This window comes from Proteus columbae, assembly GCF_009914335.1.
Classification (GTDB): domain Bacteria; phylum Pseudomonadota; class Gammaproteobacteria; order Enterobacterales; family Enterobacteriaceae; genus Proteus.
In genome coordinates, this window is sequence record NZ_CP043925.1 from 2,242,016 (window position 1) to 2,299,686 (window position 57,671).

Annotated in this window: 52 protein-coding genes and 5 tRNA genes (2 of these 57 running past the window's edge); 19 read left to right on the top strand and 38 right to left on the bottom strand. The window is 36.1% G+C overall.

The genetic code is table 11. The features are described from left to right. The 3 genes from F1325_RS10720 to F1325_RS10730 form a co-directional block, all read right to left on the bottom strand. Positions 1–1,041 carry the 5' portion of a sugar transporter gene (locus F1325_RS10720; protein ID WP_109373577.1) on the bottom strand. The gene continues 189 nt to the left of window position 1, outside the view, so only the first 1,041 of its 1,230 coding nucleotides appear in the window; its start codon is at positions 1,039–1,041; its stop codon lies off the left edge, out of view. A gap of 460 nt (positions 1,042–1,501) precedes the next feature. Beyond that, complete coding sequence (locus tag F1325_RS10725) at positions 1,502–1,921, bottom strand: hypothetical protein (protein ID WP_109373578.1); 420 nt, start codon at positions 1,919–1,921, stop codon at positions 1,502–1,504. Between the two features lie 226 nt (positions 1,922–2,147). Next, the gene (locus F1325_RS10730; protein WP_244185064.1) at positions 2,148–2,933 is read right to left on the bottom strand and encodes a class I SAM-dependent methyltransferase; all 786 of its coding nucleotides are present in this window, start codon (positions 2,931–2,933) and stop codon (positions 2,148–2,150) included. Positions 2,934–3,222: 289 nt separating this feature from the next. On the opposite strand from F1325_RS10730, the gene copM reads away from it, so the two are divergent. From copM to F1325_RS10750, 4 genes are all read left to right on the top strand, one after another. Beyond that, on the top strand, positions 3,223–3,594 hold the full coding sequence (gene copM / locus F1325_RS10735; protein ID WP_109373579.1) for a CopM family metallochaperone: 372 nt from the start codon (positions 3,223–3,225) through the stop codon (positions 3,592–3,594). Positions 3,595–3,761: 167 nt separating this feature from the next. Continuing rightward, positions 3,762–4,673 carry an AraC family transcriptional regulator gene (locus F1325_RS10740; RefSeq protein WP_160230424.1) on the top strand — a complete coding sequence of 304 codons (912 nt, stop codon included), beginning with the start codon at positions 3,762–3,764 and terminating at the stop codon, positions 4,671–4,673. Positions 4,674–4,901: 228 nt separating this feature from the next. Then, entirely contained in the window at positions 4,902–6,071 is a 1,170-nt protein-coding gene (locus tag F1325_RS10745; RefSeq protein WP_160230425.1) for an iron-containing alcohol dehydrogenase, read from the top strand. Between the two features lie 290 nt (positions 6,072–6,361). Further along, a complete protein-coding gene (locus F1325_RS10750; RefSeq protein ID WP_167514942.1) occupies positions 6,362–7,393 on the top strand; it encodes a glycosyltransferase family 9 protein in 1,032 nt (343 codons plus the stop codon). Positions 7,394–7,586: 193 nt separating this feature from the next. Here F1325_RS10750 and F1325_RS10755 read toward each other — a convergent pair. The 10 genes from F1325_RS10755 to F1325_RS10800 form a co-directional block, all read right to left on the bottom strand. Beyond that, positions 7,587–7,673: transfer RNA gene (locus F1325_RS10755), tRNA-Leu, on the bottom strand. Between the two features lie 171 nt (positions 7,674–7,844). Further along, positions 7,845–7,931: transfer RNA gene (locus F1325_RS10760), tRNA-Leu, on the bottom strand. Between the two features lie 133 nt (positions 7,932–8,064). Then, a tRNA-Leu gene (locus F1325_RS10765) sits at positions 8,065–8,151 on the bottom strand. A 5-nt stretch (positions 8,152–8,156) separates the two neighbouring features. Beyond that, positions 8,157–8,230 (bottom strand) — tRNA-Cys (locus F1325_RS10770). A gap of 25 nt (positions 8,231–8,255) precedes the next feature. After that, a tRNA-Gly gene (locus F1325_RS10775) sits at positions 8,256–8,331 on the bottom strand. A 141-nt stretch (positions 8,332–8,472) separates the two neighbouring features. Further along, complete coding sequence (gene pgsA / locus F1325_RS10780) at positions 8,473–9,021, bottom strand: CDP-diacylglycerol--glycerol-3-phosphate 3-phosphatidyltransferase (RefSeq protein ID WP_075674025.1); 549 nt, start codon at positions 9,019–9,021, stop codon at positions 8,473–8,475. Positions 9,022–9,076: 55 nt separating this feature from the next. Then, complete coding sequence (uvrC, locus tag F1325_RS10785) at positions 9,077–10,909, bottom strand: excinuclease ABC subunit UvrC (RefSeq protein WP_160230426.1); 1,833 nt, start codon at positions 10,907–10,909, stop codon at positions 9,077–9,079. Continuing rightward, positions 10,893–11,552, bottom strand: a complete 660-nt coding sequence (locus F1325_RS10790; protein WP_109373583.1) for a LuxR C-terminal-related transcriptional regulator — start codon at positions 11,550–11,552, stop codon at positions 10,893–10,895. Before F1325_RS10790 ends, uvrC begins: the two co-directional genes overlap by 17 nt. A gap of 216 nt (positions 11,553–11,768) precedes the next feature. Continuing rightward, the gene (locus F1325_RS10795) at positions 11,769–12,173 is read right to left on the bottom strand and encodes a GFA family protein (protein WP_109373584.1); all 405 of its coding nucleotides are present in this window, start codon (positions 12,171–12,173) and stop codon (positions 11,769–11,771) included. Positions 12,174–12,277: 104 nt separating this feature from the next. Further along, positions 12,278–15,337 (bottom strand): DUF2339 domain-containing protein, encoded by a 3,060-nt coding sequence (locus F1325_RS10800; RefSeq protein WP_160230427.1) that lies wholly within the window; start codon positions 15,335–15,337, stop codon positions 12,278–12,280. Between the two features lie 206 nt (positions 15,338–15,543). Between F1325_RS10800 and glpX the strand changes: the two genes are divergently transcribed. Beyond that, positions 15,544–16,524 carry a class II fructose-bisphosphatase gene (gene glpX, locus F1325_RS10805; RefSeq protein WP_160230428.1) on the top strand — a complete coding sequence of 327 codons (981 nt, stop codon included), beginning with the start codon at positions 15,544–15,546 and terminating at the stop codon, positions 16,522–16,524. A gap of 108 nt (positions 16,525–16,632) precedes the next feature. Here glpX and F1325_RS10810 read toward each other — a convergent pair whose 3' ends face one another. The 4 genes from F1325_RS10810 to F1325_RS10825 form a co-directional block, all read right to left on the bottom strand. Continuing rightward, positions 16,633–17,664 (bottom strand): methylphosphonate esterase, encoded by a 1,032-nt coding sequence (locus F1325_RS10810; protein WP_075674019.1) that lies wholly within the window; start codon positions 17,662–17,664, stop codon positions 16,633–16,635. A gap of 10 nt (positions 17,665–17,674) precedes the next feature. Further along, a complete protein-coding gene (locus F1325_RS10815; protein ID WP_075674018.1) occupies positions 17,675–18,631 on the bottom strand; it encodes a DMT family transporter in 957 nt (318 codons plus the stop codon). A 130-nt stretch (positions 18,632–18,761) separates the two neighbouring features. Further along, positions 18,762–19,499: a glutamine amidotransferase gene (locus F1325_RS10820; RefSeq protein ID WP_160230429.1), complete on the bottom strand. Its 738-nt coding sequence runs from the start codon at positions 19,497–19,499 to the stop codon at positions 18,762–18,764. Between the two features lie 27 nt (positions 19,500–19,526). Next, positions 19,527–20,747 carry a PfkB family carbohydrate kinase gene (locus F1325_RS10825; protein ID WP_109373588.1) on the bottom strand — a complete coding sequence of 407 codons (1,221 nt, stop codon included), beginning with the start codon at positions 20,745–20,747 and terminating at the stop codon, positions 19,527–19,529. Positions 20,748–21,779: 1,032 nt separating this feature from the next. Between F1325_RS10825 and F1325_RS10830 the strand changes: the two genes are divergently transcribed. Beyond that, entirely contained in the window at positions 21,780–22,271 is a 492-nt protein-coding gene (locus tag F1325_RS10830; RefSeq protein WP_160230430.1) for a DUF4822 domain-containing protein, read from the top strand. A 126-nt stretch (positions 22,272–22,397) separates the two neighbouring features. Here the strand turns inward: F1325_RS10830 and F1325_RS10835 are convergent, their stop codons facing one another. The 3 genes from F1325_RS10835 to F1325_RS10845 form a co-directional block, all read right to left on the bottom strand. Beyond that, positions 22,398–23,534 (bottom strand): AAA family ATPase, encoded by a 1,137-nt coding sequence (locus F1325_RS10835; protein WP_160230431.1) that lies wholly within the window; start codon positions 23,532–23,534, stop codon positions 22,398–22,400. Continuing rightward, on the bottom strand, positions 23,531–24,235 hold the full coding sequence (locus tag F1325_RS10840) for an RNA ligase family protein (protein WP_109373591.1): 705 nt from the start codon (positions 24,233–24,235) through the stop codon (positions 23,531–23,533). Before F1325_RS10840 ends, F1325_RS10835 begins: the two co-directional genes overlap by 4 nt. Positions 24,236–24,492: 257 nt before the next feature. Next, a complete protein-coding gene (locus tag F1325_RS10845) occupies positions 24,493–25,068 on the bottom strand; it encodes a YiiX/YebB-like N1pC/P60 family cysteine hydrolase (RefSeq protein WP_244313515.1) in 576 nt (191 codons plus the stop codon). Between the two features lie 615 nt (positions 25,069–25,683). On the opposite strand from F1325_RS10845, the gene F1325_RS10850 reads away from it, so the two are divergent. Next, positions 25,684–25,941: a hypothetical protein gene (locus tag F1325_RS10850; RefSeq protein ID WP_006532995.1), complete on the top strand. Its 258-nt coding sequence runs from the start codon at positions 25,684–25,686 to the stop codon at positions 25,939–25,941. A gap of 110 nt (positions 25,942–26,051) precedes the next feature. After that, the gene (locus F1325_RS10855) at positions 26,052–26,744 is read left to right on the top strand and encodes an XRE family transcriptional regulator (protein WP_109373592.1); all 693 of its coding nucleotides are present in this window, start codon (positions 26,052–26,054) and stop codon (positions 26,742–26,744) included. A gap of 21 nt (positions 26,745–26,765) precedes the next feature. Here F1325_RS10855 and F1325_RS10860 read toward each other — a convergent pair whose 3' ends face one another. The 4 genes from F1325_RS10860 to F1325_RS10875 form a co-directional block, all read right to left on the bottom strand. Further along, complete coding sequence (locus tag F1325_RS10860; RefSeq protein WP_160230432.1) at positions 26,766–27,392, bottom strand: ABC transporter ATP-binding protein; 627 nt, start codon at positions 27,390–27,392, stop codon at positions 26,766–26,768. Beyond that, entirely contained in the window at positions 27,386–28,162 is a 777-nt protein-coding gene (locus tag F1325_RS10865; protein ID WP_109373594.1) for an ABC transporter permease, read from the bottom strand. Before F1325_RS10865 ends, F1325_RS10860 begins: the two co-directional genes overlap by 7 nt. 100 nt (positions 28,163–28,262) lie before the next feature. After that, the gene (gene modA, locus F1325_RS10870; RefSeq protein ID WP_109373595.1) at positions 28,263–29,018 is read right to left on the bottom strand and encodes a molybdate ABC transporter substrate-binding protein; all 756 of its coding nucleotides are present in this window, start codon (positions 29,016–29,018) and stop codon (positions 28,263–28,265) included. Positions 29,019–29,270: 252 nt separating this feature from the next. Beyond that, complete coding sequence (locus F1325_RS10875) at positions 29,271–30,254, bottom strand: sugar-binding transcriptional regulator (protein ID WP_160230433.1); 984 nt, start codon at positions 30,252–30,254, stop codon at positions 29,271–29,273. 370 nt (positions 30,255–30,624) lie between these two features. On the opposite strand from F1325_RS10875, the gene cutA reads away from it, so the two are divergent. Continuing rightward, positions 30,625–30,933, top strand: a complete 309-nt coding sequence (cutA, locus tag F1325_RS10880) for a divalent-cation tolerance protein CutA (protein WP_109373596.1) — start codon at positions 30,625–30,627, stop codon at positions 30,931–30,933. Between the two features lie 399 nt (positions 30,934–31,332). Then, positions 31,333–31,566 carry a stationary-phase-induced ribosome-associated protein gene (sra, locus tag F1325_RS10885; protein ID WP_109373597.1) on the top strand — a complete coding sequence of 78 codons (234 nt, stop codon included), beginning with the start codon at positions 31,333–31,335 and terminating at the stop codon, positions 31,564–31,566. A gap of 128 nt (positions 31,567–31,694) precedes the next feature. On the opposite strand, the gene F1325_RS10890 is transcribed toward sra, so the two are convergent. Together F1325_RS10890 and F1325_RS10895 are read right to left on the bottom strand one after the other, a co-directional pair. Beyond that, the gene (locus F1325_RS10890) at positions 31,695–32,747 is read right to left on the bottom strand and encodes a DNA polymerase beta superfamily protein (protein ID WP_109373598.1); all 1,053 of its coding nucleotides are present in this window, start codon (positions 32,745–32,747) and stop codon (positions 31,695–31,697) included. Then, the gene (locus F1325_RS10895; RefSeq protein WP_160230434.1) at positions 32,731–33,510 is read right to left on the bottom strand and encodes a nucleotidyltransferase domain-containing protein; all 780 of its coding nucleotides are present in this window, start codon (positions 33,508–33,510) and stop codon (positions 32,731–32,733) included. The genes F1325_RS10890 and F1325_RS10895 overlap by 17 nt, the downstream gene beginning before the upstream one ends. Positions 33,511–33,642: 132 nt before the next feature. Between F1325_RS10895 and F1325_RS10900 the strand changes: the two genes are divergently transcribed. Next, a complete protein-coding gene (locus tag F1325_RS10900; RefSeq protein WP_109373600.1) occupies positions 33,643–34,266 on the top strand; it encodes a DNA-binding protein in 624 nt (207 codons plus the stop codon). Between the two features lie 82 nt (positions 34,267–34,348). On the opposite strand, the gene guaA is transcribed toward F1325_RS10900, so the two are convergent. Then, positions 34,349–35,926, bottom strand: coding sequence for a glutamine-hydrolyzing GMP synthase (gene guaA / locus F1325_RS10905; protein ID WP_100160335.1), 1,578 nt, complete (start codon positions 35,924–35,926; stop codon positions 34,349–34,351). 84 nt (positions 35,927–36,010) lie between these two features. Then, positions 36,011–37,477, bottom strand: coding sequence for an IMP dehydrogenase (gene guaB, locus F1325_RS10910; RefSeq protein WP_109373637.1), 1,467 nt, complete (start codon positions 37,475–37,477; stop codon positions 36,011–36,013). A gap of 169 nt (positions 37,478–37,646) precedes the next feature. On the opposite strand from guaB, the gene xseA reads away from it, so the two are divergent. Continuing rightward, the gene (gene xseA / locus F1325_RS10915; protein ID WP_160230435.1) at positions 37,647–39,029 is read left to right on the top strand and encodes an exodeoxyribonuclease VII large subunit; all 1,383 of its coding nucleotides are present in this window, start codon (positions 37,647–37,649) and stop codon (positions 39,027–39,029) included. 105 nt (positions 39,030–39,134) lie between these two features. On the opposite strand, the gene F1325_RS10920 is transcribed toward xseA, so the two are convergent. The 5 genes from F1325_RS10920 to maeB form a co-directional block, all read right to left on the bottom strand. Beyond that, a complete protein-coding gene (locus F1325_RS10920; RefSeq protein ID WP_160230436.1) occupies positions 39,135–41,378 on the bottom strand; it encodes a TonB-dependent receptor in 2,244 nt (747 codons plus the stop codon). A gap of 165 nt (positions 41,379–41,543) precedes the next feature. Then, a complete protein-coding gene (locus tag F1325_RS10925; RefSeq protein ID WP_109373640.1) occupies positions 41,544–43,712 on the bottom strand; it encodes a S9 family peptidase in 2,169 nt (722 codons plus the stop codon). Positions 43,713–43,740: 28 nt separating this feature from the next. After that, a complete protein-coding gene (locus tag F1325_RS10930; protein ID WP_232797462.1) occupies positions 43,741–44,523 on the bottom strand; it encodes an energy transducer TonB family protein in 783 nt (260 codons plus the stop codon). Between the two features lie 45 nt (positions 44,524–44,568). Beyond that, positions 44,569–45,438, bottom strand: a complete 870-nt coding sequence (locus F1325_RS10935; RefSeq protein WP_109373642.1) for a ChaN family lipoprotein — start codon at positions 45,436–45,438, stop codon at positions 44,569–44,571. A 215-nt stretch (positions 45,439–45,653) separates the two neighbouring features. Continuing rightward, positions 45,654–47,936 carry an NADP-dependent oxaloacetate-decarboxylating malate dehydrogenase gene (gene maeB / locus F1325_RS10940; protein WP_109373643.1) on the bottom strand — a complete coding sequence of 761 codons (2,283 nt, stop codon included), beginning with the start codon at positions 47,934–47,936 and terminating at the stop codon, positions 45,654–45,656. A gap of 556 nt (positions 47,937–48,492) precedes the next feature. On the opposite strand from maeB, the gene F1325_RS10945 reads away from it, so the two are divergent. Next, a complete protein-coding gene (locus F1325_RS10945; RefSeq protein ID WP_069368881.1) occupies positions 48,493–49,116 on the top strand; it encodes a response regulator in 624 nt (207 codons plus the stop codon). A gap of 77 nt (positions 49,117–49,193) precedes the next feature. Here the strand turns inward: F1325_RS10945 and F1325_RS10950 are convergent, their stop codons facing one another. Beyond that, on the bottom strand, positions 49,194–49,754 hold the full coding sequence (locus F1325_RS10950; RefSeq protein WP_160230437.1) for a hypothetical protein: 561 nt from the start codon (positions 49,752–49,754) through the stop codon (positions 49,194–49,196). A gap of 206 nt (positions 49,755–49,960) precedes the next feature. Here F1325_RS10950 and F1325_RS10955 point away from each other — a divergent pair, with 206 nt between their 5' ends. From F1325_RS10955 to F1325_RS10965, 3 genes are read left to right on the top strand one after another with little or no spacing between them, the layout of a single operon-like run. Further along, positions 49,961–50,332 (top strand): ArsC family reductase, encoded by a 372-nt coding sequence (locus tag F1325_RS10955; RefSeq protein WP_109373644.1) that lies wholly within the window; start codon positions 49,961–49,963, stop codon positions 50,330–50,332. Positions 50,333–50,337: 5 nt separating this feature from the next. Next, entirely contained in the window at positions 50,338–51,468 is a 1,131-nt protein-coding gene (gene dapE / locus F1325_RS10960) for a succinyl-diaminopimelate desuccinylase (RefSeq protein ID WP_160230438.1), read from the top strand. Further along, positions 51,465–52,133, top strand: a complete 669-nt coding sequence (locus F1325_RS10965; RefSeq protein ID WP_109373646.1) for a M15 family metallopeptidase — start codon at positions 51,465–51,467, stop codon at positions 52,131–52,133. Before dapE ends, F1325_RS10965 begins: the two co-directional genes overlap by 4 nt. Positions 52,134–52,135: 2 nt before the next feature. On the opposite strand, the gene F1325_RS10970 is transcribed toward F1325_RS10965, so the two are convergent. Next, positions 52,136–52,519 carry a DUF454 family protein gene (locus F1325_RS10970; RefSeq protein WP_109373647.1) on the bottom strand — a complete coding sequence of 128 codons (384 nt, stop codon included), beginning with the start codon at positions 52,517–52,519 and terminating at the stop codon, positions 52,136–52,138. A gap of 98 nt (positions 52,520–52,617) precedes the next feature. Here F1325_RS10970 and F1325_RS10975 point away from each other — a divergent pair, with 98 nt between their 5' ends. Then, entirely contained in the window at positions 52,618–52,827 is a 210-nt protein-coding gene (locus F1325_RS10975) for a YpfN family protein (RefSeq protein WP_109373648.1), read from the top strand. On the opposite strand, the gene F1325_RS10980 is transcribed toward F1325_RS10975, so the two are convergent. The 3 genes from F1325_RS10980 to ypfJ form a co-directional block, all read right to left on the bottom strand. Further along, positions 52,790–54,838: a tRNA(Met) cytidine acetyltransferase TmcA gene (locus F1325_RS10980; protein ID WP_109373649.1), complete on the bottom strand. Its 2,049-nt coding sequence runs from the start codon at positions 54,836–54,838 to the stop codon at positions 52,790–52,792. The genes F1325_RS10975 and F1325_RS10980 overlap by 38 nt on opposite strands. 2 nt (positions 54,839–54,840) lie before the next feature. Further along, positions 54,841–55,293, bottom strand: a complete 453-nt coding sequence (locus F1325_RS10985; RefSeq protein ID WP_006533030.1) for a DUF441 domain-containing protein — start codon at positions 55,291–55,293, stop codon at positions 54,841–54,843. A gap of 61 nt (positions 55,294–55,354) precedes the next feature. Continuing rightward, positions 55,355–56,239 (bottom strand): KPN_02809 family neutral zinc metallopeptidase, encoded by an 885-nt coding sequence (gene ypfJ / locus F1325_RS10990; RefSeq protein WP_109373650.1) that lies wholly within the window; start codon positions 56,237–56,239, stop codon positions 55,355–55,357. Between the two features lie 267 nt (positions 56,240–56,506). Here ypfJ and F1325_RS10995 point away from each other — a divergent pair, with 267 nt between their 5' ends. Continuing rightward, complete coding sequence (locus F1325_RS10995) at positions 56,507–57,205, top strand: helix-turn-helix transcriptional regulator (RefSeq protein WP_109373651.1); 699 nt, start codon at positions 56,507–56,509, stop codon at positions 57,203–57,205. Positions 57,206–57,318: 113 nt separating this feature from the next. Further along, positions 57,319–57,671: the 5' portion of a glutathione S-transferase family protein gene (locus F1325_RS11000; protein ID WP_109373652.1), read on the top strand. It continues 259 nt past the right edge of the window; the window shows 353 of its 612 coding nt (coding positions 1–353); the start codon lies at positions 57,319–57,321; its stop codon lies beyond the right edge, outside the window.

The following is a 57,671-nucleotide window of genomic DNA, read 5'->3' on the forward strand; positions in this document are numbered from 1 at the left end:
AAAAATACCAGAATAAATAGACATAGCGATATCTGTTGCATCAGGTGCTAAATCAATCACTTTCACCTGCATTCCTAGCCCAATACACATAAATCCAATACCCCAAAATATAATCAGCACAATAAATGCGGTTAGATTCTGGCTACTGATCATTAATAAGCTTAAACAAACAGTAAGCAATATTAAGGCTGAAAATAAGAATGATGTTGGCATTTTGGTGCTATAACGACTAAATAACACGCTACCAATGATACCGGCTCCACCAAAAACCAATAACACCAACGTAGCAAAATTCTGATCCAGATTTGCAATATCAACCACAAAAGGCTCGATATAACTATACGCTGTAAAATGCGCCGTTACGGCAATAACTGTTAATAGAAAGATCCCCATGAGTGGGCCGCGCTTTAATAACATAGGAACACTTTTTAGTGATCCTGAATGCTCACTTGGTAATAAAGGTAAATAGCGCATTAATGCAAACATAGTAATTAAGGCTAATATCCCAATGCCCATAAATGTTGCACGCCATCCTAACCACTGTCCAACAACACGACCAATAGGTAAACCTAATACTGTTGCAAGTGCTGTTCCTGTTGCTAATAAACCTAATGCCTGAGCGCGTTTACCAGCAGGTGCTACTCTAATAGCTAGTGATGCAGTAATAGACCAAAATACTGCATGAGAAAAAGCGACACCAATACGCCCTGCAATCAGTGATTTAAAATCCCATGCCACACCAGATAAAATATGACTTAAAATAAAGAGTATAAATAAAATAATAAGTAACTTACGTCGCTCAACTTTACTTGTCATTATCATTAAAGGCAGAGACATTAAAGCAACAACCCAAGCATATATCGTGATCATTAAACCTGTTTGAGCTGGGATCATACCAAAGCTTTCAGAAATATCACTTAAGAGTGCAACAGGAACAAATTCTGTTGTATTAAAAACGAAAGCCGCGAATGATAATATTATTACCCTGATCCACGCTGTTTGTCGGCTAACTTCATTTACGTTTGATGCTGCGATATTCATAATTGATTGATATTTTCTTAAATTATATTGAAATATATGCCATGCTTTTGATAGAAGCTTTTGTCTGATTTGCTTTTCTTACTTGCGCCAAAATTGATTTATTAGATTGAAAATAAAAAATAGTATTAAAAATAAAAACACATTTCGTTAGAAACAAAAAATAAACCAAATTATCACCAAATCTCACTGCTAAAGCGAATCAGCTATCAATTTTAGCATATTCGTATCGCGATTTTAAATCCCCTTGGCAACTTCTTTTTAACGTTAACATAATCTTTTAATAGTAAGATTGTAGATATAAATGCCCTATTGCTACTTTATGGTAAAGAGTAAAAATATACTCTTTTCAAGAAAAATATATCGCATATTCATTGAATTAAGTTAAGAGATACTAATTTAATAACCGAAAATAATCTTACTGTTGGATAAAAGATAAATAAAAATAGAAAGGATATTAAGATTACTGACTCAAGTCAGTAATAACTTGAATTGCTTGCTCACAAGCAATATTTTTCGTTGGTGATGTCGAACCATCAAAAGCATTTTTGATAGTTGAAATTTGTTCTTTTGCTGGTCGTGATAGCGTTAAATTTCCATTAGAAAGTGCTTTTTCAACATCATTTAGTTTTTCAGCTAGCTGCTGACAACTTCCATTATTATCTTTAGATTGATAAATAGCCATAAGCGTATCGCGTTTTGCTTCTACTGTAGAAAGCGTTTTACGTACTGTTGATGACGAATTTTCAATCAATTCACGGCTTTCACTCCAAAATTCCGCGGTATTTTCTTTAATGACAGATACAATGAGAATAGCGACAAGAATAGCCAACATAATAGTCAGCGATAATATCCCTCCTGCAATAATAAGTATCTGCTTCATATTAAACTCCACATATCAATCATATCTGTTTTAATATTTATTTTTTAATGCTTATTTTTAATATATATAGTTAAAATAAATCAGGTTCAATCTGGATTACGATTCTTTTTATTTTTTACATTTTATTACGGAGGTATACAGTTCTATTTATTCTTATTAGTAGAAAAATAAGCACCTAGTTTTACTTAGGTGCCATTAAATGATATATAAGCTTTTCTTGATAGAATTATTTTTTAGAGCAACACGCAATATAATTTAAAATATGCCGATTTTCTCTAAAAAAACGAAACATTGATAAGAAGCGTGGTCTATTTTGCTTATTTGCCAATCCATTTTTAATTATCTTCGCTGTTCTAAATAAACCTTCATCACGAATTAAACCAATAGGTGACATTAAACTCATATTGCCAGATTTTATTTTTACTTCTGAGAAACCAATATTAATAAATAAGTCATGCCACTCTTGCTTAAACATTGGTGCTACATTTGATTTCACTACACCGATTAGCTTATCTCTATTAACATCATCATTTTTCTTCATAATATCATGAGTTAATAATAAACCACCGGGTTTTAAAACACGGTAATACTCTTTTACTAGCTTTGTTTTGGCTTTATCTGCATACATTGTCAACATTGCTTCATTTATAACAATATCAAACGTATTATCAGCGAAAGGCAAAGATAACGCATTGGCTTTGGTTAATTGAATCAAATGTGATAATTGTGCTTTATCAACATTATTCTGTGCATGAGCTAAAGCATTATCATCCATATCGACAGCAATAATATGGCAACCATATTTCTTAGCAATTTCAATTGAAGTTGTCGCCATATTACAAGCAATCTCAAGAACATGGCTTGATGATGTAAAATGTGCGTTATTAATCAACCAATCAGATGCCTCTACACCGCCGGGTCTTAACCGTGTTTTCCCTAAGCTTGCTAAAAAGGTATGCCCTGCTTTTGAGTGCTCTTGAGACATAGACTGCGTTGTAGTTTGATTATCCATATAACCACCTTAAAGTTGCATCAATAATACAACTTTATAATAAAATACATTTAATGGGAATAGTTATCATTACTTTTCTATTTTTTATAAAGAAATTCCGAGTGTATAAAGAGATATAAAATTGAATTTAGGCATATAACCAATTGAAATAAAATGAGTTAAAAAGGTTATTTTTGTAATTACGTCATTAAAAGTAAAGAACATTAAACTTTGAATAACAACATTGACCTTCCCCTAGGGGGAATCTTTAGAGTGATAACAATTTCACGATAAATTAAAGGAAACTGTTATGAAAAAGATTTTACCTACTGCTGTTATTTTAATGAGTGCTATCTCTTTTGGTGCAATGGCAAACAATACACACATGAACATGAATATGGATACACCTCATAACAGTTCACCAATGCAAAAAGAACTCAATGATTCCATGAATAAGATGCATGCCGATATGGCAAAAGGGATGAATACCGATAATGCAGATGTCGCTTTTGCTGATGGCATGATTGCCCACCATTTAGGCGCTATTGATATGGCTAAGATTGAGTTGAAATACGGTACTGATCCTGAAATGCGTAAACTAGCTCAGGCTATTATTGATGCGCAAGGCCCTGAAATAGAACAAATGCAAAAATGGTTAGAAAAAAATAAAACCAATAAATAATATATTCATAAGGCTGTGATTTATTAGGCACAGCCTATCTCATTTTTGATGTTTACTTTCCAGATTTCTTATTAAATATAAGTCAAATAATTTTCTAATATTCATCTCATACATTATAATTTTGCGACGACGACAATATTAATCGCTTTATCCCGTATGGAGTCCATATGAATAAATTAGAAAACATGGCGTTATTAACTCAAAAACTAGCCATGCAGATTGAAAAATGGACTCATGATACTAATCAATTTGAAACTCAAATTCCGGGATTAACGCTGACACACTGGACTTCTCCTACACCAATTACCAGCCATACTCACAAATCAGGAATATGTTTAATTGCCCAAGGTGAAAAGAGAGTGATCTTAGGAGAAGAAAGCTTTATTTATGATGCCAACCATTTTTTAATTTCTTCAATAGAACTCCCAGTTATGGCAAATATTATGAAAGCCAGCAACGAGAAACCTTTTTTAGGGCTAGTTATGGAGTTAGATCTGCAAGAAATATCGCAACTCATCGTTGATAGTGAATTAACATTTAACTCAGATTTAAATGCTCAAAAAGGAATTGCTGTTGGCAAATTATCAGAACCTTTAGTCAATGCCTTTATTCGCTTGCTCACTCTTCTTGATGAGCCTGATAGTATTAAAATTCTTGCTCCAGGTATAAAGCGAGAAATTTTTTATCGTCTACTTATTACAGAGCAAGGTGAACGATTGAATCAAATCGTCACAGCAGGTAGTCATAGTCATCAAATAGCTAAAGCGATTGATTGGTTAAAAAATAATTATATAAAATCATTAAACATCAATGAATTGGCTTCATGTTCTGGAATGAGCAAATCTGCTTTTTATACTCATTTTAAAACAATGACATCAATGACTCCGCTTCAATTCCAAAAAAAATTACGACTCAGTGAAGCCCGTCGGTTAATGTTAACTGAAAATTTAGGTGCAACGACAACCACTTTCCGAGTTGGTTATGAAAGCCCTTCTCAATTTAGCCGTGAATATAGTCGATTATTCGGAGCGCCACCAGCAACAGATATTAAGATGCTTAAAGAAACGGATCATATTTAACCATTATAAACGCTCTTGTTCTTTCTCTAAGCTAATTTATATTATTCACAATCATCATTTTAGTTTTTTGGAAAAATAGGCAAGAGACTAAGAAGATCAGACATTCATTTCTAAATGCGAAAGCGATAGCATTTTCCTCAACAATTAATCTGTCTCTATCTTATTTGAAGTTAAAAAATGCATTACACTTCAATTAGATAGCCTTTAATCTGGCAAAAGGATATCAAAATGCAACTCGATTTCTCTTACTATAATCCAACCACCATTCATTTTGGTAAGAATTCTCTTGCTAAATTAAATGATGAATTATCACATTATGGCGAAACAGTTATGCTGATGTATGGCCGTAACGCGATTAAATCAAATGGACTCTATGATGAGGTTATAACCATACTCCGTCATGCAGGTAAAAACATTGTTGAGTTATCAGGCGTTATGCCAAACCCAACTTATAAAAAAATGATGGAAGGTGCTCAGTTAGTTCGCGAACACAATGTCAGTTTGATATTAGCGGTCGGTGGTGGCTCCGTTATTGATTGTGCGAAAGGTATTTCCATTTCGGCTTATTGTGAAAACGAAGATCCTTTCCAAAAATACTGGATTGAATACCAAGATGTGACAAATAAAATTGTTCCTGTCGCATCAATTCTTACCATGGTAGGCACAGGCTCTGAAATGAATGGTGGTTCAGTTATTACCCATGAAGAGACTAAATATAAAATTGGACGTGCATTTCCTGCAACTGTATTTCCTAAGTTCTCGATTTTAAACCCAGAATATACTTTTTCTGTTTCTCAGTATCAGATGGTAAGTGGTGTTTTTGACACTATGTCGCATTTGATGGAGCAATATTTTTCTGATGAAGGTGCAAATACAACCGATTATTTAATTGAAAGTTTATTAAAATCTTCGATTGATAATTTACGTATCGCACTAAAAAAACCAACAGATTACGAAGCCAGAAGTAATCTTATGTGGAATGCAACACTTGCATTAAATACCCTCACAGGATTATCAAAAACACAAGATTGGCAAGTTCATATGATTGAACACCAATTAGGGGCTTATACAGACTGTGCACATGGAATGGGACTCGCAGCGATTTCTCTACCTTATTATCGTTTTATCTATAAGTTTGGTATTGAAAAATTTGTACGATTTGCAACTCAAGTATGGGGAATTTCCGCAGAAGGAAAAACACAAGATCAAATTGCCTTTGAAGGTATTGATGCACTAGAACGTTTCACAAAGGAATGTGGCATTATTACATCATTAGAAGCCTTAGGTGCAACAAGAGAGATGCTTCCTGAGATTGCACAATCAACCACAATTATTGGTAGAGGCTATCAAAAGCTAACCACTAAAGATGTACTCGATATTTTGGAAGCGTGTTTTTAATTACCCGTAAATGGCATTATAAACATAGTCTTATGTTACTAAAGATAAATTTCATATTAAGACATATAATAAATACGATGATTATCTAAAAAATAGTCATCGTATTATCAATAGTACAGTCTTTGAGCTTATCTTCTTCTCATTCCCTATCCCAAAAGCAGATTAATTCCTTAATAAAGATGCCTCTACATATCGAATCGTTTATAATCATAAATATACAACATGATTACTGCTGAAGTCATACTTATCAGCAATGAATTTCTCTTATTCGAATATACATAAATCTAATTATGCCTAAAATATTAATAATACAAAGAGATAACATTGGTGATTTAATACTTACAACACCATTAATTGACTCTCTTGCCCATGAATATAATACAAAAATAGATCTGCTAGTAAACTCTTACAATCAAGCTATTCTAGAAGGTAACCCTTCCGTCGGAAATGTACATATTTACAGTAAGTTGCACCATAAAAAACCAGGACAATCATCCCTAAAACTTATTCTGAGCCGATTAAAAATTATTTTTGATATGCGTCGCCAGCATTATGATATCGCAATTGTTGCTCGTGATCATTGGGCCAAAAGAGCATTGCAATGGGCAAAATTATCAGGTGCTAAACGTATTATCGCTATTGGCAATGATGCGCCTTCAGCAGTGACAGATCCAATTCCAACGCCGTCTAACAAAGGTCATATCGCTGAGTTATTCTGTCAACTAGCCCATCCTCTTGGAATAGAGAAAAAAGCCGGCCCTTTAAAATTGTATGTCAAAGATGAAGAGATCTCTGCAATTCGTCAACGCATTAAAATAACTGAAAATGTTCCTATTTACGGCTTACAAATCAGTTCACGTAAACCACAACAACGTTGGCAAGCAGAAAAATTTATCGAGTTAGCACACCAATTAACACAACGCGAAAAATGCCACATTCTTCTCTTTTGGTCGCCAGGAAGCAACGACAATAAACAGCACCCCGGTGATGATGAAAAAGCACAGTTTATCCTTGAACAGTGCAAAGATATCCCTATTACGCCAGTACCTACGCAAAATCTTAGAGAATTAATGGCTGGTATGTCTTTATGTGATCAGATGCTAACCAGCGATGGTGGTGCATTACATATTTCAGTGGGTGTTGGTGTGCCGACAGTAGCGATGTTTGGTAATAGTGATGCTGATTTTTGGGGTCCATGGCATATTGCCAGTGAAGTACTGAAGGCGCCTGAAGATAATGTAGGGCTTCTTACGGTAGGCGATGTATTGACTCGTTTTATTACACTAAGAGATCGAGTCATTGCTTTAAATACAAAGAGTTAATTGCCAAACACTAATACAAAAAAACATTAAATATAAATCACCTTAATTGCTACACTTGATAAGGTGATTTTTTATTTTACACCCCATTGAGTTGATAGAATCATATTTAAGTAGTAATAAGATAATACATTCAATCTGATTTTTACTTTTTATGATCAAAAAAACGGACCTTATTAAGGTCCGCTTTTTTATATGGTGCCCAGGGCGGGACTTGAACCCGCACAGCCTTACAGCCGAGGGATTTTAAATCCCTTGTGTCTACCGATTTCACCACCTGGGCTAAATTGTATTTACTTGTCACGCTTAATACTTGTTTATCAAACAAGATAGATAACAAATAAATTTAAAGCATTTACGTCTAAAACAGCTAACTTTAGTTTTTTGCTTTTCTCTCACTAACTTGTTGCTAGAGGAAGAAAAAACGGACCTAAGTTAAGGTCCGCTATTTATATGGTGCCCAGGGCGGGACTTGAACCCGCACAGCCTTACAGCCGAGGGATTTTAAATCCCTTGTGTCTACCGATTTCACCACCTGGGCTAAATTCTGTGGTGCGCCCGTAAATCCTTATTACTAAGATAGATACTGGTATGGACGACTTATTACTTATTTACTTCTCAATGCCATTTACAATGGACTTTCTTTTTGCACCAAACTCTTTATCTTAAAGAGATGGTGCCCAGGGCGGGACTTGAACCCGCACAGCCTTACAGCCGAGGGATTTTAAATCCCTTGTGTCTACCGATTTCACCACCTGGGCATTAATGGAGGCGCGTCCCGGAATCGAACCGAGGTACACGGATTTGCAATCCGCTGCATGACCACTCTGCCAACGCGCCTCAACTGCTCAATCTCATAAGAGATTGGAGCGGGAAACGAGACTCGAACTCGCGACCCCAACCTTGGCAAGGTTGTGCTCTACCAACTGAGCTATTCCCGCATTACCGAACTTGCTGATTTACTTATTTATTTCTGTAAACCGTTGTGCCTTTCGATGCGTTGCATTCTACTGATTTCCTGAATCTAGTCAACACTATATTTGCATCTTTTTGACTGTTCGGTGAATTTTCAGTCATTTCGATCAACCTTCGCGCAAATCTGACCACGCAGCGCTCAAATATTGAAACATTGACCAGAAAGTCAGCACTGTTGCGATATATAATAAAGCGAATCCAAACCATTCTGCTTCAACAGTAGGACGCCATAATAACACAACAAGCGATCCCATTTGTGCGGTCGTCTTCACTTTTCCTATCCAAGAAACTGCAACACTGTTACGTTTCCCTAATTCAGCCATCCATTCTCTTAATGAAGAAATAATAATTTCACGAGCAATCATTGTTGCTGCAGGTAAGGTTATCCACCACTCATGATAGTACTCAGTAATTAAAACAAGTGCTGTTGCAACCATTACTTTATCCGCTACTGGGTCAAGAAAAGCTCCGAAGCGGGTAGTTTGTTTCCATCTACGTGCTAAAAAACCATCAAACCAGTCTGTTGCAGCTGCTACCATAAAAATAATAGCGCAAACTAATGGAGCATCTTTGAATGGTAAATAAAACACCAAAACAAAGAATGGGATTAGAGCGACACGAAATAGAGTTAGCCAAGTTGGGATATTTAGTTGCATAGCGTTCTACACGACCTAGAAAAGTGAGAGTTATTAATATGGTGCATCAATACACTTAGTGTTTCAACGCATTAAAAATTTTTTCTGCTAATGCCGTCGAAATTGTGGGGACTTTCGCAATTTCTTCAACACTTGCATCTCGTAAAGCTTGTAGCCCTCCCATATATTTCAACAACATTTGACGACGTTTCGGTCCTACACCTTCAATAGACTCCAGCGAACTGGTATTTTTTACTTTTGCTCTACGTTGACGATGTCCCGTTATTGCATGACGATGGGATTCATCACGAATATGTTGGATCAAATGTAACGCAGGTGAATCAGAAGGTAACGCCATTCCTTCACCTTCAGGCACAAAAAACAAAGTTTCAAGCCCTGCTTTACGATCACTTCCTTTTGCGACACCAATTAATTTCGGGTGTGATTTGTCCCAATCAACATTAAGAGAATCAAATACCTCTATTGCTTGTGCTAATTGCCCTTTGCCACCATCGATAAAGATAACATCTGGAACCTTACTGTCTTCTAATGATTTACCATAACGTCGAGTAAGCACTTGATTCATCGCCGCATAATCATCACCAGGAGTAATACCACTAATATTATAGCGCCTATATTCAGATTTTAATGGGCCATTCATGTCAAATACTACACATGAAGCCACAGTTTGCTCTCCCATAGTGTGACTAATATCAAAACATTCCATTCGTTTTATCTCTTTCATATCAAGAAGAGACATCAAAGAGGTATAACGCTGTGAAATTGTTGATTGCTCGACTTGTTTTGAAGCCAATGCCGTTGCTGCGTTTGTTCTAGCTAATTTCAAATAGCGCGCCCTATCACCACGCGGTTTTGTTTGAATTTGAATTTTTCGACCTGCAATTGAAGATATAGATTCAGAAAGAATGGCTTTATCTTCTAAATCAAAATCGAGCAAAATTTCACTTGGTAAAGTACGAATTGCACTGCCTTGTAAATAAAATTGACCAATAAAAGTCTGAACAACTTCATCGATTGAGGTATTTGCAGGAACTTTAGGAAAATAACTCCGACTACCTAACACTTTACCTTGACGGAAAAAGAGAACATAAACACAAGCAATCGCACCATTAAAAGCAACACTGATCACATCAAGATCATCACCAATATTGGCAACAAACTGTTTCTCTGTTACTTGTCTTACTGCTTGAATTTGATCACGAATGCGAGCGGCCTCTTCAAAACGTAATTCTTGGCTAGCTCCTTCCATACGTTTAACCAATCCATCAATAACTTGTGTATCATCACCTGAAAGAAAAAGTCGCACATAATTAACTTGTTGGGCATATTCTTCATCAGAAACATAACCTTTTACGCAAGGTGCAAGGCAACGCCCAATTTGATATTGCAAACAAGGTCTTGAACGATTGCGATAAACATTGTCTTCGCATTGGCGAATAGGAAACAATTTTTGCATTAATGCTAAGGTTTCTCTTACTGCAAAGGAGTTAGGAAAAGGTCCAAAATATTCCCCTTTCGCATGTTTTGCGCCACGGTAGCTAGCAAGTCTGGGGTGTTTATCACCGCTTAAATAGATATAAGGATAGGATTTATCATCTCGCAACAACACATTATAGCGAGGTTGATAACGCTGAATGTAGCTGTGCTCAAGCAATAAAGCTTCCGTTTCTGTATGGGTGATCGTGACATCAATATTTGCGATGCACTTCACTAAAGCTTCGGTTTTACGGCTATTTACCTGTGTACGAAAATAGCTTGAAAGCCTTTTTTTCAGATCTTTAGCTTTGCCGACATAGATTACTGTGTCTGTTGCATCATACATCCGATACACACCTGGTTTATCTGTGACTCGGCTTAAGAATGCTTTGGCGTCAAATTTGTCTTCCACTTTGTAAATGACTCTCTATCTCAATTAACCCATAACGTATTGCTATATGTGTTAATTCTACATCACCTGAAATTTTAAGTTTACTAAACATTCGGTAACGATAGCTATTTACTGTTTTTGTATTAATATTCAACTCACTTGCGATTTGTATGATTTTTTTCCCTCTAATGATCATCGACATAATCTGCAATTCTCGTTCAGACAGATGATGTAAAGGATTTAATTCTTGCTGTAATTTTGTTAGTGCGATTTCCATCGCTAACTCTTGGCTTATATACCGTTGACCGATACAAACCTGTCGGATAGCTTGCAGAATATTTTCACAAGAAGTATCAGCTATAATAAAACCTTCAATACCCAATTGAAGAAGTGTTATTGATAATATTGAATCTGTTTTTGGTGAAATAACAATAATTTTAATTGATAAAGATGATCGCTTTATTCTTTTTATAGAATCAACTAATGAGACTGAAGGTGCTGAATAAATAATAATAAGATTAACCGAAAATTGTCGGCAATAACGAAATGCATCATTTTCATCATTCACCACCTTTCGGATATTAATTTTTTTAATCTGGCTAAGAAGTGTTTTTATTCCCACGCTAAATATTTCAACTCGACTTATTATCAATGTATTTATCAATAACTCTTTCCTTTTAAATTACACCATAACAAAGAATATTAAATCAATTCTTCACAGGCGTGAATACAAACATCATACTATAATAGAAAAATAGCAACCCCGCCCTTCCTTTATATTACATTAATATTTATTAAATAAAATAAAATCATAAAAAAGACTCATATAGAAAAGAGTCTTTAAAAAATCAAAAAATATAAAAAACTAATAAATGAAATGTTATTTATTGAACATATTCATAATATCTTGTTCTGTTAGCATGGGTGTGTTTTCTACAAAATTATAATAATTAGGTTTGCTATCTATATAAATTTGCATTGTCAGTTTACTTTCTTTTGCATCGGGGAATAATCCTGCAGATACATAGTAAGTATGGGTTTCTTTTAGATGATAAAAAAGATGAGAACCACAATGCTTACAAAATGCTCGTTCTCCCCATAAAGATGAATCATAACGTGTTATATTTTCTTCACCTTCAATCTTCAAATCTGATTTACAATCAATTGAAAAACCAGGGCCACCATTCCAACGCAAACACATACTGCAATGACAAACACTGAGTGCAGAGATATCTTGCGCTGTCGATAACTTAACCTTGCCACATAAACATTGACCTTGATGCATTGATACTCTCCTTTTCTTTAGATCATGAAATCATGCATTAATCACTTAAGATTATATGCATGATTTAATCTCAAAAATCAACAAAGCGCACATATAAAAAACGTCTATATTTTTGTATTTTCGCTTTGCTTTTTAGGTGGCAATGGTGAGAAATACCCGATTAATAAAATCAGTATTGCAACACCAATAAAGGCCAATGCTCTAAGCAATCCACTGCTTAATGATGTATCAATTAGGAAGAGCTTAGCGATAACTACAGCCAACAGTACACCACCAATAAACCATTGTGAACGTGACTTTTTACGTGTCGCCATCACCATAGTCACTAACGCAGTAATTGCCCAAATAATGGCTAATACTGTTTGGATAACTTTGGAATTAATTATTGCATAACTCGACCAATCAATATCTGTTGCAAAGACTAGTCCTCTTAATAAAATACCGTTTGCCCACCAGAAAATCATAGCTGGAATAATGTAATTAACTAAAGGTAAGTTATTTTTCAATAATAATTGATATTTAGGTGACTGTTTTATTACTGAAATAAATTTATAGCCAACCCATATTCCAATAACTCCAATTAGATCCATTAAGTTAAATAATGGAATAAATTTAATACCACTTTCAGTGCCGTCATTAAAGTTTGCAAAGATTAAAGAAAGTGCCAGTAAACCTAAAACAGGTAAAGTGACTACCCAATAAGCATTTTGGTACTCTTTTATCCAATCAACTTTCATTGCTAGTATATAGCTTATTGCAATAAATAAACTTATAACAAAAATTACGCTTGCAAAATGTAAGCTCACATAAAGGTACGTAACATCCATTAACCAAATAATTTCAGTAAATAAGAATAGAACAATAAAGATAAGGTGCATACTGTGGATCAATGCTTTATTGATCCTTTGTTTCGGCAATAACGTATTGACCTTAAGCAAGTAAAAACCACTCGCAAAAACTGCTATCCAAATAATCGCACTTAACCAATTATCAATTAACGAGCCTGCAAGATAGATGTACACCAACATAATAAGCGCTGACATCGGCCATAATAAAATAGAACAACTAGCCAACTCAGAAAATTGGGTTTTCTTCCCAGCAAAGAACATGCCCCAACAGCTAATAAGAATAAAAGCAAATGTAATGGATTTTACTTCTGGAGAAAGCCAATGTTCGCCATATTCTTGTAGAAGTAAAACGCTATATCCCCAACTTACAGCAGAAATAAATAGTGTTACATATCCAATAGTTCGATTATCAAAATTAATAAATTGTGCTCGATACCACAGTACTGCGACGGCAAATACAACGATGACTTGTGTTACAAGCATTAGCCAATCGCCTAGCGAAATAACAGGCATGTTAAATAATAAAACAAAGGAAACCGCAACTAAAATAGTCCCTGCAATCGCAGGTTTCTTTTGCTGCTGTAAAACAGAAAATGCAAGGATCATTACCCCTTCAATTGCCCATACAATCGATGTCCATTCAGCAGAGAATGCAAATGGTACGGCTAAAGTAGCAAAGGTGACAGAGAGCATAAAGAAGGCAATTGCCAGTAATTTGCCCTCTTCACGATAACGCTTAAGTGCAAACCAACTTAGTGCGAAATAAGCTAATCCATAAAGTGATGAAGCAATAGCAACACCATATGGCCATTCAGAGGCTAATCGATGTTGGAAGATAAAACCAATTAATGGCGTACCAAATAGTAATGTGGCATCAAAAGGAATATTAAGTTTCAGTTTATTTTTTAATGTTGAAAGTTCCGTTGCAACACCAAAAATCAACCAATTTGCAATTAAAAATAGCTGGCAAGGTAAATAATCAGCATGGGTGTAATTTGGTATTGCCCATATAAAAGCAATACCAAAAGTAAATGCAAAACCAATAAGATTTAATAAACGCCAAACTTGCCAATGGCTGATAATAAGGATACCAATTGAAAGAATAAGATAATAGCTAAACAATGCAACATAATTGCCACTACCCGTAGACAATAATACAGGTGCTAAATAACCACCAAGTGAAGCTAATATAGCTAAACTAATAGCCCGATGAATAACTGCCAAACTTACACTAACCAAACAGATAAACACCATAATAGCGAGAGCAATGCTAATAGGAATAAAATCATAAATTTTAGTCGCAGCAAAAATAGTAATGTAAAACCCACCAATGCCGCCACCTTGCAAAATTAATGCATATATCAGGTTTTTCTTTCTAAGCCACCAGCCAATACCTAATAACGCTAAGCATCCTGTTCCCGCCATCATTAAACGTGTTGATGCTGAGATAAGCTCATTCTCAATACTGTATTTAAGTAAATAAGACAGACCAAAAAAGAGTAATAACATCCCTATTTTAGCCAGCGGATTTCCTGTTACTACCCAATTCCAAATAAGCCCCAAAATCGATTTTTGTTGACGTTTTGGACGAGGGTTTAAATTAGGTCTATATTGCGATGCAGGTCTATTTGCTTGAGGTGTAGCATTTCCTAAATTACCTGTTTCAGATCCTGCAAGGCTTGCACTTGCCATATTAGCTCTATTTTCTGCAAGCAGATCTGATGTTGATTTAACAGATGTTTGTTTTGCCTCTTGTTGGTAATGATGGGCAAAACGACTTGTTGCTATCTTAGGTTGATAAGGCTCAGCTCCTTTAGGTGTAGGGGCTGTTGATATTTCTGGCTGATCAGGTTGTTTGTTTTCAAGGTTAATATTATTAACCATAGAAGATTGAACAATTGGATTTTCTGCTTTAGGAGAAACTTTATTAAATGCTGTTTCTTGTGATTCTTGTGCATATTGAGATACAGGCGCGTCTTTATTTTCCGCCTGATTTTTCACATGTTCTGTTGTGTTAATAGGTTCAACTGTTTTAGGTTGATAAGTTGAAGCAGTTGAAATCGTTGATTGAGGCTCTTTTTTTATATCACGAGAGAAATCCTTAACTTCGCTTTTCTGAGCGTCAAGCTCTGTGCGAATATCCGCAGCGTTATCTTTACTTAATAACTTAAATAATTTCTCTTGTTGTTCAGTAAGTTTTTCTTCAAGCTGTTTAATTCGATGTAACAATGAGTTGCTATTTGTATAAGCGTGATATTGCCAATACAAAGATACCACGACAAATATTGTAACGATAAGCACCAAAAAGTCATCCATAAACCTAATCCTTTTGCGTTAAGCATCACATGCTTTTAATTTCTTAACCTTAGTTATACTTTAATTTTCACAGATTTATCTTAGTTTATTCCTAAATAACCTATTTCGAGAACTCTTGATTTAAACCTAGCACATAATTTCGAAAAAAAGGTATGATCGGCAACCTATCTTAATCTTCCATTTATATCGCAAAACACACTCATAATATGAAATTAAATGACGAATTAACTAATGCTATCGCTTCTGTAACAGAAGCCGCAGCCATTGCAGCAATGCCTTGGATTGGAAAACAAAATAAAAATGCAGCAGATGATGCTGCTGTCAGTGCTATGCGTGAACGTTTGAATAACCTGAATATCAATGGTGAAATAGTCATTGGTGAAGGTGAAATAGATGAAGCACCTATGCTCTATATTGGCGAAAAAGTAGGTAATGGGAAAGGCGATAAAATAGAAATCGCGGTTGATCCAATTGACGGTACTCGCATGGTAGCTACGGGTGAAAATAATTCCCTAGCCATTTTAGCCGCAGGCTTTGAAGGCAGTTTTTTACAAGCTCCCGACATGTATATGGAAAAATTAATTGTGGGTAAGCAAGCTGCTGGTGTGATTGATCTTAACCATTGCCTTGAATATAACCTTGATGCGATTGCACAAACATTAAATAAATCTATTGAGCAGTTAACTCTCGCTATTTTAGATAAACCGCGTCACCACGATATTATTAACGATCTACGCGCTAAAGGTATTAATGTTATTACACTACCTGATGGTGATGTTCTAGCCTCTTTATATGCCACAATGCCTAATAACAGTATTGATGTTATGTATGGTATTGGTGGAGCACCTGAAGGCGTAATTAGTGCAGCTATCGCTAAGGCATTAGGTGGTGATATGCAAGCACGTTTAATTACTCGTGATATTGCAAAAGGAAATAGTGCAGAAAATAGAGAATATGCCGTTTCTGAAATTGCTCGTTGTCATAAAATGGGTACTGATGTAAATATTAAATTGTCATTAGACACATTAGTACGTAACCAAGATGTTATGTTTGCCGCAACAGCGATTACCAAAGGTGATTTCTTATCTGGTGTTAATCAACAAGCTCAATATCTACAAACACATTCTTTAGTAATTAATGGTTCAACACATTCATTACGTTATATTGAAAATTATCATTTACGTTAATGCTTAAATTTGTCTTCGTTTTCTTGAGACATAAAAAGCGGCACCTTATTAAGATGCCGCTAAATTTACTTCAAGGGGTATATTTATTGTTATTTATTCACTTCAGATTTAAGCCAACAAATTGGCTGGATTCTCAACACATAATTTTTTGATAATAGATTTATCAATGCCACGTTGAGCCAATAATGAAAGGAATACATTAGGAACAAATCCCCAACCATTCCCTCCATTTTTCGCCCACATCTGTTTTAAAAACACATCATGGCTTAATACGATTTGGCTACCATAACCTCGTTCAATTAAAGTTGCGACAGCTTCTACGGTATCCATAACACTTGGTGCCGCACCCTCTTTAGGGAAAGAGATATCCAGACCAATCATATCAAATTCAAGCCAAACACCGCGATCTAACATTTTGCATTGATAATCAATATCTTTACCTGATGGATCAGAATGTGCCAATGAAATCTTAGCGGGATTACATCCCATTTCTGTTAATAGAATATCTAAAACTTCATCACCACGACGTTGCCAACCTGGCATATGAATATTCATCGAAGCATGAGGATTACTGTTTTGTGCAATAGCAGCGGCACGTAGGCTATTTTTCTCACCATCTGTAAAGAATGGAGAAACACCAATTTCACCAATCATACCTGCACGAATATCAGTACCATCAATACCTACATTCAATTCATCATCAATGATTTTTGCCATTGCATCAATATCATCAGCCAGCCGTTCTCCTTCAAACTTTTCAATATAAAGTCCTGAAGAAGCTACAACATTAATACCGGTTATTTCTGCAACTTGTCTTAGTTTTCTAATATCACGTCCAATTGATGAAGAGCCTGTTGCATCAACAATTGTTCTTCCACCTAACTCTTTGAAGTTATTTAATTCAAAAATAACATCTTCGATTGGTTTTTTATCCATATTATCGCAACAACAATATGGATCGTATTTAAGTCCCCACTGAATATCTGCACTCACTTTTTTATCAACTAACACATGCGAGAATTCATAAAAAGGTTCATCAACAACACCTGAGAGATCATTAAAGAGGTGTTCATGGGGCAATGTTAGCCCCATATCTTCTTTTTTCACGGGGCCAGTTACGGTTTGAATATAACCTTTCATTACGATACTCCTACGCTTTTGCTGACTTAGTAGCTCTGAATTCAGGAATTGTTGTTACAATTGCACCCACTAACGCAAATAATGTACCGATGATTGTCACTAAATAAACGGTATTGCCCAATGAAGGTAATAACAAGTCAATTAATACAGAACCTAACAATTGACCCGCTGTTGAAGCAACACCTAACATCAGTAAGCCTAAACCACGTACTAAAATAGCCATTAATGCGATAGACATAAGCCCTAAAGGACCACCTAAATACATCCACCAAGTACCTGGTAATTCAAGAGTGATATGACCTAATGCCATACGAACAATAAGAGCAATCGTTAAAACAGTGAAGCCAACAATAAAGTTCCAAGTGATAGACACCATCATAGAACCTGTTGCTTCTGCAACTTTTGAGTTACCTGCTGGCTGCCAACCGGCTAATAAACCCGCAAGGAAAGGTAAGATTGCTAAATAAATAAATGAGGTTGAGTGCCATTGCGGAGAAACTACAAATAAAGTCGCAACAACAGCTAACACAGCGCCTAATACACGATATGGTGTAAAATATTTTTTCTCATCAACACCAACACCAAAGCGGTCACATAATAAGCCTGATAATAAAAGTGCTGAAATTAATGCTGTTTGGAATGTTGCAATCCCTAATGCACTCGCAGAAGCCCCTTCAGAGAAAACAACCATTGCACCACAAAGACCCGCAAACCAGTTCCATAATGGAATTTTGCGCGTTTTAATTAAACTTGGGATTGAAGCAAATTGCTGGCGATACTGTTTTTTCGACATAATGATAAAAAACATCACCACTAAACCACTGGCAAAAGAGATAACTGCACTGGCGTTACCATCTTTTAAAACATGCCCTAACTGCCCATTCACCGCAGACTGCATTGGTGATAGCATACCTGCTAACACAGTTGCTAACATCAGCAATGGTGTTGATAAATTTTTTGTACTCATAAGATGTTCCTTTTGGATTATTGGCTATGAGTGATTTCTTTTTTTATTTTTCAAGTAATCGGTTTTTTATTAGCGCAGAGCGGCAACTCTGCGCTTTTTTACTTTTTATGACAGTTATTCTTAATTCAAATTAACGAGCGATTTGTTTAAGAATGTTGACCCACATATCGGCATAATGCGGCCATGCTAAAAATTCTTTACTTCCCCAGTAAGGAGAACAGTCACTCATAAAGCAGCCTGTTTTTCCTTTTTCAAACTGACCAAATACCAGTAATGGATCTTCGCCAATATTTAATACAGTTTCTGTATTCTCTTTAGCTGAAACTTTGTTATAGCCAAGGAACATTGGCCATTCACCAAAACCTTTTACTGATGCATGCTCTGCATTAACCGCACTTGCAAACACACCTTCTGGCGCTTCAACACGATCGTCGCCATCCAGCATTTCAACAGGCAGAACTTCTGCAAGTAATGTATTTTTGTAGTTTGCTTTAGCTTCAATACCCATAAATGACAAGTAACCACCAATCATTAATAAGCCACCGCCATTAACCACAAACTCTTTAATTAACCCTAATGCGTTAGGGATAACTTTCATGTTATAGAAAGTATCGTTTTGCAGAAGGAACGTATTTGCACCAATATCACTAATAACAATGACATCGTATTTAGCCAATGCTTCAGCCGTTTGAGGGAATGCAACCTGAACGGTATGAGCAGGCATATAATCAACTTCAACACCCTTTTCTCTTAAGCAACTTAATAAGAACGTTGAACCTTCTTCATATTTGCTGGAAGTGAAACTGTCGTAGCCTTTGGAGTGGATCATATGAATGTGCCATGACTCACCAATAAATAAGATTTTCATTTTTATTCCTCTTTCAAAAAAGATTATTTATTCAGGGGATTGGGTGACAATCTGTGAATATGTTGTTTGATTGATGCGATGCATGACATTAATATCTTCAGGCATTTCTGAAGCATTACTCGTCTCAACAGCTAATGATGAAAAAGCTGATGCATAGCGTAACGCATAAGAAAACTGCTTTCCTTTTGCCAATGAGGCAGCGAGTGCTCCATTAAAAGCATCACCTGCCCCTGCTGTATTTTTTACAACTGCCGGATATGCCGGCGAATAAATATACTTATATCCGTCATAAGCTAACGAACCTTTACTACCCAGCGTAATAACCACCTTATTTACGCCTTGCTGATAAATAGAAACTGCAGCATTTTTTGCAGATTCTAAATCAAGTACTTCTATCCCAGATAATAAACTTGCTTCCGTTTCATTAGGTGTTAAAACATCTATCATTGGAAGTAATTCATTAACTATTTTGTTATAAGGTGCTGGATTAAGAATAATAGGAATATTATTTTCGTTTCCAATAGCAATAATTTCTTTTAATGCTTCAATATTCGTTTCTAATTGAATTAAAATTATATCCGCGTCAATAATTTTATCTTTCTGTATTTTTACTTCATCAGCAGAAATATCCATATTAGAGCCCGAGTAAATAGAAATAATATTCTCTCCACTCTCCTCCGACACAAAAATAGACGCTGTTCCTGTTTGATAATTTTCAGTTTGATATATCGTTGACGTTTTTATTCTTGATGACGATATAAAATTAACTGCATAATCACTAAATTGATCAGTACCTATCTTCGTAATAAAATGTACCTGTGCATCAGCATAACTCGCCGCCAATGCTTGGTTACAGCCTTTACCTCCTGGTGAGAAGATAAATTTATTCGATAATAAGGATTCCCCGGCTTCTGGCAATCTAGGAAGATAACTAATCATATCAACATTAAATGAGCCCAGTACGCACACCTTATTTATTGCAGTCTTGTTTGCTAAATCGTTTTTATCAATTTGATCATTACATTCTAGAAATTGTATAATTTCTTTCTTAGCCACTTTATCTAATGTCTCAAATTCTATAAAAGCACCACCATGGCATCTTTTTATAATTCCTTTTTCTGCTAGTGTATTTAAATCTGATCGTATTGTTTCTTTGGTAACATCAAGTTCTTTGGCCAAAACAGAAACTTTTACTGCACCATTACCTTTAATCAGATTAATTATTTTTTTATGACGTTCTGCTTTCATTTAATGTTACCTCTATGGCAACAACTTTAGTTTATTAGTTGTTATGGGATTGTGATTACAATCATATGTTATTTATTAAAAGCAAAAAAAAGCAGAAATACAAAAATAAAAAACAAAAAGAAACAGAAATAAACAATGATAATCGTAAGATTAGTTAATAAATAAATTTGGAATTTATTTCTTTTTCAGAAAAAACGAATCAACATATAACGTTATTCCAATCTATTTACCATAAATAAATTTAATATTATTTTTTAATTTTATACGGGAGATAAAATTAAAAAATTAAATATAAAAATAAAATTCACTTTTATAAATAAGGCATTACAGAAAAATAATTTTATATTTCTGCAAAATATCCGTAATAATGCTTAAATAAAATACAATCTAATTGAATCGAGCAATGCATTAATTATTTTTATCATCGCGTATTTTTAAAACGCATTTACCATAAAGAAATTCTAATCATTAAATACCCAAAAAAACGATACCCTTTTACCAAAGAACATAAATCACTTAAGTAATGCAAAAGTAATGCTTAAAACATCTTCTATTTTTCCCTTTTCATTTTTGTGATCGAGATATCATTCAATACGTTTACAACACCCTTTTCATAAATAGAATATTGATTATTTATTTCAATCTTTCATTTTATGCACCATTTTTACAGAGAGCTGGCTATTTATCTTTGTCTATATTGCACATCGATTGGTCAAGCTTTGATCTAGTTTTGTAAATAAGGAAGGCTTTCTATACGTTTTATCCATTGTTTATAATAATTATTTATATTGTTGAGCATCTTTTAATCGGATAATAAATCCTAAAAACAAAAATTATTGATACTTGATACTGAAAATAATGCAGTTAAAGTGATTTAATTCTAGCTATTTTTGTAAAACAACCTTTTCATCAGAAACATTCTGACATACTTCTTTTCTGGTATTTACCTCGTTTCATGCCTAACTTTATTACTAACAGGAAAAACATCAGTGTTCATAGACAAGAAATACAACGTAAAATAAGGATATATTAATGAAAATAAAATCACTTATCGCAATCTCATTATTAAGCGCTAGTTTTTCTCTTTTTGCCGCAGAGAGTTCAACATCAACTGCCAATATTCAAACTCAAGGAGTTATTCAGGCTCAAAAAGAACTGAATGACTATGAGAAAGTCATGATAGAAAAAGTTTGGATAACGACTGACGCTATCGATGAAAAAGGAAATAAAACTGCGGCTGATAATCCTCAAGTCAGCAACTATTTTGGACTTGCTGAGTATTACCCTAATGGCACTTTTATTATGTTTACACCGGAAGGTAAACAGAAAATGCAAGGTGATTGGTCAATGTCAGATGATGGCAAAATACGTACCTTAGTTGCCAAAGATACTGAGGGTAAAACATTATTCACCCGAGATGTAGAAAATATCACGGTTAAAAATGATGAATATACCTATCGTATTTATCCAAATGCTGATGATCGTAATACCTATTTCGATATTATCCATCACGTCAAAAAATAAATTTAGTACGTTGTTTTACCTGCAAATTAATTCTACTCAATAAGCAAAAAAGGGTTACTTATAAAAATAAGTAACCCTCACTTTACTTTATAACCTACTTATCATTTCGCCGAAATAATCGGATAATTAAAGTATGGTCTGAGATTGCCCTTCAATCCAATAAATCACTTCATGCGCTTCTTCTGGTGTTGGTACTTCCAATTTACTCAACATGCGTTCCATTACTTTAACTGGCACGGCTTCGTTTCTTGCATTATTTTGCCTCTGCCACTGCGCATAAGGGACTTCAATATAAACTAATCTAATTTTCGCATTATAACGATAAAACAAAGAGATAAGTTGATCTCGCATTTTTCTTGTAATATTGGTGGCATTCCAAACAAAAGGTTTATGCTCTCGTAAATAAAGACGGGCTTGTTCTTTTGCTTGCTGTACTATCCAACCATTAGCATCTCTGTTATCAGGCTTAATATTATGCTGACGACGGAGATCATCTAAACTCACAATCGGAAGATCTGCACAATGTTGGCGAATAAAAGTATCTTTTCCCATACCTGGTAATCCACATAACACCGTAACTTCACTTCCTTTTTCAGGGTAAGGCTCATAATTGCAATCCGTACTATTTTCTGTATAAAAATAGTGAAAACGAGCATCATCTGAAGGAAATGGAGCAACCTTACGCCAACAATTTAGCTCTTCACAATAAAGCGCAAATAACGCAATTTTATCAAAAAGAGCTTGTTTATCTTCACAATCTCGCCCTAAAACATCAGCTTTAGCTAATAATGCCAATAAATAGCAATCTACTCTTAATGATGCAGCAAGCAGCGCTTTTTTAGGATCAGGTTTATCCATCACCCACAACGGCAGCCCATGAAAGCGAACTAAAGCCGCGATCTGCTCTCTATCAGCAAAGCTTAAAGGTACTTTTTCATACAGAAAAAGACGTGTTGTTAATTCCCCTTTACGTGCATGACCCGGTGAAACAATACGCCCCTCTTCTTCGCGTGTTGTAGATCGTTTTTCCACATCATGAAGTAGTGCCGAGATCCATAAAATTTGCTGTTCTCTTTCAGTTAAAGTCTCATATTCTGGCAATGATGTAACTGAATTGATTACTCTTTGTGTATGTATCGCCACATCACCTTCTGCATGATGAATAGGATCTTGCATAACACCAGCCATATCACTAATTTCATCATACAACCCACAGAGATGTTCCCATGACATTTCAGTGTGTAATTTCTTATGAAGCATCATTGAGACTCCTGTGTTTTTTCCCAAATTAAAGAGGCTCGTCGCCAATTTTTTTTCCAATGAACATCTGTTTTAACGTGATCTTTTCTAACATATTTAAAAACACGATGTGAAAAATCATCTAAAGAAAATGATTGTGCATCTCGTGTAACAATACCTTCCATTGGGCTTGGTTTTTGCGTTAAAACATCATGTGATTGAAAGAAACTTGCCTGTTTCGCTTGTGAAACAATCATATTTTCAAAATCAGTTTTATCCTGACATTTAGGCAGCTTAATTTCTGGCACAGTAGGAAGATCAAACAGAGAAGCATAAAACTGCACTTCTTCCCAACTTAGCCATTTATCTTTATAACGAACCGCAAACACATAAAAATATTCTTCTAGGTGTGCATATTCAATAGAATGAATGGCATATAGATTCTCACCGAAAATATCTAACTCACCTAAATCATTTTTCATCAATTGCCAACGTTGACGCAATTGAGATGTCCACGCTGATTGTGTTGGGGTTGCATGCGAGCGTGCAAAAACACCCATTTTATTCAGGCAATTATTTTCTCCATCCAGTTTTTCTGTATGGATAAATTGTTTTATCTGGCAAATATCCTGCCACCATTGTGCATTTATACGATCGTCGTTTGTTGTGCCTGGTGAAAAAGGATAGTGATAGGTTCTATCATATTTTTGTGATTGATTATTCATTATTTAATACTCATTAAGAAACAGAAGTCCTACCAAATTTAAAAAGAAATTCAGTAAGTTAATTTTTCTGTATTGCACTATTCCTTCAGTGCCTTAATGTGTATTACATAACAACGACCTAAATAATCAAAAGAGAGAGGAAAATAAATTTAGACAGATATTACCTATAACTTTCCAAAAGAGCTAGACAATTAATACACATTTTTCTTTGTATTTTTTCTAATTAGTCTTACACTTGAAATAACTAAAGATAAATATCACTGTGGATATGGAAAAATATTTTCAGAGTTAATCAGATTTTCAGGAAAAATAAGTGGATTATCTGAAATAAATGGCATATCTAATTTTCGACTACCTGTGGAAATAGAAACCCCAGCTTTTAACCATGCAGCAGCAACTAGCTCAGTGCAATAAACACCCTGTCCTGGGTAAATACTAAAATTTTCACCAACTCGTTCTAATACAGTTTGCACCGCAATATTTCTAGCTTCTTCACTTCCTTTCACTTGGTAAAAACGAACTGAATTCGGCTTTGCTCGACTAATGAAAAATTCAAGACTATCCACAGTAACGCCATCTTTTATATTGCTATGTTCACTGGGTGTAGAATGGATCACTTGAACACCGTAATCAGAGATCCACAGCATACCTACGTGGCTAAACCCACTTTTATCAACTTGTTTAATTATCTCACTAATAACTTCATCCCCACCCCGAAAGACTAAATCACCATTTTTTAAGTCATGAGGCAAAGCGAGAGCATAAAATGCACTCGCTAAGAATAAAGCTACAATATTAAATATGCGAACAATCACTTGAAAGCAACTTTCCATTTACCATCAACATTAATCATTTCTTGTGCCTTTGTTTTTTCTACAATATTTACCCTTTATAATCAATAAATAAAGAAAAAACATCTCTACTTTAGCTTTTTGCTTTTTGCTTTTTGCTTTTTGCTTTTTGCTTTTTGCTTTTTTTTTAAGAATATAATTAGGAGCAAATATTAATAATATTGAGTATTAATATTTTTTCGATAACATTAGAATAAAATTATTCTCTATCTATTGTCGAAACTACTTTAATATTTACTAAATATAATACTTTTTGCCTTAATTTATCTAATTAACAAGCATCATTTAAACTAATATCTTATGAGAAATATCAATTTAATATTACAAATAACAATATTACAACAATTAAGTAGACTAAAAAACAATTCTATTTGTTTTCACAATATATCACAGCGTATTATTGCCTAATATTTAGGTCATTTGCTTATAACACATTGCAAAAAAACACAAATAAACACTAGAAAAATTGTGATCACATACACTTTTTTGCATCATTAATGCTATTTAAGACAAATAGAAACTGCTTTTTTATCAACAAATAGGTAATCTAGCGGTCTGATTTTGATGACCAAACATGAATAGTTAAAAGGATATTTTATGTTTACTTCACAGCTCATGCTGGTCGGTTATGTGTTGTTGGTAAGTCCTTGTGGAAATGATTCTTGTGATGCAGTTCCTGTTACAGAAACAATTTATACTAAAGATGAATGCACAACACGACTTAACTACTTAAAACAAAAAAGACCTGACCTTATTATTTTCTGTGGAGAAGTCTTGAGAGATCCTGAAGTTACTGATGAAAACCCTTACCTTACCCCACCAGATAGTGCAGACGACGTTTTCAAAATTAAGTAACTAATCTATTCCTAATTTTATAATTAAGATAAAATACAATTTAATTTGTTTTCTTTTTACGATATACTCTTTGTACTTGAATATGTAAGGACACGTATTAGGAGTCACTAATGTCTATTGCGAAACGTACCAAAGATAAACGCATTGCGTTAGGTTTAACACAATCAGAACTTGCTACTTTAGCGAGTACGACACAGCAATCCATAGAACAGCTAGAAAGTGGTAAAACTAAACGCCCCCGTTTTTTACCTGAATTAGCAAAAGCATTAAATTGTGATTTGGCTTGGCTACTCGAAGGTGAAGAACAACCCAATGCAACTTCTGAAATTCCACCAGAGAATGAATGGCAACCGGTGAGTGAATGGGACAGTAATACCCCTTTAGGTGCCGATGAAGTGGAAATTCCCTATTTTAAAAGTATTGAACTCGCGGCGGGTGACGGTTGTTGTACTAACGAAGATCATAATGGATATAAATTGAGATTTTCAAAAAGCACATTACGCCGTTATGGCGCATCTTCTCAAAACGTTATTTGCTTTTCTGTTTATGGCGATAGTATGTCACCTGTTATTCCTAATGGCTCAACAGTCACTGTCGATACAGGTAACACACGTATTGTTGATGGTGGCATTTATGCTATCGAACAAGATGCCTTGTTTAGAATAAAACTACTCTATCGTCAACCGGGCGGTAAATTGATTATACGTAGTTATAATAAAGACGAATTTCCTGATGAATCAGCAGAAACTGATTCTGTAAAAATTATGGGGCGTATTATCCATTGGTCAGTAATGGCTTGGTAATCAATAAGCAAAGCAACAATTTCATAGTATAGAATTTTCAGTAACAACCTGTCCTTTAGACAATAAAACCGTTTTATCTGCTAGCGCTCTGATTTCACGAGGCTCATGAGTAACCATGATCATCGTTATTTCCTTAGATTTTAAGGAATCAATTAAATCCCAAAGCTGATAACGTGTTTCCCAATCCAAACTCGAAAAAGGTTCGTCCAGTAGTAACAGTTTGGGTTGGCTAATAAGCGCTCTTGCCAATGCAACGCGTTGTTGCTCCCCTCCTGAAATTTGATGAGGATAACGAGTAGCGAGATGTGCAATTCCCATTTGCTCTAATATCGCCTTTTCTCTCTCCTTGCTTCGTTTCTGTTTTGCGCCATATTGTGCTAACCATAAATTTTGTGTCACAGTCATAAACGGAAATAAATAAAGCCGTTGATTTAAATATCGACAAGAGCGTAACCATACTGGCTGTTCATTTATATTTTTATCTGCAAGGTAGATATCACCAGTGTATGAAGTATATCCAGCAATCGCATTTAAAAGCGTTGTTTTACCACTTCCAGATGTACCACTTATTCCTAAACATGTTCCTTTTTCTACGTCCAACGAAATGTCTTTTAATATACCCGTTGTTAATGAACGAATTTCTAGCATGATCTTTTCCTTTCTCGCTGTAAACGATGTAACGCAAATAATAAAGTAATCGCGATAGCGATAAGAACAAGCGCACAACCTATTGCCAGAGTGAAGTCTCCGCTGGCAATATTTAAATAAATTGCCATAGGCAACGTTTCTGTTTTTAACCTTGTTGCACCAGCTAACATTAACGTTGCGCCAAATTCACCTAAAGCTCTAGAAAATGCAATGATGCTTCCACTCATTAAAGCTGGCCAACACAGTGGTATTTCAATCAAGAAAAATGTTTTTGTTGGCGTTAATCCTAAATTTTGTGCCGTTTGAATATAAGCAGGATCGACAGACTTAAAAGCAGAGAGACTATTTCTCATAATAATCGCGCTTGCGACATAAGTTTGAGCAATAATAATACCCAATGGTGAAAAAAGAGAGCGAGATAACTCAGGAAAAACGTCTGTTAAAGGGCCCTGATTTCCTAACAATAATAATAATCCGATACCGATAACTAATGGAGGAGTAACCAAAGGCAAATCTAATAACGCATCAATAAAACGATGTCCTTTAAAAGGAATTCTTGCCATTGCCCATGCAGCAGGTACACCTAGGATAAATGCTAGACATAAAGAAGTTAACGCTGTACTGAGCGACATGCCAATAGCAAAATGGAATTCAGGATCGGTAATAACTTGCCTCAATTCAACATAAGAAAGTTGGCATATCAATGCAATTAGCGATCCTAAGATCAGAAATAACAATAAAAAAAGTGGAATTAATGCCCATCGAAACACGTTATTTCCTTTTTTAAGATAGGTATTTATTTTGCTGTAATAATGAAAAAAGCCACCAGTGAGTTGGTGGCGAAAAAACACAATTTATGTGAGAAAAAATCTATGGTTTCGAAATTACAGGAAGAAAACCATAATCAGTAAAAGCCTTTATCCCTTCAGCACGAGTAAAATAATCAGCAAGTAATTGTGCTTCTTTCGGATTTGCTGATGTTTTTAAAACAGCAAGTGTTGCCACTTCTTCTGGGCTACCTTCAGGAACTGGAAGCAAAACGAGTTTATCTTGATTTTTCATTGCATCTGCATATCCAATAATGGCGGCATCCACTTCCCCATTGAGTAAATACATAAGCAATTGTTTAATGGTTGCAGTGCGTACAACAACTTTATCACGTAGTTTATCGCCTTGACCTGATGCATCAATAAGTTGCTCGCCACTTTTTCCTAATGCGATAGCTTTAGCATCACCCATACCTAGTTTTAATGAACTATTCGCAAGATCTTCTAGTGTTTTAATATCACCCACTTTATCTTTACGCACAGCAATAACTGGAATATGGCGAACAATAGAATATTGATTAACTACTTGTCCTTCTTTATTTAACTTTTCCACGTAATCTTGTGAACCGGGAAAAAATAAATCCCCCTGCTTAGTTAAATTAAAGCGTGTTAGTATTTGACCTGAACCGCCATATTCAATAGTAACTTTATTTCCTGTCTCTTTTTCAAATACACTCACAACTTGCTCTACCGGTTGTTTTAATCCAGCACCTGCATAAAGATGAAGCTCGGCTGCAAATGTATTATGGCAAATTAATCCTAATGCTAGTCCTAAACCAGCAAGAAATTGGTATTTCATAAAAGTGGTGATCCCGACTATCGTTATATAATTTTTTATATAGTGAATGATATGAGTGTTTAAGGCAAGAGACTCATATAAAAAAAGATAAAAATGTTAACAACTTATCATTTTTATCTTTTTCTTTATATGTAAGCTTTACAAAATAGACTGATCAAAACAAATGCTTCAAATACTTTATTTGTATCAGAAATAAGTAGAGCTTAAATAGTGGTTTGCCAACAAATCCTCGCTTTCACGAGGATTTTATTACTAATTATCTAGCTCTAATAATGCCAGCGCTGTGACTTCATCAATCACAATATCAGTGGCGTAACCTCCTTTTATCGCCCCTATTGTTGCCTGAATATTTTCCACACCACCAGCAATAAAAAGTCTCTGTGTTATTTGTCTTAACTGAGCAAGGCTTATTCCCATTATCCTAAGATCAATATCAGAAACCAGAGGATTGCCTTGCGCATCATAAAAACGTCCACAAATTACACCAACAGCACCCAAATCACGATATTGAGCCATCTCACTGCTCGTTAAAACCCCCGTTGTAACCAAAGGATTATCATCTAATATATTACCCACAACAAAAAGGGCTTTATTACACTGATTTAGCGCTGAAAAATTACGCCTAATAATAGGTTCAGCTTGAAGTTCCATTGCTAGACGTGCACTAGAAACCACCGCAGGCACATGCAAATTAATACTGCACCCTGACAACTTGTTTGCGATTAACGCGGCTGCTTCTGTTGTTTTAAAATCAGGCTGTGGCGCTACTGCACCTATCATTTGTAGTACTGTGATATTTTTTAATGACTTGGGTGGAAGATAATTACCCAATTTATAAATTGTTCGTCCCCAAGCAACACCTAAAATATCATCGTCATTAATTATCTGAGAAAGATACATCGCTCCTGCTTTCGCTAATCTTTCTCTATTCATATTTAAAGTGTGTTGCGATTTATTCTTTTCTTCATCAGGTAAAATAAGCACATTATTAAGATCGAATTTTGCTTTTATTCTGATGGCATAATCAATCGTAGAAAATACTGATGAATCCAAGTTAATATTTACGAATCCTTTTTCTCTAGCTAGATGCAAATATTTCACGACGGTAACTCGAGAAACACCCATAATATTTGCAACTTCACTTTGACTGAGTCCGTCTTGATAGTAAAGCCACGCAGCATAGAGAACGGGATCATTATCAAATAAACTCGCGTTTTTTAGCGAATTATTATCCATTTTAAACCCCACAAATTTTTATAAATCTTATGACTAATTAGTTTATTTTATATTAGAGATATTATTGAAGGTAAAAATGCCTTTAGCAAAATTAAGCCTTATAACACAAATAGATACATTTCATTAATCTAATAATAATATCGGCACCCTGATATTTTTCTTTACTACAAGAACCTTATAATACGTAAAAAGCCCTTAATAATGCCGTAAACATTTCATATCGAGAAAGTTTTTTTTGAAAAAACTGTTTTATTTCGCTAAAAATAAAAATATTAGCTTTAAGTTTTAAAAAGTTTTATTTTGATAAAATTAAAATCACCAAACCTTATTGTTGCTATGAAAGATCGAATTAATTTTAAAAGGAAAAACAATGATAATTGCATACTCAACCGCACCAAATGAAACAATTGCTAATGAAATTGCTCACCACCTCATCAATGCAAAACTTGCTGCTTGTGTAAATTTAATACCTCACGTAAAGTCTATTTATCATTGGAACAATGAAATTATTGAAGATAATGAAATACTTATGATGATAAAATCCGAAAAAAGTAAACAGCAAAACTTAATTGATACTCTTATCGAAATACATCCTTATGATACTCCTGAAGTAATTATAATACCGATTGAAAATGGTTTTAAAGGTTATCTTAATTGGATCCATACCTCCTTGAATTAAAATAACGTTAAATTTTTAACGAGATCTCTTTTCTAATCTCTTTTTCAAAAAAATGATAATTAATTGTAAATTAAAGCATCTTATATCATCTCAATTATGAGACAAATAACTCAATGTTAATATTAAGCTAAATTTCTTATTTTTAATTATGACAAGTGTTTTAAATGTACTTTATAAATGTAAATATTTTAATTTCAGCGAACGATAATCTAGATAGTTAATTACATTTCGAATATAAAAATATTTGTTTTATTAACCTGAGTATTTTTAAAATACAGGAAAAATATAAGCAAAATAGCCTTTAATGCTAAATTAATAAGGTTACCAACATCTTATTCTTTTTATTCTCTGCTATAATAAATAGGCTTTCTCTAAATTACATGCAAAAAGGAGTAAGTTGTGAAAACAAACAGAGTCGCAAGACGTATTTTAGGTTTACCTTATAATTTGAGTCGGTCTAAAAAGAAAGTGCGTTTTTCCATTATTGCCTCTGCAAACGCAGAAAATATGCCTGCTGAGTTAAAAAATACAGCTAAAATCTGTTTAAAACAGGATTTTAGAAAGAACGCAGAGCACAAGCGTATATATATGAAGTTAACAGATGCTTACCCAGAGTATCTTGCAACTAATTAATATTTTTATATATCAACGCTATTTAATAAATATTTTTGCATTTAGTTTGTATACTTAAAATATTTAAAATAGCATATCCCTTACATTACGTAAGGGATATTAGTTTTCTAGGCTAGTTTATTTTTCTATTAGTTATAAAGCTCTTTTCTTATATTTATAAGAGCAACTTCTGCAATTGAAGGCTCAATTTTTTCAGGCAACAGGCTTAATTGAAATGCACTCTTAATAGTCTTAATAAGAATTTCACTGCGCTCTAATAATTCATTATAACTAAACTGACCTGCCTTAATTGCTAATAATTCATCTCTATTGTCACACCAAACCTTCACTTTACCTTCTTGTGCAATCCCTAATGCAATATAGAGTAATCTAAAGGTATGCATCATATTCTTACTATCATAACTTCTGCCATGATCGATATTTTGTTGGTAACGAACATCATTACGTTGCTCAACCCACTGCCAATATTCATGATATTGCTTGCGATATGTACTATAGCCTTCTTTATTAAAGCTAAGATAACCTTCTAGTTTTGCTGTTTTAGAAATACTACTTAGCAATACATCATTAGCATTTTCTTTTTTTATTATTCCTTGATAAGGCACTTTATCATCATAATAAATTGCATAAGTATCTTGAGCATGAGTAAGTTTTGCTAACCCAACATTCTCTTGTTTCCAACGCCGATTTTCTAACCAAGTATTGATTAATGTTGTTTTTCCATCTTCAATGACATAACAAAAATCAAGAATAGTTTTTAATTTTTTTTCAACCGGATTTACTATTTTTTTGTTTAGTCCCTGAGCTTTCTTAATCTGCCCTTGTGCATAGTGCACAAATGTTTGAACACAAGTTTTAGACAAAAACCATTCTGGTTTTATCAATGACATTAAAGGATGTCGATAAATAACCATCTGTTCGGGTGAATTAAGTAACTCTAAAATATTAGGATTAGATGCACACAATAGTTCTATAAATCGTCCAAGTTCATAATAGACTATATCATTGGTTTCATTACTTACTTGTGGTGTGTATTCCAACCCATAAAAAAGATCTTTAGGGAGATAAAAGACACCTTTAATATCTGTATCTGATGTTTCCGTTGCAAGATTATGTGAACGACTTCCAGCAATACTTTCAAATAAAAGGTAAGGTTTTATATCTTCAATAGTCAGTTTCATCTAATTTTTTCCTAAACCAATTATTTAAAATATTATTATCGGGTACTGTTCTCTTGGTTGATTGAACATTTGTCTCTTGCCATAAAAAGATCACCAGATGTTGCATTGCATCTGTTGGAACCCAAGTAAAATGTTCATCTTTATCTGATTTAAATTCTACTAGCTCTTTGATGGCTTTCTGTTCTTCGATAGTTAAAATTTTTATCAGCTTATCCAATTCCATAGGCGGAATGCTACTCGTTTTCACTGTCCAATAAGCGGATAAAAGAGAGCGTAACATATAGAACCATTTTTTTAATTTTATTGGCTCTGCACTAATCTCATTTTTAGCGTTATTTTCAGGAGAATATCCACTCACAACTTTAGCAATTCCTCTGTAATGATGAACAATCACTTTTGGTTGATAATAGAGTTCTGCAAGCTCAAATAACTCTTTTTGAACATTAGGATATTGTTGATAAATTATTGGCGATTGGAGCCACTCTAATAATATACAATTCGATTTGCGTAATAAGTGTAGAGCTTTGGTAATATCCCAAGCGCCTACATCAAACCAACTATTTTCTATCCATTCGAAGGTTTCTTTAGGTTTATCAATAGAAAGATAAGCATTGCGAGGCCGTATAAAAATACCTCGCACATCATAATCACTATCTGTTGAGGCAAATCCCCAAGCTCGACTACCACTTTCAGCAACATAGAGTAGTTTGACTTGATACTCTTGCTCTATCTGCGGGAGTTTTTTTAAAATCTCATTATGCATGATGTCCTTATCTCCTATTTTATTAATTTACAACATCATGTAGATGCTCTTGTTTATAATTCGAGTATTAAACAATAATAACGAAGTTAAAAAAAAGTGATCAATTCAATGTAATTAATAATGGATTTTTCTATGAATAACAATAAATTTAAAAGCATTGCTGAAATCAGAAAAAATAATCTAATTTATATCATTGAACGTTACTATAGCGGCAAACAAAAATTACTTGCTGATGCGTTAGGTGTAGCCCCAAGTATGATCTCCCGTTACCTATCACTAAAAAACTTAAAAAGTCATCGCGAACTTACCGCTCACATGTCACGAAAAATTGAATATGTGACTAAAATTAGTAAATATTGGATGGACATAGACCATTTGAAAGAGGGTCATGCGGAGTCAGAAAAAGAAGAATACATTCTGACCGAGATTGGACAAATACTTTCAGATAACATCACAACATTTATGTTAAACGATGGAATAAAATCAAGAGTTAAACTCTCTGTTGATTCGGGTCTTGCACAATCAACGGTTAACCGCATTATTAATTGTGAAGCCAGTGCCACCGCTGAAAGCATTGATGCTATTGCTAAGGCAATGGGGCGTCAGGCTTACGAATTATTAATCCCTAAGAATGATAAAGGCGCTATTTATTACGATAGAAAAGCCTATTCTAAATTACCTTTAAGTGAACAAATATCAATTCAAAACTTTATTGAATTTATTATTTATAAAAATAATCCTACAACTAGTGAATAGATATATACAAAAAAGCCACCAGTAACATACTGATGGCTCTTGGTTTTTTAACCTTTATCAACGATTACTGATAAACGGTATTTTATTCCCACTCGATTGTTGCTGGTGGTTTACCGCTGATATCATAAACAACACGAGAGATACCACTAACTTCATTGATAATGCGGTTAGAAACACGACCTAAGAAGTCATATGGTAAATGTGCCCAATGTGCTGTCATAAAGTCCACAGTTTCAACTGCACGTAATGAAACAACCCAGTCATATTTACGACCGTCCCCCATAACGCCCACTGAACGCACAGGTAAGAACACGGTAAATGCTTGGCTTACTTTGTTATATAAGTCAGCTTTATGCAATTCTTCAATAAAGATAGCATCAGCACGACGCAGTAAATCACAATACTCTTTTTTGATTTCACCTAATACACGAACCCCTAAACCAGGACCCGGGAATGGATGACGATAAAGCATGTCGTAAGGTAAGCCTAACTCTAGACCAATTTTACGAACTTCATCTTTGAATAGTTCTTTTAATGGCTCAACTAAACCCAGTTTCATATCATCAGGTAAACCACCCACATTATGGTGTGATTTAATCACATGAGCTTTACCTGTTGCAGATGCGGCAGATTCAATCACATCTGGGTAAATAGTACCTTGCGCTAACCATTTAACTTGTGGCTGTTTAACCGCTTCTTCATCAAATATTTCAATGAATGTGTGACCAATGATTTTACGCTTTTTCTCAGGATCGTTTTCGCCCTTCAACGCAGTTAAAAAACGTTCTTCTGCTTCAACATGGATAATATTTAGGTCAAATTTGCCTTTAAACATTTCCATGACTTGTTCTGCTTCATTCAGACGCAATAAGCCGTTATCAACAAATACACATGTTAAACGTTTACCAATCGCACGGTTTAACAATAATGCAGTCACTGAAGAATCAACACCACCTGATAATGCTAAAATAACGTGATCATCACCAATTTGCTCTTTTAAACGAGCAACAGTGTCTTCAATAATTGCAGCAGAAGTCCACAGAGCATCACAACCACAGATATCTAAAACGAAACGTTTTAAAATCGCTAAGCCTTGATGGGTGTGTGTAACTTCTGGATGGAATTGAACACCATAAAAACGTTTCTCTTCATTCGCCATAATAGCAAATGGGCAAGTTTCAGTGCTGGCTACTGTTACAAAGTCTGATGGAATAGCAGTAACTTTGTCGCCGTGGCTCATCCACACATCTAATAGTGGTTTGCCATCTTCGCTAACTGAATCTTGAATATCATTGAACAGAGCACAAGTTTCACGAATTTCAACTTGTGAATAACCAAATTCACGCTCACCAGAAACTTCGACGTCACCACCTAATTGCATTGACATCGTTTGCATACCATAACAAATTCCTAATACAGGAACGCCTGCATTAAATACATATTCTGGCGCACGAGGGCTGTTGTCTTCAGTAGTACTTTCAGGGCCACCAGACAGAATAATACCATTAGGATTAAATTCACGAATTTGTTCTTCTGTAACATCCCATGCCCAGAGTTCACAATAAACGCCGATTTCACGGATACGACGAGCAATAAGCTGCGTATACTGTGAACCGAAATCAAGGATAAGAATGCGATGATTATGGATATTTGCTGTCATTTGTGGTGAATTCCAAAACAGATAAAGTCATAAAGTTGAAAGGCTTGCTAATTTATAATCAAAACAAGCCTTTCTCGGAATAAATTACATACCTAAGCGATAGTTAGGTGATTCTTTCGTGATGGTCACATCATGGACATGGCTTTCTTGAATACCGGCACCACTGATACGAACAAATTCAGCTTTAGTATTCAATTCTTTAATTGTTGCGCAGCCTGTTAAGCCCATGCATGAGCGTAAACCACCCATTTGTTGGTGAACGATAGTTTTTAATAAACCTTTATAAGCAACACGACCTTCGATACCTTCTGGTACTAATTTGTCTGCTGCATTGTCAGTTTGGAAGTAACGATCTGATGAACCTTTAGACATCGCACCTAATGAGCCCATGCCACGATAGGATTTATAAGAACGGCCTTGGAATAGTTCGATTTCGCCCGGAGATTCTTCAGTACCTGCAAACATTGAACCAACCATCACGCAAGCTGCACCTGCTGCTAATGCTTTTGCAATATCGCCAGAGAAACGAATACCACCATCTGCAATAACAGGAATGTTACGATCTTTCAGTGCTTCAACTGCATCTGCAATAGCGGTAATTTGTGGTACACCAACACCAGTTACGATACGTGTTGTACAAATTGAACCAGGACCAATACCAACTTTAACCGCACTTACACCTGCATCTGCCAGTGCTAAAGCACCTTCTGCGGTTGCAACGTTGCCACCAATGATAGGGAGATTTGGATACAATGCACGAGTATCACGAATGCGCTGTAATACGCCTTCAGAGTGACCATGAGAAGAGTCAATAAGTAAAACGTCAACGCCAGCGGCAACTAATGCTGCTACACGCTCTTCGTTACCTGCACCTGCACCAACAGCAGCACCTACACGTAAACGACCGTGTTCATCTTTACATGCGTTTGGTTTACGTTCTGCTTTTTTGAAGTCTTTTACAGTGATCATACCTTTCAGGTGGAAGTTGTTATCAACCACTAAGGCTTTCTCTACACGTTTTTCATGCATTCTTTGCATGACAACATCTCGTGCTTCGCCTTCTTGTACTGTCACTAAGCGCTCTTTTGGTGTCATTACCGCAGTAACTGGTTGGTCTAAATCAGTAACAAAACGAACATCACGACCCGTAATAATACCCACTAATTCGTTGTCATTAGTCACAACTGGGTAACCCGCAAAGCCATTGCGTTCAGTCATTGCTTGAACTTCACGTAAAGAAGTTTCTGGTGTTACGGTGATAGGATCAGTGACAACACCACTTTCATGTTTTTTCACACGACGAACTTCTTCAGCTTGGCGTTCGATAGACATGTTTTTGTGGATAAAACCAATTCCACCTTCTTGAGCTAATGCGATAGCTAAAGGCGCTTCAGTCACAGTATCCATTGCAGCAGAAAGCATAGGAACATTTAGGCGGATTGTTTCAGTCAGTTGAGTAGACAAGTCGGCAGTATTAGGAAGAACAGTGGAGTGTGCAGGAACTAACAAAACATCATCAAATGTAAGTGCTTCTTTTTTAATTCGTAACATAGCAATATCTCACCAAGGCGGCTTTTAGGAAATAGAAAATATTGCCGCGGAATTATACACACCGAAATCGGTTGCTTCTAGCTTTTTTTCAAAATTTTTATTGATCCTGCCACTAACTTAGGTAGTATCAATCAATTAAGTCTTTGTTTTAAAATTTGATCTGGCTCACATGACACTACTGATAAACAATAATATTTTTACTGTTAGCCGTCTAAATAAGACCGTTCGCCAGTTATTAGAAATGGAAATGGGTCGCATTTGGATCAGTGCTGAAATTTCCAATTTTACTCAACCCTCTTCTGGTCACTGGTATTTTACGTTAAAGGATACTAATGCCCAAATTAGAGCAGCGATGTTCCGTGGGCAAAATACTAAAGTTACTTTTCGCCCTCAGCATGGTCAGCAGGTTTTAGTTCGCGCAACCATTACACTGTATGAGCCACGAGGCGATTACCAATTGATTGTTGAGAGTATGCAACCTGCTGGTGACGGACTCTTACAACAACAATTTGAGCTATTAAAACAAAAACTCAGTGCAGAAGGGTTATTTGATGCAATTTATAAAAAACCCCTGCCATCTCCCGCTAAACAGATTGGTGTTATCACTTCATCAACAGGAGCAGCACTACACGACATCTTAAATATTCTTCGTCGTCGTGATCCTTCTTTGCCAGTGCTTATCTACCCAACCGCTGTTCAAGGTGCTGAAGCACCTATGCAAATTGTTCATGCCATCGAACTTGCTAACCGCCGTAAAGAGTGTGATGTTTTAATTGTTGGTCGTGGTGGCGGTTCGTTAGAAGATCTCTGGGCATTTAATGATGAACGCGTTGCTCGTGCTATTTTTGCCAGTGAAATTCCGATTGTAAGTGCTGTTGGTCATGAAACCGATGTGACCATTGCTGATTTTATTGCCGACCTTAGAGCACCAACCCCTTCTGCTGCGGCAGAGCTTATTAGTCGTAACAAACTTGAGTTATTGCGCCAATTACAATCGCAACAACAACGCCTTGAAATGGCGATGGATTACTATTTAGCAAAAAAATTACGCGCAATAACACAGCTTCATCATCGTTTGCAGCAACAGCATCCTCATTTACGTCTTGCTCGTCAGCAAAATGTATTAGCTTCCACACAACAGCGTTTAGTGACTAGTTTTCAGCGACTATTGCAAACCAAACAACATCAACAAACACAACTACAAAAACGCCTTAATTACCAAGAACCTAGTTCAAAAATCCAAGCATTACTTCGCCAACAACAGCAGTTGATTTACCGTATGAGAGAAAGTATTTCACTACAGTTATCTCGTCAACGTGAACAATTCGCTATTAGCTGTTCACGATTGGAAAGTGTGAGTCCTCTCGCAACACTTTCTCGTGGTTACAGTATTAGCGAAACAGAGTCTGGAGAAGTGCTAAAAAATACCAAACAAGTGAAAGTGGGTGATCCGTTGAAAACACGCGTTGAAGATGGTTGGATCACCAGTGAAGTGATTAAAACACAAAAGATAAGAGCTAAACGTAAAGCAGCACCTAAAAGTGACGATTAACTTAAATATTATTGTTTAATGAAACAGTGATACAAAAAAACGGCACCAATCTTCCTTTGATGCCGTTTTTTATTATTTATACTTTAAGATAATCATTACGTTACATTAAAAACGTACTTCTCCTGCAAAAAGATAACTTCTGCCACGGGCAGTTTGTGTATTTGCACTCGGATCTTGCATAATCGGCGCTGAATTACTTCTATCAAGCGCATTAGAATAATTTTTATTCATTAAATTATGCACGGCAAATTTTAAAGAAATGTTTTTATTAATTCTGTAATTACTATAAACATCGACAACCGTTGGGATATCATCTTGCTGCACCATTGGCACTTTACCTGTATCGTAATCTACCCCTTCTGGTGAGGATTTACGTGCTTTTCCCGTTATTTGGATCACAGTGCCTAGTTCTAATGACTGGTCATCAAAGAAGCGAACACCTGTATCAATAGTGGCATAATATTTAGGTAATTCAGAAGCGGGCGTTTGCCCAAAGTCTGTACTGGCAATCGAAGTCGGCTGTGAAGTTCGTTGGTCACTGTATGAGAGGTTAGTATAAAACACTCCTGCATCATAATTTGCTTGTAGCTCATAACCACGTAAAGTCACAGGATCAAGGCTATTGGTGTACAAGAAAATATTCCCATCGTATTCTATCCCCGCGTAATCCTCGCCAGTTAAAGAACCGTCATTTTTACAACGCACCCCACCTTTACATACCAAATAAGAATCACTGGAAATGTAATCTTTGATTTTTGTGTGATACCACAATCCTTTAAATCGTAAACTATCGCCTTCCATCATTAAATCTGGGTGATAGCTATTAAAACCAATTTGCACAGTATCTGCCTTTTCGCTTTTTAAAAATGGGTTCATTGAAGCACCGCCTTCATTGGCAAAAAAGATCTCTTGTGATGTCGGTGCCCTCATGGTGTGTGCATAGCTTACAAAAGGCTGAAATTCAGGAATAATTTCGGCAGAAAACAACATGCCTGGGTCCCAATTTCTATCATGGCGACTGAGGTTCATTTCACCTTCGGGGAAACATGCGGCTCGTGGATCACAAGCGGGTTTTCGTCCTTTAATATGATAATCGACATAATTTAAATTAAGGTCGAGAGTATAAATATCGTATTCAAATTTCATTTGTGAAAAGAAGCTGGTTAAATCGTTTTTTCCTTGCGGTGCAAACGTATTATATTCAACCATATTTTGTGATTGCCACGGATCAGTAGAAGGTGCAATAACACTGCGTTTGTATTCTATTGACATTAATTTTGTGCCCAGTGTTAATGCCATATCCAATTCATCGTAATTAAAGCGGCTGGTATTTTTAGCGACTAGTGAATCAGATATATTTTTTGCATTTGCTTCACGTAAACTAACAAGAGAATCACCTGCAAATTTTTGTGATGCTTGGCTGTGGCTAAGCAAAATTTCGCTATCAAATAGATCGTTTAGCGGTGTATAGCGATATTTCGCATAATAATCTTTTGCATCAATTTTTCGTCGATTAAAATCATTGTTATAAAAACGACCACTTAATTCTAATTCATGAGAGTCGTTAGGTTTAATATTAATTTTAGTCAGTTCTGAATGCGGTCGTTGATTGAATTCTTTGCTTGTCGAAAATTCTTCACTATTAAATCCCGCGCCATTTTTATAAGACGATTCTATTTTATGCCCACTTAATGCAAGCATTGCACCAATGCTACCATCATCATTAAATAATGAACGTTGCCCAGCAACAGCAACCATACCGTTATAACCTAATCCATTTGTGCCACCAGCAGCTTTACTTCTGACACCCCAAGTGTGTCCTTGAAATAAAATATCTTCTACACCAATAGTTTTAAAATTAGCACTTCCTGCTAGGGCATTAATACTATTTTCACCGTCTTGTTGACCACGAGAAATATCGATTTGAATAATAAAATTCGGATCGATCATGCTATTAAATTGGTTGTAAGGTTGCGCGCCATGCGCATATTGGCTAGGTGATGTGCTATACATAGTTTGAGTGACACCATCAACCATCATATTAACGCGACCAAAACCACTTAATCCGCGAATATTAACACCAATGCCCGGCTGACTCACATCCATTTGAGTATATGTTCCCGGCGTTGAACGTAATGTTTGTTCAACAGATTCAAGATTATTAATTTCACCAATAGAGCTATAAGCACCTGGTTTTCCCAATGCTTTTTGTTCAGGCGTTTCTTTTTGTGCTGATGAAACTTTTAAGCTACTAAATTGAATCGCTTTATCTGTTTCAGATGCGATGGCAAGATGATTAACACCCGAAAATAAAATAAGAGTGCTAAGTATTTTCCTTGTAAATTTCATAATAAACCTATTCTTTATTTTTATTTAAATAGGCTCACGTTGCTTTATATAAAGTCATTAAACTAGAAAATATTATTATTGTTATGTTTGCTTTAAATAATAGCGCTGTCTCCCTTAATGAGAGACAGGCTAATTTATTAAACTGATTTACTATTACTGATTATTCTATTTTATATTTTGAGCTTTAAAATAGACTTCAGGCTGTTCTAACATCAGAATAAAAGCATATTCTTTGGCTGTATCGCGTAAGCGATTAAAACGCCCTGATTTACCACCATGCCCTGCACTCATATTAGTTTCAAGTAATAGCAGATTATTATCTGTTTTTAATTCACGCAATTTCGCAACCCATTTTGCAGGCTCCCAATATTGCACTTGTGAATCATGTAATCCTGTTGTGACTAATAAATGAGGGTATGCCTTGGCAACCACATTATCATATGGGCTATACGATTTTAGGCGGAAATAAACGTCTTTATCAGCAGGATTTCCCCATTCTTCATATTCCCCTGTTGTTAAAGGAATTGAAGCATCAAGCATTGTTGTCACAACATCCACAAATGGAACTTGAGATACAACACCGCGGTATAACTCAGGTGCCATATTCACAACGGCGCCCATTAATAATCCGCCCGCACTGCCACCCATAGCGTAAACGTGTTTGGGTGCTCCGTAACCTTTGGCAATTAGATATTTAGTGGCATCAATAAAGTCTGTAAAAGTATTAACTTTATGTTCCATTTTACCTTGGTTATACCAGCGTTTACCTAATTCACCGCCACCACGCACATGCACAATGGCATACACAAAGCCTCGGTCTAATAAGCTTAAACGAGGTGAACTAAACGAAGGATCGATACTGCTACCGTAAGAGCCATAGCCATAAATTAAGATAGGATTTTCACCTTTCTTAAATAAGTCTTTGCGATAAACCAATGATACGGGAACTTCAACACCGTCTTGTGCTTTTACCCAGATACGCTCGCTTTCATATAAATTGCGTTCAAAGCCTTTCACTTCTTGCTGTTTAAGCAATTGCTTTTGATGCGTTTGCATATTCCATTGATAAGTTGAAGAAGGCGTTGTCATAGAAGTATAACCAAAGCGAAGCTCTTCGCTATCTGCTTGAGGGTTAAAACCTAGCCATGCCATATAAACAGGATCGTCAAAGGTCACATTCGTCGATTGACCTGTTTTCCAATCAATTTGACGTAATGACACTAGTCCTTGTTTTCTTTCTTCCACAACTAACCAGCGATTAAAGAGATCGAAACCTTCTAAATCGACCTCTTTTTGTGGTGCAATGACGGTTTCCCAAGGCTTATCGATTGATGCCGTTTTATAAAGACCAAACAATTCACTCTCATGATTCGAACGAATATAGAATTCGCCATTAAAATGGTCGATATCATATTCACGCCCTTCTTGACGCGCAGAGAATATTACCATTGGTTTTTCTGGCGCATTCGCGTCAATTAAACGAGATTCTGAGGTTGTTGAGCTTTCAATAGAGACAAGAATGTAATCTTCAGATTTACTTTTACCCATCCATGTATAAAAACGATCGTCGTTTTCTTCGAAGATTTTGACATCTTGTTTACGATCAGTGCCATATTGATGGCGATAGATTTGATAAGGCAGTAAGGTTTGCGGATCTTTATCAACATAAAATAGTGTTTTGCTGTCATTTGCCCACACAAGATTTGCTGAGATATTGGTTAACACATTCTCTTTCCATGTATTATCCGATAAATCTTTATAGGCAACATTATAGTTTCTGCGCCCTTCTTTATCTTCTGCAATAGCGATACGTTTGTTATCTGGGCTGATTGTCAAATCACCTAATTGATAGAATTCGTGCCCTTTAGCACGTTCGTTTCCATCAACGAGAACTTCCCATTCACCTTCGCTATTTACTGGTTTACGCTGATAAATAGGGAAATCTTTACCTTCTTGATAAATAGTCCGATAAGTATAGCCATTATAAATATAAGGCACTGATTCATCGTTTTGAGCCATGCGGCTCACCATTTCATTAAAGAGCGTTTCTTCGAGCGCCTTGCCTTCTTTCATCACTGATTCAGTATAGGCATTTTCAGCATTCAGATAATCAAGCACGTTAGGATCTTTACGTGAATCATCTCTTAGCCAATAGTAATTATCGGTGCGCGTGTCTCCATGTTCTGTCATCACATGAGGCACTTTATTCGCTTTTGGTGGCATCACTAGGGAGTCCTTCTGATTTTGAGCCAATGCAGGTGTTGCTGAAATTAACAATGCCATGATCGCACTCGTTAATTGCAACGTCATCCGTTTTTTTGTTGCGACTAGCATAACGTTTTATTTCCTTTTTGACCTGTCGTTAGAACGTTAGTGTAGAAAACTCAATTGGCATTTCAACCATTATTTTACCTTTCGACAATAACTCAATTGGCGGTATTGGTAAGGGTTCTGCACGTTTGAGTACTCGTTGTGCTTCTCTGTCTAAAGAACGCACGCCACTACTAAGAATTAATTCACTCGATATGACATAACCTTGTTCATCAACAATAAAGCGTACTTTAGAAATCCCTGTTCTACCTTTACTTTTGGCTTCTTCGGGATAGGCTTTATAGCGATTAAGATGCCCTTTTGTTTTAGCTTGCCATAATGCTAATGCGCTTTCCGTACTATCTGAATCGCTATCATAATTTGCACTAACATCATTAGATTGCTGTTTCGCCGCAGAGCGGCTGCTTGATGGTGCTGATTGGCTAGACACATTTTCGCTAATAGTAGGCGCGGGCTTTACCGGAGAGGTTATAGGTGTCACTTTAGCTGTTTGCTCTACATTGACTCTTTTTTTAGGTTTTTCGAGCAAAATATCTGCATTTTCATTCACAATTAGATCAGGCTGTTTTTCAGCAATATCTTGCTCTACCTTTTTTTGGCTTGCTACCGCCAATTGTTGATCGACGCCTACAACCTGTTTTTCATCACTGAGTGCTTGTACGTTTTCGCTTAAGCTCATCATTACAGCTAATTCTGGCTCTTGTATAAGTACCGTATTCTCTTTATTGAAATAAAAATAAGCCATGACAAAAATAGCATGTACACCGAGAGCCAAAATAAATGCTTTAGAACTACAAAGCTGAAATTTTGGCATTTGATCCATACAAGAAGAAATAAGCATATTCGTGTTATCAATAAATTAAGGTAAGGCGACAGGTGTTATCCAAAGATAATCGGCATGAACGGAAGTCACATCACTTCCCTCTTCCGTCATTATCACCACAGTTACTTTTTCATTCGGTGCTAGATCAGCAACGTGTAAAGGTACACCCATTATTTTTGTAGCATGAAAAGAGCCAGCAATTAACAGTGCGGGTGTCGGAGCATCTAATAAACTTTTAGCCATTGCACGATCACGCAATTGCTGAATAACCGTCATTTTTTCTGCTTGTGTTTTATCAAGCTCACCGTCATGAGAAAGCTCAATTGTTTTTTGAATAAGTTGGCGAACAGAGGTATCAGTTGAATGCACACCATCAATAATAGGAGGATTTTTATACGCACTAGATATTTCACTGCGATCAATATTTGCCGCTAATAAAGGATAATCAGCGCTTAGCCCTGCTTTAACTATATTGCCATACCATTTCCAAGGCCAACCTGAATTCCATTTTAATGCAGCCATTAGTCGCTCATCTCGTAGATATTCGGAGCCTGAATAACGTTTCTTTGTGTTATCCACTAATGATTGCTGGCTTGGAGTTAGCATCTCAAGTAAAACTGCTCCTTGAGGGCGTTTTTTAGGTAGCTCTGTCATTAACCAATACTCAATATCATGATGATAAGCATTGTCATGTTTTTCACCAATAATCACATGTGATTGACTTGCTAATCGTGTTAACAGTGTGTCTGCTGTGATGGATTGCCCAGTCTGAGTATCAATGATGTTTGCTGACTGAATAATTGCCAGATCTACGGTTGATACAGGTTGTTTTTCTATTGAATGACATGCTGAAAGACTTATTAATGAAACTAGTAGTAAGATCTTTTTTGATATTGAGAAAAACATAATCATCCTATTAGTTATATATACCTACTTTAGTTAGACGCATAGGTTAATATTGTTGTTAATAATTATCAATATCATTCTTATATTAATTTGCATTTAACATTCGTCGTGCTGATTTGATGAGCATAAAAAACCCCCGATAATCGGTTGTCCAACTATCGGGGGTTCCTTTAATAAAAAGCGCTTTATGAATGGAATTATTTAATTAGTAACAATTAATTTTGAGATTGTGCTTGAGCTTCCACAACAGCTAATGCCACCATATTCACGATACGACGTACTGATGCAATTGGCGTCAAGATGTGGGCAGGTTTAGCAACACCCATTAATACTGGTCCTACTGTCACACCATCAGAGCTTGTCACACGCAGCAAGTTATAGCTAATACGTGCGGCTTCCATTGTTGGCATAACTAATAGGTTTGCAGCGCCTTTTAATGGACTATCTGGCATCACATCACGGCGAATAGATTCTACTAATGCTGCATCTGCATGCATTTCACCATCAATCTCTAATTCAGGTGCACGTTGCTTGATTATCTCTAACGCTTTTCTGAGTTTGATTGAAGATGGGCTATCAAATGAGCCGAAACTTGAACGAGAAACCAGCGCTGCTTTTGGCTCGATACCAAAGCGACGAATAGTATCAGCAGCCATAATCGTAATATCAGCTAGTTGTTCTGCGGTTGGGTCTTCATTGACGTAAGTATCTGTAATAAAAGTGTTACCACTTGGCAATAGCAGAGCATTCATTGCCCCTGCGGTTTCCATTCCTTCACGTAAGCCAAACACATTTTTGTAGATTTCAAAATGTTCAGAATAGCTACCCACAGTACCGCAAATCAGACCATCTGCTTCACCTCGGCGAACCATAATGGCACCAATAAGTGTTGGATTGCCAATCATTGCACGGCGAGCTTGCTCTTGTGATACACCGCGACGTTTCATGATTTGGTGATATTCTTGCCAATACTCTTTGAAACGTGGGTCGTTTTCATTATTCACCACTTCAAAGTCTTTACCAGCTTTAATGTGTAAACCCAATTTCTGAATACGCATTTCAATCACACTAGGACGGCCAATTAAGATTGGAGTGGCTAATCCTAACGTTACCAATTCTTGCGTTGCATGTAGTACGCGGTTTTCTTCCCCTTCTGCTAACACAATGCGTTTTTTCTCTTTTTTCGCTTGCGAGAAAATAGGTTTCATAAATAAGTTCGTTTTATAAACAAACTCATTAAGGTGTTCGATATAAGCAGAGAAATCTTCAATTGGACGTGTTGCAACACCAGAATCCATCGCCGCTTTTGCAACTGCTGGCGCAATTTTCACAATCAAACGTGGATCAAACGGTTTCGGAATAATGTATTCAGGGCCAAAAGAGAGTTCCTGATCACCATAGGCAGAAGCAACTTCTTCGTTTTGTTCCGCGAGTGCTAATTCTGCAATAGCATGAACACAAGCGAGTTTCATCTCTTCATTAATTGCTGTCGCACCAACGTCTAATGCGCCACGGAAGATGAATGGGAAACACAATACGTTATTAACCTGATTTGGGTAGTCAGAACGCCCTGTACAGATAATCGCATCTGAACGTACAGCTTTTACTAACGGCGGTAAAATTTCAGGTTCTGGGTTTGCAAGCGCGAGAATAAGTGGATCGCGAGCCATTTTCTTGACCATTTCTTGCGTTAATACGCCAGGCCCTGAGCAACCTAAGAAAATATCAGCATTATTAATAACGTCATCTAATGTACGAGTGCCGTTATCTTCGATTGCATAAGCAGCTTTGGTTTCTGCCATATTAGCTTCACGTCCACGGTAGATAACCCCTTTAGAGTCACATACAGTGATGTTTTCGCGTGTTAGCCCTAAAGCAACTAATAAGTTCATACAAGCAATAGACGCGGCACCTGCTCCTGATACCACTAATTTTACTTTACTAATTTCTTTTTTAATAATACGCAAACCATTGAGAATTGCGGCTGTAGAGATAATCGCTGTACCATGCTGATCATCATGGAATACAGGAATGTTCATTTTCTCACGCAGTTTTTTCTCAATATAGAAACACTCTGGTGCTTTAATATCTTCGAGGTTAATACCACCAAATGTTGGCTCTAATGATGCGATAATGTCAACGAGTTTGTCAGGATCTGTCTCATTAACTTCAATGTCAAAAACATCAACGCCAGAAAACTTCTTAAACAAAACGCCTTTACCTTCCATCACAGGCTTACCTGCTAAGGCACCGATATTTCCAAGCCCAAGTACCGCAGTACCATTTGAAATCACCGCGACAAGGTTACCTTTGGCTGTGTAGCGATAAGCAGCAAGAGGATTTGCTGCAATTTCTAAACAAGGAGCGGCAACGCCTGGTGAGTAAGCTAATGCTAAATCACGTTGGGTTATGAGTGGTTTTGTTGGTGTTACTGTGATTTTGCCAGGTACGGGAAATTCATGAAAATCTAGAGCGCTTTGTTTTAATTTGTCTTCCATCTTCATATCCTTTGTATCAATAGGGTAAGGGCTTCGTTAGTATAATGGTAATGGAGCGTTAAATCATGACGGCTCCGACACTTTTTTCAAATTAGTAAACAAGATTTATTATAAACAATTAATACCTAGTTGTAGGTATGTTATTAACACTATTTAATTTCACCAGTGTAATAAACTCGAACAGAAAAAAGACAATATTTGTTTATTATTTACCAGATATTAAATTAACATTTAAAATAATTAATTTTTTTATATTGTTTAAAAAAACAATAACTATTTTCACTTGTTGATTATTTTTTTAATAGTCTTATCTCCACACAACTCATTGTAACTATAAAGATTTTATAGAATTAGATTTTTTGTTAGTCATTTTGGTTATTTTCTTTTTTACCCGTAACAATAATTGGTGTAATATTGCGAACCGTCAATTTTATTTTCTTATTGTTTTAATAAGATGTCTGATTCTAATTTTTATTCCTCATTTGGAATTTACTTTTTTATTTTCTGCTATTGGAAAGATTACGCACATTATTATTTTTTTTTAGGGAGAGGGGTTATGCCTAGCTACTCAATTATGATAGTGGATGATCACCCTATCATGAGATATGGATTACGGCTATTGTTAGAAAAAGACAAGGACTTTGTCGTAGTAAGCGAAAGTGGCAATGCTCAAGAGGCTGTAACCGCTGCAAAACAGTTAAATCCAGACTTAATTATGATGGATTTAAATCTACAAGGGCGTTCAGGTATTGATATTATTCGAACACTTCGTCGCTCTGGTTTAACATCTTATGTTCTTGTTTTATCCGTTTCTGATTCACGTAATGATGTTTACGCTGCGTTGGATGCTGGCGCAAACGGTTATCTTTTAAAAGAGTGTGAGTTAGACATGCTATTACTTAGCCTACGCAAAGCAGCTGTTGGGCATCCTGTTTATAGTGAGCGAGTGTGGCAATATATACAGCTTAGGCAAAACTATTCTGATCCACTTTCAGCATTGACTAAAAGAGAGTTAGATGTTCTTCATGAAGTGTCTGCTGGAATGAAAAATAAACAAATTGCTGAGAATTTATTTATTTCTGAAGAAACAGTGAAAGTCCACATTCGTAATATTTTAAAGAAACTGCAAGTCACTTCTCGTTTAGCTGCCAGTCTTATTCTTATTAAGCATCAGTACTAAACGCTTTACCCCGACACTGGGTCGGGGTAATCAGAGCTATTATTGAATATTCTGCTTAGTGCTATATTAAATCATCTCTACTCAATAGGAACTGGATAACTTAATACTTTAAAATGGTTATCTGGTAACTTTTCGATATTTAACTGATACAGCTCTCGATTTATTCCATTAATCACAATATCAAGTTCGCTAAAAGCGGATTGTATTTCTTCATTGGTTGCCCATGAAGGAATACCTTTTACACCATAATAAAAATAAATTTTACTTTTGCCTGATCCTATCGGTTGGATCTCTTTAATTTGGCTAATGAACAGGTGACCATAACAGAAGTCTTGATAAGGTTGCCATGCTCTGCGCCCCTTTTCACTGAGATTGAACACCCATTCTTCTCCATTTGAGGTTTGTTCAATCAATCCTGCCTCAACTAATGCATGCATTCTTTCTAGCACCCAAGGGGCATCATCTTCATTGCTGTACACAGGCCATTTCCCTTCGCCCAAACACAATAAATAATCACTGTTAAAAAAAGCCTCTAAGGCTATTTTATACTCATCAACTTTTTGACTGTCATTTTCTTCATCTGCCCAGCTAAAAGAAGAAAGTAAAAGCAATATAAGACTCAGTGAAATACTTTTCATATTCTCTTTTACCAACGGAAATCTTTATTCGTATTTGTATTACTCTACGCTACACAATTCGTTACACTAACGTGACAGTTTAATATCCGATATATTTTATAATGTAAATAGGATTTTTCACTACAACAAAAGCTGTTATTTTGGAATTGTATAACACTCATTCTCATCAATACTAATATTACGTATTGTCATATAAGGAAAATATCATGTCCACGACAAACCTGACATATACCATGTACGGCATAAAAAATTGCGATACAATCAAAAAAGCACGTAAATGGCTAGATGATAATCATGTTCCCTACACGTTTCATGATTACCGCAAAGAGGGTTTGACGGAAGCATTATTACGCACCTTTACAGAAAATTTAGATTGGCAGACACTTGTGAATAAAAGAGGAACAACTTGGCGTCAATTATCTGATGAAGAAAAAAACGCAATCACTGATGTTACCTCTGCAATCTCACTTATGTTAGATAAACCCGCGATCATTAAACGCCCTATTCTTGTGTCATCAGACAACCGCTTTGTTGTTGGTTTTGATGTCAATGATTATTCGTCCTTTACAGGAGCCTAATTTTTATGTCCTGTCCTGTTATTGAGCTTGCACAACAACTGATTTCGCGTCCCTCAATCAGCCCTGATGATCAAGGTTGTCAGCAACTGATTATCGATAGGCTTGCCCCTCTTGGTTTTACGATTGAAAGAATGCCTTTTGGTGAAACTGAAAATCTCTGGGCTTGTCGTGGTGGTGAAGGCGAAACACTAGCCTTTGCTGGTCATACTGATGTTGTACCAACAGGTGATCTTGATTTGTGGGATAACCCGCCTTTTGAACCATCTATTCGTGATGGTCTGTTATATGGACGCGGTGCGGCGGATATGAAAGGCTCGCTTGCCGCCATGATTGTCGCTGCTGAACGTTTTGTTCGCTCTTATCCTGATCACCGTGGACGACTGGCCTTTTTAATTACATCGGATGAAGAAGCCAAAGCCGCAGACGGCACGGTTAAAGTCGTACAATCTTTAATGTCGCGTGGCGAACGTCTCGACTATTGCCTTGTGGGTGAGCCTTCAAGCCAACATCATTTAGGCGATATGGTAAAAAATGGTCGTCGAGGCTCAATAACAGCAAATTTAATTATTCAAGGTGTGCAAGGTCATGTCGCTTACCCTCACCTTGCGGAAAATCCTATTCATCTTGCCTCCCCTTTTATCCAAGAGCTCGTTAATACTGTTTGGGATGAAGGCAACGAGTTTTTCCCAGCAACTACAATGCAAATTGCCAATATCCATGCAGGTACAGGCAGCAATAATGTGATCCCCGGTGAGCTGTTTATTCAATTTAATTTCCGCTTTAGTACTGCCATTACAGATGAAGAAATTCGCCAACGTACAGAAGCGTTACTACAAAAGCATCAACTTCGCTATCAGTTGGAATGGTCTTTATCTGGCCAGCCTTTTATTACCGGCCAAGGTAAATTACTTGAAGCTGTCCGTTACTCCGTTAAGCATTACACCAATTTAGAGCCAGAGCTTTCCACCAGTGGAGGCACTTCTGATGGTCGATTTATTGCCCAAATGGGCGCGCAAGTTGTCGAATTAGGCCCTGTTAATGCAACAATTCATAAAGTTAATGAGTGTGTTAATGCGGCAGATTTACAACAGCTTAGCCGAATTTATCAGCGGGTTATGGAGCAACTTATTTTATGATAACGCCTTTAATGCTAACTGGCCGTTCTACTGATCATTTAGTCACTTTATCTGGTCAGCATCGCTTGCAATTTAATGCCACTAAGGCTTTTTTAGCATTACAACAACAAGCCACAAAAGCAGGCTTTAAATTAATGCCAGCCAGCTCTTTTCGTGATTTTAACCGCCAATTAGCTATATGGAATGGAAAGTTTGAAGGTACTCGCCCTGTTTTAGATGCACAAAGCCAGCCAATAGATATTCATGCATTATCAGATGGTGAGCGCTGTATCGCTATTTTAAAATGGTCAGCATTGCCCGGTGCAAGTCGCCACCATTGGGGCACTGAGATTGATATTTACGATCCTTTTCGTTTACCTGAAGGTCAATCATTACAATTAGAACCTTGGGAATACGAAGATGGTGGCTATTTTGCAGAGCTTAATGAATGGTTAACGGAGAATATGTCAGCGTATGACTTTTATCGCCCTTTTACTCATAAAGAGAGCGATATTGCTTACGAGCCATGGCATATCAGTTATTGGCCTCTTTCCCATGAAGCTTCTCTTGCTTATACGCCTGATATTCTAAAATCTGTGTTAGAAGAAGAGAATATTTATGGTAAACAGTGGCTGTTAGCTAATCTTGACGAAATATTTGCACGTTACATTGTTTTGCCTGAGTAACGTTATTTTTCACATGGGACTTCTTGTTGATCATTAACAGGAAGTCTCCACATAAATATCAACAAACACACTAAGATTATCAGCAATAATATTCTGACCCAAAGCATAGACACTAGCCACAGTGAAATCGCAAAGGTAATTAAGATCACTAAGATTGCTTTAGGTTTCGCCCCTTTAGGCATAGCGTGATAAGTTTGCCAATATCGTAAATAAGGACCAAACCAAGAGCGATAAAGTAACCAATAATGGAAGCGCTTCGACGAACGAGAAAAACACCATGCAGCAAGCAATAAGAAAGGTGTAGTGGGTAACACAGGCAAAATAACACCTAATGTAGCTAATCCAACACATAACCAACCTGCTATAATCAATAATATCCGTTTCATGCTGTGCTTTTCCAACCTATGCTTTATTGCGTTATTTTATAGAGTAAATAAAAAAGATCCTCATTCTCAACAACAATTTTAAAATATAAGGCTTATTTATGCACTGGATTGCTGACTATTGGTGGGTAATTTTAATTCTTTTAGTAGGAATTATCATTAACGCTATTAAAGATATGAACAAAATCGATCCCAAGCAATTTCTTAAAAATAAGCGAAAGTTGCCTCCACATCGTGATTTTAATGATAAATGGGATGATGAAGATGATTGGCCTAAACAAAATCAAAACAAGAAGGATGAGAATAAGTAGCTAGCCACTGTTGATAACGCGATGTTAATTGAGGATCTTTTTCAGCCATTAATTGCGCACATTGCTCTCTTAATTGCTTAGTTAAGACTTTTTTTCCTGATAAAGAAAACTCAGCCACACACTGCTCGAGTGACTTATTGTCTACAAAAAAAGCCACTAATAACGGATAGTGTTGCTCATAACCTACTAAAAAATTAGCAACACTCTCATAAACAGTAAGTGCGGGACGATGAGCAAATGCAAAACCCGCCATCACTAACCAACGGTCTTGTGATGTAGCAACATGATTTGGTATTAAATTATCCGCTAAGCAGAGCTTGGTTTGCTGTTCTATCTGCGGATATTGCAAAGCAAAAGCGCGTAAAGACGAGCGTAATAACTGTTCGCCTTTTTCTGTTAGTGGATAAATTGCCATTGCAGCGTAGCATCCACTACTTGCCTCTTTATGTACTCCTAAGCGCACTATTTGAAAGCCACATTGCATCCAAAACTGTGCTAACACTTCGGTATAACCAAAGCTCACCGAAAGATAATCAATAGCCTGTTTTTGACTCTCTTTTACAATATTAGCAATTAAAGTTGCGGCAATTTTTTGGCGTCGATATTGAGGTAAAACAGCAATGCGGCTAATACGCAATGAGTTCAAACACATTGCATCGGGTGTTAAACCATAAGTTACTAATGATTGAGCAACCAAATTACCTCTTGGCCTACGAGTACCTAGCCAGACATCATAAGCAAGTTCGAAAGGTAATCCTCCTTCTTCGATACACCACACAGCACCCACGATTTTTTTATTGATTGATGCTGACCAATAACGCTGTTTTTGACCATCAAGTAAACGCCGTAGATCAAGTGGCGTTGTTCGATAATGCGCACTAGTAAGTAACTGATAAAAATCATGTAGTTGTGAAATATTGTTATGCCAATTTCCTTGAAGCTGGTGGATATCGACTTCACCTTGTTTTTGACGCTCAAAATCAGACTCAAGCTCATCAAGCAATAACAACTGATTAAGCCAATTTTCTAATGGACAATCTTTAGCCCAACGAATTGGTGTTTGTAATTGATAGGTATGCAAATTAGGAATGTTGTCTCCTAATTTCAGCATAAAACCTCGCCCTGTTCCTTCATAGCCTTGTACTGTGGTTGTCATTAAGACATTAGGGAAATAACCACACAGCACTTCTAGTTGTGCAATAGGCAAAGAAGCAGCCTCATCAATAATTAGCCAATCACTTTGAATTTCGTTATTTATACACAGCGCTAATAAATTATCAGGAGAGTAAAATGAAATAGCTTTATTGGTGTGTGAAGATAAAACATCTGTACTATTTTTAGCAGGTGCACATACCAGCACATTTCCTTGATATTGTTCGATAAACATTCCCGCCAGCGCTGACTTTCCTCTGCCTCTTGGTGCAATAACACTCCAAATACCCGATGTCGATAATAGCAAATTATCTAAAATTACTTGCTGTTCTGCGGTTGGTTTACCTTGTGGAAGTGCCCAAGGTTTAGCCTTTTCAATCAATTTGGGTAATTGAAATGGCGTTGATTGTTGCCAGACAATTGCTTTGTCATCACCTAAAGTGATGTTTTTTAGCCATGCCATAAAATTTGGTGTTGAAAGTACACCTTGAGCATCATTCCATCGCTGACTATCGTTATCGGTATAACTGTCCCAACGTTCAATATCAGGCAAGCACAAAATCAATACACTACCTGCTTTTAATGTGCCCGTTAACATGGCTAAAGCATCAGTATTAAATCCTTCATTAGCATCAAAAACCGCATGTAGGAACTCACGCCCCAATAGGCGAATAGCTTGTTCAGGTAAAATAGCATGGGGTTGATTGAAAGAAATAGTGACCCAATCACCTTGGCATAATTGAGTAATTTGCTGGATCTGTGCCGTTTGCCATGCTGGTTCACCCGCTAATAGCAGTAACTGGCGTTGCCCTAATTGAGCTAATTTTTGCTGATATTGATGTAAATGAGACAATGGCACAGCTAGGATTTACCGATTAACAATGAAAGAATACCAGCTGCAATTAATGGTCCAACAGGCACACCTCGGAAAAGTGCGACACCAATGACTGTTCCCACTAATAAGCCAGCAACCGTTGAAGGCTGGTTATTCATTAGAGAAACGCCCCGTGCGCCTAACCAAGAAACCGCGATTCCTATCGCAATTGCTAGTAATGATTTCCAGTTTAAAAATGAGTTAAGAACTTCTTGCCCTGAAATACGTCCTGTTGCTATGGGTGTCATTACCCCAATGGTCAAAATTAAGATCCCGATAGTCATGCCATATTTTTCAACAACAGGAAAATATTGATTTAGAGGTGTGATTTTAATCACTAGCAAAGCAAGCATTGCTAACGTTACAGTCATATTATGACTAATAATGCCAAGTCCTGCGAGAACCAGCAAAATTAATAGTGAGGGATCAACGTTACTCATGTTTGTTCCTAAGCCTTTCTCTTTATAGAGTTAATTATCTTTTATTTATCGACAAATGGTATTAGTTCAAAGACGAAGAAGCAAATGTATCGCAAGATTTAATACTGCCACTGTTATAGCCTCTCATAAACCAAGTCTTGCGTTGTTCTGCTGTGCCGTGTGTAAAACTATCGGGCACTACATAACCTTGCTGTTGTTTCTGTAACTTGTCATCACCTATCGCTTGCGCCGTTTTGATCGCAGTTAATAAATCACTTTCATCAATACGACCTTCACCTGCAATAAAATGTCCCCACATTCCAGCAAAACAGTCTGCTTGCAACTCTAATTTTACAGATAAACGATTTGCCTCTGCTTTTGAACGCGCCATTTGTTGTTTTTCACGCATTTGATCAGTGATACCTAATAAATGCTGAACATGGTGCCCTACTTCATGTGAAATCACATAACCTTGAGCAAATTCACCGCCACCACCTAGGCTATGTTTCATTTCATTATAAAAAGAGAGATCGAGATAAATCTTTCTATCCGCGGGACAATAAAAAGGCCCCATTATTTTTGTACCTGTACCGCATTGCGTTGTGGTGCTGTTGGTATATAAAACAAGTTTAGGATAGCTATATTGTTTGCCTGCTTGTGCAAAAATAGTTTGCCAAAAATCTTCTGTACTGGCTAAAACGACGCTACTAAAATCTGCGGCTTCATTATAAAGGGCACTTTGTTGTTCGTTGCGTTGTGGCGGTTGGTCGGTTTCACCCGTTAATGAGTTAAAGTCAAATCCCATAAAACTGGCTATCACTAAAACAATAATAACCACAAACCCATATTTAGTGCGTAACAAAAGTGCAATTAATCCTAATGGGAGATTGCCACCGCCTGATGCGGGAGAAGATTGCCCTCTTCTATCTTCAACATTGTCACTTCTTCGGCGATCATTCCAACGCATAACTTATCCCCACATTTTAAATAGACGATTTTAGCTTTATTATGAACAAATTTATCACTTGATTTGAGATAATAACAAATAATTGCAATCTCTATTCCCTATTTTTTAAGAGCAAGATAATAGAGACTATCAGAGTAAGCTAGTACCCGTTGCCACAACGAAAAAATAAGCATCATAAGGAATTAAAACTGTTTTTTTAACGATTTCATAATAGAATTCTTATTTCTTGCCTTTGTATTTTTTCTTCACTAATAAATAGATAATTTAATGACTCGAACTCAACGTTTACTCACTTTATTGCAGATTTTAAAAGAAAATCGCTATCCGATAACGGCAGAGGTATTAGCAGATAAATTACAAATTAGTGTTAGATCTATTTATCGTGATATTGAGTCTTTACGTAATCAAGGCGCTGAAATTACGGGTGAAGCAGGTATAGGTTATCAGCTAAAATCAGGTTTACTCCTACCGCCATTAACCTTTGATATTAATGAACTTGAAGCACTTATTTTAGGTTTACGTTGGGTAGAAAGTAATACAGATAAAGAGTTAAGTCACTCGGCGTTACGGGCAATTAATAAAATCAATACTGTGATCACAACACAGCATCAAACATTACTTGAACAAAATACATTATTTGTTCCCACTAACCGAATTATTGAAATTGATCATACCATAGCTAAAGATATGCGTTTTAGTTTACGCGAAGAAAAAAAAGCCAAAATAGATTATAAAGATGCTCAAAAGCAATTAAGCACTCGAATTATTTGGCCTATTGCTGTGGGTTACTTTCAAGATTCACAAGTGATTGCTGCATGGTGTGAACTACGTCAAAGCTATCGCCATTTTAGGCTCGATAGAATTATCTCTTATGAAGTATTAAGTGATAATTTGCCTTACCCTAAAAATTATTTACTCTCTCGATGGAAAAAAGAGATCCTCAAAGAGGCTCCTGACAAAAATTGACACACGGTTTGCGTAATATCTTCCTTGCTGTTTGCTGTTCTTTGTTTAGCTATATTAGCTTAGCTGTTTCAGTTTAAACAACATCATATTAATCAACACAGTAAGGAAACATTATGAGTGAACTTATTCTTTATACTAATACAATGTCTCGCGGTAACACCGTTGAACTTTTCTTAAAAATATTAGATGTGTCTTATCAGCGTGTTGAATTAGAATATGGCGAACCAATGCGTACCCCTGAATATCTTGCTATTAATCCGATGGCAAAAGTTCCTGCATTAGTCGATGGCGAAATCGTCGTTACAGAGACAGCGGCAATTTGCGCTTATTTAGCAGATAAGTTTATTGAAAAAGGATTTGCTCCTGCCCTTAATTCACCTGAGCGTGCTGCTTATTATCGTTGGTTCTTTTTTACAGCAGGCCCTATTGAATCTGCATTTACGGTGAAAGAGCTTGGTATTGAACT

Bases quoted from the DNA above. Each gene is read 5' to 3' on its own strand.
- F1325_RS10745 (WP_160230425.1), top strand. From the start codon at position 4,902: ATGCAACTCGATTTCTCTTACTATAATCCAACCACCATTCATTTTGGT.
- F1325_RS10820 (WP_160230429.1), bottom strand. From the start codon at position 19,499: ATGAAAATCTTATTTATTGGTGAGTCATGGCACATTCATATGATCCAC.
- guaA (WP_100160335.1), bottom strand. From the start codon at position 35,926: ATGACAGCAAATATCCATAATCATCGCATTCTTATCCTTGATTTCGGT.
- copM (WP_109373579.1), top strand. From the start codon at position 3,223: ATGAAAAAGATTTTACCTACTGCTGTTATTTTAATGAGTGCTATCTCT.
- F1325_RS10920 (WP_160230436.1), bottom strand. From the start codon at position 41,378: ATGAAATTTACAAGGAAAATACTTAGCACTCTTATTTTATTTTCGGGT.
- F1325_RS10825 (WP_109373588.1), bottom strand. From the start codon at position 20,747: ATGAAAGCAGAACGTCATAAAAAAATAATTAATCTGATTAAAGGTAAT.
- F1325_RS10900 (WP_109373600.1), top strand. From the start codon at position 33,643: ATGAATAACAATAAATTTAAAAGCATTGCTGAAATCAGAAAAAATAAT.
- F1325_RS10815 (WP_075674018.1), bottom strand. From the start codon at position 18,631: ATGAGTACAAAAAATTTATCAACACCATTGCTGATGTTAGCAACTGTG.
- glpX (WP_160230428.1), top strand. From the start codon at position 15,544: ATGAAATTAAATGACGAATTAACTAATGCTATCGCTTCTGTAACAGAA.
- F1325_RS10725 (WP_109373578.1), bottom strand. From the start codon at position 1,921: ATGAAGCAGATACTTATTATTGCAGGAGGGATATTATCGCTGACTATT.
- F1325_RS10895 (WP_160230434.1), bottom strand. From the start codon at position 33,510: ATGCATAATGAGATTTTAAAAAAACTCCCGCAGATAGAGCAAGAGTAT.
- F1325_RS10970 (WP_109373647.1), bottom strand. From the start codon at position 52,519: ATGAAACGGATATTATTGATTATAGCAGGTTGGTTATGTGTTGGATTA.
- cutA (WP_109373596.1), top strand. From the start codon at position 30,625: ATGATAATTGCATACTCAACCGCACCAAATGAAACAATTGCTAATGAA.
- maeB (WP_109373643.1), bottom strand. From the start codon at position 47,936: ATGGAAGACAAATTAAAACAAAGCGCTCTAGATTTTCATGAATTTCCC.
- F1325_RS10800 (WP_160230427.1), bottom strand. From the start codon at position 15,337: ATGGATGACTTTTTGGTGCTTATCGTTACAATATTTGTCGTGGTATCT.
- F1325_RS10750 (WP_167514942.1), top strand. From the start codon at position 6,362: ATGCCTAAAATATTAATAATACAAAGAGATAACATTGGTGATTTAATA.
- F1325_RS10890 (WP_109373598.1), bottom strand. From the start codon at position 32,747: ATGAAACTGACTATTGAAGATATAAAACCTTACCTTTTATTTGAAAGT.
- F1325_RS10740 (WP_160230424.1), top strand. From the start codon at position 3,762: ATGAATAAATTAGAAAACATGGCGTTATTAACTCAAAAACTAGCCATG.
- F1325_RS10965 (WP_109373646.1), top strand. From the start codon at position 51,465: ATGATAACGCCTTTAATGCTAACTGGCCGTTCTACTGATCATTTAGTC.
- F1325_RS10950 (WP_160230437.1), bottom strand. From the start codon at position 49,754: ATGAAAAGTATTTCACTGAGTCTTATATTGCTTTTACTTTCTTCTTTT.
- F1325_RS10975 (WP_109373648.1), top strand. From the start codon at position 52,618: ATGCACTGGATTGCTGACTATTGGTGGGTAATTTTAATTCTTTTAGTA.
- F1325_RS10830 (WP_160230430.1), top strand. From the start codon at position 21,780: ATGAAAATAAAATCACTTATCGCAATCTCATTATTAAGCGCTAGTTTT.
- pgsA (WP_075674025.1), bottom strand. From the start codon at position 9,021: ATGCAACTAAATATCCCAACTTGGCTAACTCTATTTCGTGTCGCTCTA.
- F1325_RS10860 (WP_160230432.1), bottom strand. From the start codon at position 27,392: ATGCTAGAAATTCGTTCATTAACAACGGGTATATTAAAAGACATTTCG.
- xseA (WP_160230435.1), top strand. From the start codon at position 37,647: ATGACACTACTGATAAACAATAATATTTTTACTGTTAGCCGTCTAAAT.
- F1325_RS10935 (WP_109373642.1), bottom strand. From the start codon at position 45,438: ATGTTTTTCTCAATATCAAAAAAGATCTTACTACTAGTTTCATTAATA.
- F1325_RS10730 (WP_244185064.1), bottom strand. From the start codon at position 2,933: ATGGATAATCAAACTACAACGCAGTCTATGTCTCAAGAGCACTCAAAA.
- F1325_RS10875 (WP_160230433.1), bottom strand. From the start codon at position 30,254: ATGGATAATAATTCGCTAAAAAACGCGAGTTTATTTGATAATGATCCC.
- guaB (WP_109373637.1), bottom strand. From the start codon at position 37,477: ATGTTACGAATTAAAAAAGAAGCACTTACATTTGATGATGTTTTGTTA.
- F1325_RS10795 (WP_109373584.1), bottom strand. From the start codon at position 12,173: ATGCATCAAGGTCAATGTTTATGTGGCAAGGTTAAGTTATCGACAGCG.
- F1325_RS10925 (WP_109373640.1), bottom strand. From the start codon at position 43,712: ATGCTAGTCGCAACAAAAAAACGGATGACGTTGCAATTAACGAGTGCG.
- F1325_RS10955 (WP_109373644.1), top strand. From the start codon at position 49,961: ATGTCCACGACAAACCTGACATATACCATGTACGGCATAAAAAATTGC.
- F1325_RS10845 (WP_244313515.1), bottom strand. From the start codon at position 25,068: ATGGAAAGTTGCTTTCAAGTGATTGTTCGCATATTTAATATTGTAGCT.
- modA (WP_109373595.1), bottom strand. From the start codon at position 29,018: ATGAAATACCAATTTCTTGCTGGTTTAGGACTAGCATTAGGATTAATT.
- F1325_RS10995 (WP_109373651.1), top strand. From the start codon at position 56,507: ATGACTCGAACTCAACGTTTACTCACTTTATTGCAGATTTTAAAAGAA.
- F1325_RS10835 (WP_160230431.1), bottom strand. From the start codon at position 23,534: ATGATGCTTCATAAGAAATTACACACTGAAATGTCATGGGAACATCTC.
- F1325_RS10855 (WP_109373592.1), top strand. From the start codon at position 26,052: ATGTCTATTGCGAAACGTACCAAAGATAAACGCATTGCGTTAGGTTTA.
- ypfJ (WP_109373650.1), bottom strand. From the start codon at position 56,239: ATGCGTTGGAATGATCGCCGAAGAAGTGACAATGTTGAAGATAGAAGA.
- F1325_RS10810 (WP_075674019.1), bottom strand. From the start codon at position 17,664: ATGAAAGGTTATATTCAAACCGTAACTGGCCCCGTGAAAAAAGAAGAT.
- F1325_RS10930 (WP_232797462.1), bottom strand. From the start codon at position 44,523: ATGCCAAAATTTCAGCTTTGTAGTTCTAAAGCATTTATTTTGGCTCTC.
- F1325_RS10945 (WP_069368881.1), top strand. From the start codon at position 48,493: ATGCCTAGCTACTCAATTATGATAGTGGATGATCACCCTATCATGAGA.
- F1325_RS10850 (WP_006532995.1), top strand. From the start codon at position 25,684: ATGTTTACTTCACAGCTCATGCTGGTCGGTTATGTGTTGTTGGTAAGT.
- F1325_RS10985 (WP_006533030.1), bottom strand. From the start codon at position 55,293: ATGAGTAACGTTGATCCCTCACTATTAATTTTGCTGGTTCTCGCAGGA.
- F1325_RS10840 (WP_109373591.1), bottom strand. From the start codon at position 24,235: ATGAATAATCAATCACAAAAATATGATAGAACCTATCACTATCCTTTT.
- dapE (WP_160230438.1), top strand. From the start codon at position 50,338: ATGTCCTGTCCTGTTATTGAGCTTGCACAACAACTGATTTCGCGTCCC.